Raw genomic sequence first — 57,671 nt, 5'->3', positions numbered from 1 at the left:
CATACAGGATCGCGTAAATTGAGTGCGAGAGTATTGGTGATTCTCTGCAGGTCGAGTTTTTGCTGCTCTACGGCGAGATGTCTTTCTTTGCCCCAGATCACAATCCAGCCACTGATCAGTGCTGGCAAGATGAGTCCAGCAAGGATTCCCAGCAAAATGGCTATCTGAATACTCAAGCGAGTTTTTTTCATCTGAAAATTACTTTGATGTAGGCCAATCAAAAGGAGAAGTCAGAAGCTTAGATTGCATCATACCAATTCTATGAGCAATTAATATTAAAAAACTTACTTCATCGAAGGTTAAAAAAATTCGAAGTAAAAAAATACCACTCAAATATCAGCGAAGATTCATCAATATATGATCTTCAGCGACAGATGGGTGGCGATCTGGATAGTAAAGGCAGAATCAGTAAAATTTAATACCTCTAATGTGCTCCGCCGGCATCAACTGGTGCGGCTGATTTTTTCGGCTTTGTCACCCAGACTAATCCGATCAGGCCTAGAAACATAAATGACGATAGCCAGAAAATATCTGTTGCAGCCATCGTGCTCGCCTGCACCGAAATCGCTCTGTCTATCACGGCCCATGCGCCTTGTTCCGGCATTCCCTGTTGCATCAATGATTGCACACTCTGGACAAAAGCCGGGTAGGCACTACCGGTGCTCTCAGTTAGCTGAGCATGATGAAGGCTGCTGCGACTATCCCATAAGGTTGTCGTGATAGACGCGCCCATGCCGCCACACATGATACGTACAAAATTAGATAATCCGGATGCTGCCGGAATTTTTTCCATAGGCTGACCAGACAGAATAATTGATGACAAAGGAATGAAGAACATCGACATTGCCGCACCCTGTATCAAGGTTGGGATCAGCAGAGTGACCGTGTCAACGTCCGTCGTAAATTGTGCCCGCATATAAAAAACCAGTGCGAACAAAATAAACGCCATCGTTGCTACTTTACGCGTATCTACTTTCGGTAAAATTTTTCCGATGATCGGTGACAACAAAATCGCAAATACACCAACAGGTGCCATCACCTTGCCAGCCTCTGTAGCGGTGTAGCTCAATTGCGTTTGCAACCACAAAGGCATAATCACCAGGCTGCCGAAGAACAAGCCATAGCCGATAGAAATCGCAATAACTCCACCAGTAAAATTACGGCCCTTGAACAGGGATAAGTCGACCACCGGATGATCGTGACCCAGTTCCCAGATGATGAAGTAAATTAACCCAACGAAAGCAATCACACTCAACAGAATAATCTCACCTGAATTAAACCAATCGAGCTCTTTGCCCTTGTCTAAGGTCAATTGCAATGCGCCGACCCAGATGACTAGCAGCGCCAGGCCCACAGTATCAATTGGCAGGCGTTTAATTTGCGATTCTCGTTTGCGATAGATCGACCAGGTTGCCCATGCGGTAAATAAACCCACAGGAATATTGATGTAAAAAATCCATGGCCAGGAATAATTATCCGATATCCAGCCACCGAGGAGTGGTCCCATAATCGGCGCGACCAGTGTGGTCATCCCCCATAGGGCTAAAGCCATCCCGCTCTTTGAAGGCGGGTAACTACCCAGAAGCAAGGACTGAGAGAGCGGGATCATTGGCCCGGCAACGGCACCTTGCAATACGCGCGCGGCAATCAATGTTTCGATATTGGGTGCCATACCGCATAACATGGAGGACAGTACAAATAGCAAGATGGAAGACATGAACAGTCGCACCTGTCCAAAGTGATTCGTCAGCCATCCTGTTAAAGGGACTGAAATCGCATTCGCTACTGCAAACGAGGTAATGACCCAGGTACCTTGCTGAGGCGAGACACCCATATTGCCGGAAATAGCAGGGATCGAGACATTCGCAATCGATGAGTCGAGCACGTTCATAAACACTGCCAAAGACAGTGCCAGGGTTCCCATTGCGAGCTGAGAACCTTTGAGCGGCGGCAGGGGAGCTGCTCCTGCCGCTGGTTTAGATGGGGAGCTCATTACGGATTCTTGGCGATATTATTGCTAATGATTTGAGTAATACGCTGATCCGCTTCTTTACCCGCCTGCTCGAATACATTGGTCTTGAAAGCGCTGGTGTTACGAACCGGTGCGGCTGCCGCCAGTGCATCACCTTTTTGTTGTGAAATATCGACCTTGACTTGCATGGATAGCCCGATACGCAACGGGTGAGCGATTAACTCTTTTTCATCCAGGGCGATACGGACAGGAACGCGCTGTACCACTTTGATCCAGTTGCCGCTGGCATTTTGCGAGGGCAATAATGCGAAGGCGGAACCCGTTCCGGCAGACATTCCTGCAAGCTTGCCGTGATATTCAACATCCGATCCATATAAATCAGAATGTAAAGTCACCTCTTGACCTATGCGCATATGTGCTAACTGTACTTCCTTAAAATTTGCATCAACCCACAAGGCATTCAGCGGGACGATGGACAATAAAGGTGTACCCGCTGCGACACGCTGACCGACCTGAACCGAGCGCTTTGCGATATATCCTGAGATTGGCGCGACTAAGCTCGTACGGGCAAATGCCAGATAAGTTTCACGCACACGGGCGGCTGCACGCTGGACATTAGGATGCTGTTCTACGCTGGTGCGATCTGTCAGAACTTTGTTCGACGCAAGTTGTTCACGTGCTGCTAACAAAGCAGATTCGGCACTTTGCAAAGCAGAGCGAGCATGCTCTACTTCCTCTGTTGAGACCGCGCCAGTGCTGATCAATTGCTGGCGACGTGCGAGATCGGCTTTTGCGCGATCAACTTCTGTACCACGTGCAGTGACGTTCGCTTGCAAGGGGGCATTATTCGCGAACAACACACGTACTTCGCGTACGCTTTGCGCAAGTTGTGCCTCTGCCTGTTCTAAAGCAACTTTAGCATCGGCTCTGTCAAGTTCGAACAATGGCTTACCGACCTGTATCATTTCAGTGTCGTCAGCATGAATAGCGAGCACTGTTCCAGATACTTGCGGCGTTACCTGAACAACATTGCCTGCAGCATAGGCATCTTCGGTATGTTCAAAATGGCTACCGACAGTGAACCACCAGAATGCATAAGCAAGACCGGCGATCACAAAAATGATCGTTGCGATGATCAGCAGGCCGCGGCGTTTAGAGCTGCTTTCAACGGGAGCTTGCACGAGAGTTGTATTGGTATTTTTATTTGTATCAGGCGCGTTCATTATGCGGCCTCCGCTTTAATTAATAATTGAGTTAATGATTGAGTTGGTAATTCAGATTGAGTTCGTAACAGATGGCTGGCTTGTGGATTTGCCGGTACCTGAATTGCAGCAGGCAAGTCATATCCACCACCTAAGGCTTTGATCAGATTGATTTGCAGATCAGTGCGGCGAATTTGAATATCCAGCAATAATTTTTGTTGGCTTATCCGGGCATTTTCTGCTGCGAACACCGGTAGCATATTCGCGGTGCCAGCCCTTTGCCGTTGCCTTGCCAGATCAATAGTTCTGGCCGCCGCCGTATCAGCAATTCGCTGGTTTTTGTCTTGTGCATCCGTAGTTTTCAGTGACTGCACCTGATCAGCGACTTCACGCAATGCGTCAGTCAGACTTTGATTGTAGGTGGCAACTGCGGCATCATACGACGCCACTTTTCCTTTGAGCTGTGCACGCAAACGGCCGCCTTCAAAGATAGGCAGGCGAATCGCCGGACCTGCGCCAATAATCGTACTGCCACTCTGAAATAAGTTGGAAACACCCAGACTCGATAGACCGGCGAATCCGATCAAATTAATGTTTGGATAAAACTGCGTTTTTGCCACGTCAATTTCACCTTGAATGGCTTCAACGCGCCAGCGAGCTGCCACGACATCTGGCCTGCGTCCTAGCAATGCCAAAGGCAACTGTTCCGGCAGAGTCTGGTTATTTGATGCTTGCAATACCGGCTTAGCGATTAGCTGCCCGAGCTCAGGTGGTTGTCCCGATAACGCCGCTAGTTGATTACGACTTAGCACGATGGCTTCTTGCCATTGGTTGATCTCTGCTTGCAGAGTCGAGCTTTGGATCAGGCTTTGTTGTATTTCTGTACTGGTATCCAGTCCTGCTTTTACCCGCTGCTTCGTGAGTTCATCGAGTTTATTGCGTACCGCCAGTTGGCGGGTGCTTAACTCCAGTTGCTCATATTGCCGTGCCAGTTGAACCCAGGCGTGTGCGATTGCCGTACTCAGCATCAGTCTGGCACTTTGCTGCTCTGCAAGTGCAACTTTTTCCTGGGAAATGGCAGAGCGCATCTCAGCGGAATGTTTACCCCAGAAATCGAGTTCATATCCGACATTCAAGGCAATTTGATTATTGCTTTTTGTTGATCCTGCCAGCGGAGGCGGAATCATGCCATGCTCGGTGAAGCGCTGGTAAGTACTATCCAGGCTCGCATTGACATTCACTTTATCATTGGCGCCGGTAGCTTCTATCAATGCTTTGGCACTGGCGATGCGGGCGGCAGCGACCTGTAGTCCGGGATTGTCGGCAATTGCTGTATCAATCAGGTTTTGTAAATCCTTACCGCCGATTTGCTGCGCCCAATTGGCATCTTGCCAGTAAGCTGAAGGAGAGTTCACCTCAGTCGTTTGTGATGGGAGTGAGCGTAACTGAGCACTACTTTGTATGCCCGTAAAATTTGCACAGCCTGAGAGCGTGAGCACCAGACTACTTGCTATCGCTAATGGCAAGCCAGTATGCCGTTTAGGTATGAGCTTCATAATTTTTATCAAAAAAGAAAAATAATAGGTGTCGGGGCAATGATTGTTATGTGGATTCGATTGGTTCAAATAAGCATCGGTTCGCTAATAATTTTTTTAATAAACTTCTTAAAAAACCAATTTCTTCAGGGCTAAATCCAGTAAATGCAATATCAAGATTGTGGTGATAGATGGGGGGCAGGCATTCTGCCAATGCACACCCCTGTTCTGTGAGTACGAGCTTTAGTAAGCGTTTGTCATTCGCATCAGGCGTACGCGCCAGAATTTCTTTGGTTACCAGCCTGTCTAGCATGCGTTTCATGGCGCCAGCATCAATAAATAAATCACGTGCTAACTCTGCGGCGGTACTGCATCGTCCAATCGCCAGCATCATGATCACGCTAGCCTGAGCATGTGTAATCCCGAGATCCATCAGCGAATCGTCTACGGCTTTGGATAGCATCGTTTTCGTTCTGGAGAGAAGATAACCGACGCTATCTTCGACTTGATAGCTGGAAAAAGAAAATGGCTTAACTTGTTGTTCCATAATTATTAAATTTTAATTGCCTAGGCAATATAATATATCAAATCAAAAAACATTGCTGACGGTGCTAAAACGAGTTTTTATCAAGATTAACGATATGAAATGCCATTTAAAACGGAATTAAAAAAGCAATCACACAAAGAAAAACGGCACCCTAAGGTGCCGTTCTTAGAGAGACTGATGTTATTTTATAAAATTTCGCTGGCGTGATCTGCCAGACGAGAACGCTCACCCCGTGCCAGCGTGACATGACCGCTATGTGCCCAGCCCTTGAATCTATCTACAACGTAAGTCAAACCGCTGGATCCCTCGGTCAGATAGGGCGTGTCGATCTGTGCGATATTGCCAAGACAGATAATCTTGGTGCCAGGACCAGCACGCGTGACCAGGGTTTTGACTTGTTTTGGCGTCAGATTTTGCGCTTCGTCGATGATCAGGAATTTGTTGACAAAAGTACGGCCACGCATAAAGTTCAGTGACTTGATCTTGATTTTTGAGCGTATTAAATCTTGTGTCGCCGCACGCCCCCAATCGCCCGCGTCGTTATCTGACTTATTCAGAACTTCAAGATTGTCGTCAAATGCGCCCATCCACGGCGACATTTTTTCTTCTTCCGTACCAGGTAAAAAGCCGATGTCTTCACCAACAGGAACCGTCACACGCGTCACGATGATCTCGTTGTAGGTTTTGGTTTCCAATACCTGGGCCAGACCAGCCGCCAGTGCAAGCAATGTTTTACCGGTACCAGCTTGTCCCAGCAAGGTCACAAAATCGCACTCAGGATCCATCAGCAAGTTCAGGGCAAAATTCTGTTCCCGGTTGCGTGAAGTCACGCCCCACACACTATGTTTTGCATGTCCGTAGTCACGTAAGGTTTGCAGCACTGCCGTTTTGCCGTTGATCTGACGTACGTGACCATAGAACGAGGCTTCACCGTTTTTGGGTTCCAGATAGACGAATTGGTTAACTAGCAGACTTGGGATGATCGGGCCTGTAATGCGATAAAACGTGGTGCTCAGGCCATTACGATTTTCTTGCCAGGTTTCTATGCCTTTACCATGTTTATTCCAGAAATCATCTGGTAATTGAACGATGCCCGTGTAGAGAAGGTCAGAGTCTTCCAGAACATGGTCGTTGAAATAGTCTTCAGCAGGCAAGCCCAGCGCACGGGCTTTAATACGCATATTGATATCTTTCGATACCAATACGACTGGGCGGCCAGGAGATTCTGCCTCCAGCGCACGAACCACTGCCAAAATCTGGTTATCAGCTTTACCCTGGGGAAGTCCCTGGGGCAGGGCGCCGCCTTGCAATTTTGTCTGAAAATACAGATGACCTTTTGCGTCTTTATTACCAAGTTTCGCTAAAGGAATCCCTTTTTCAATTTCGTGATGATCAATATCGCCTACCAGCGCATCCAGTGAGCGTGATACCTGGCGTGCATTGCGGGCGACCTCTGACATCCCTTTTTTGTGATCATCGAGTTCTTCGAGCGTGATCATCGGCAGATAGACATCATGTTCCTCAAAGCGGAACAGCGATGTCGGGTCATGCATCAGGACGTTGGTGTCGAGAACAAATAATTTCGTTATGCCTGATTTATCTGCAGCACGACTGGTTCCTGACTTGACACGGTTGTCATGTTTCACGGTGGCTGGTTTTGCTGTCGGTTTTGCCGCGACTACTGATGAGGCAGGCTTTGCTACAGGCGCGGTTTTAGCGGCAGGCGCAACGATATTTGGTAACTGAGAAGGTTTTGAAGGTGTTATTGCTTCAATTTTTCTTGTTGGTGCAGTTTTGACTTCCGTTCTACCTTGTTTTAAAGGTTTTGATTTATCTGCTTTAGGATAATCCTTAGGGGACAGCAGGGCCGCAGGTTTAGTCGGCATTTTCGGCAGGGGCATTAGGACCTCTTCTAAAAGTGTGAGAGCTTAAAAGTCAAAAAGCCGCTAAGAAGGACACCGGATTAATCCGGGACACTTCCATCTGCGGCTTTTTCTCGAAGAAAATTTTAGATTTCAATTACTGGTTTGCGCTCACAAATTCCAACACTTCATCAACATGTCCAGCTACTTTTACTCCACGCCATTCTTTCACTAATTTGCCGCTGCCGTCAATCACAAAAGTACTGCGTTCAACGCCACGATGTTGTTTGCCGTACATATTTTTCATCTTCATCACGTCAAACAAATTGCAGACGGTTTCTTCAGGGTCAGATATCAGTTCAAACGGTAAGCCCAATTTGGCTTTAAATCCCTCATGCGAACGCAAGCTGTCACGACTTACACCGAATACGACGGCATTGTTTTTTTCGAATGAGGCATGAGCATCACGAAACGCCAGACTCTCAGTCGTGCAGCCTGGCGTGTTGTCTTTGGGGTAAAAATAAATGACGATGGTTTTTCCAGCATAGTGACTTAGCTGAAAGGTTTGCTCGCTGGTCATTGCAGCAGAAAATTCTGGAACCTGGCATTGCAGTGCGGATGGGCTATCGGCCACAGTAGTCTCCTGAGTAGATGGATGGAGAAGCATTCAAGCTGTCCGCCATCCATCCGGGTCAGCTACAGCTCAGGTGGCTAATGCAAACAATTCACCGGATCTACCAGGCAATTCAACCCAATTAATCGCGTGAGCTGGTAATTCCTCGTTTTTGATGGTCTCATAAAAATCCGCCATCGAAACACAATCGTAACCTTGTTCGCGCCAACCTTTCAGCAATTTCTCAAAGATGGGGGCGAGTTTCTGCCCTTCAAGTTCTGCATGCAGCGTAAATACGTGATTTCTTGGCACCGCCGTCAGTTTAAGGATCGTAGCGGCAATATTTGACTCGTTGATGACGACGCCATCAATGTCACGGCCCAGCATTTCATCCAGCGTTGGCAACGTGGTCGGCATCTGAATGCAGGACAAGGATTTGCCATCAACTTGCAAGCGATAAGGGCCAGCCGTGGTGTTCGCCAGACTGCCGTTGTTGTTCAGCAGCGCGCGGCCATCAGACGCATATGACATATTGAACTGATCGAGCTGCTCAAATGCGTGGGCATTCATCTGCCATCCTGCAGCACCATGGGTTTTTGGTACTGCACCAAAAATCTCTTTGAAGCGAGAATATGCCTGTTGCATCTGGTGCTGTGTCCACACCGCGTCACGTTGACGCACATTATCTTGCCAGACGACATGATCCCATGTGTGAATGCCACATTCAAAGCCAGCATCCCGCACTGCACGCATTTCATTTGCACAACCTTTGCCGATATCCGGTGCAGGCAAAAAAACGCCGTACATCAAGGTTTTGACACCATAGTGCTCAACGACGGATGTACGCGAGACTTTTTGGAAAAAACCAGGACGAAAAGCACGTCGTAACGCCCAGCCGGTGTGGTCTTTACCCAGAGAAAATAGAAAAGTGGCACCGGCCTGGTGCTGCTTTAGCAGGCGCACCAGATTCGGTACGCCTTCCTTGGTGCCGCGAAACGTATCGACGTCAATTTTTAGGACGATGCTTGGCATTGGTGCGGATTAGTCCATCAATGCGCGGGCTTCGGCTACCTGGCTGCGGTAAGCATCGAAAATATTGCGCATGGTGTCTTTCATGTCCGTTGTCGGCGCCCAGCCCAGCTCTTCGCAGGTATTGGTGATTTTTGGTACGCGATTTTGCACGTCCTGATAACCTGCGCCATAGTACGCACCGGATGTGGTTTCTGTCAGTTGTACGTTTTTCGCTGTATCCGCGTACTCCGGATATTCCGCGGCCAGAGTCAACATCATGTGAGCGAGTTCACGAATCGAATAGTTATTGGTCGGATTACCGATGTTATAGATCTTGCCGCTGGCAATGCCATTCTTGTTATCGATAATACGCATCAGGGCATCGATACCATCGTCGATATACGTGAAAGCGCGCTTCTGTGCACCGCCGTCAACCAGAGAGATATTTTCACCACGGACAATGTGACCGAAGAATTGGGTCACGACGCGGGAGCTACCTTCTTTTGGTGTGTGAATATTATCCAGGCCCGCACCGATCCAGTTAAACGGGCGGAACAGCGTGAAGTTCAGACCCTCCATACCATAGCCCCAGATCACACGATCCATCAATTGTTTGGCGCAAGAATAGATCCAGCGTGGCTTATTGATCGGGCCGCAAATCAGTTCAGATTGTTCAGGATCGAATTCCTCGTCATGGCACATGCCATACACTTCGGATGTCGACGGGAACACCAGGTGCTTGCCGTACTTGGCAGCTGAGCGAACGATAGGCAGATTAGCTTCGAAATCCAGCTCAAAAACGCGCAGAGGTTGTTTTACATACGTCGATGGTGTGGCGATCGCGACCAGAGGCAGAATGACATCACACTTTTTGACGTGGTACTCAACCCATTCTTTATTGATGGTGATGTCACCCTCAAAGAAGTGCATACGCGGATGATTGATCATGTCGCCCAGACGCTCGGTTTGCATATCCATGCCATAGACTTCCCAGTCTGTCGTTTCCAGGATGCGTTTAGACAAGTGATGACCGATAAAGCCGTTGACGCCGAGAATGAGGACTTTTTTCATGATGATTTCTTTATAATTTTTAAAAATTAATTGGTGTCTTGATGAATACTAAAGCGCTGTTTTTGACGCTGCTGCCTGTCAAAACCTGCCGATACATAATTGGACGACATTGAGCCTAGCCCGACTTGAGTGCCGCATCAAGTGCCTTGGCAGTGACTACTTCACCATTCAACAATAATTCCATAATTGTGAGCGTACGGCCATCGCCGCAAACGCCAAGGATAACATTATCCACTACACATAAGCCTGTCGGCAAATCTATGGCGATTTTTGCTGTTGATGTCGTGTTTAGTCGTGCTTTTCCGATAACATAAGTTTTGCCATGCAACTCGGTAAAAGCGCCGGGGTAGGGCGGGGCAACCGCGCGATGCAGGTTATAGACTTGCTGGGCAGTCTGCTCCCAGTTGATGCGACCATCCTCCGGTTTACGCCCGCCAAAATAACTGCCTTTGGTCAGGTCATTGCTTAGTCTTGGTGCGGTTCCGGTGATTAGGCCAGGCAAGGCAGACCATAAGGTTTGCTCCGAAGCGACAGTCAATTTGCCAAATACTTCAAACGCGGTGTCATCAGGCAAAATCGGCACCATGGTCTGTGCAATGATAGCACCCGCATCTGGTTTCAGCGCCATTTCATGCAAGGTAGCGCCGGTCTCGGTTTCGCCATGGAATACTGCCCAATTGACAGGCACGCGACCACGATATTTGGGGAGTAAGGAGCCGTGCAAGTTGTACGCGCCGCGTTTTGCCAGAGCAAGCAACTCAAGCGGCAACATATTCCTGTAGTAAAAGCTGAAGATGAAATCTGGCGTAATGGAAGCGACTTGCGCATGTAACTCAGCAGATTTCGGGTCTGCCGGCGTAATCGTGGGTATCCCGTGCTCTTTACATAGCGCGGCTACCGATTCAAACCAGATCGTTTCAGCCGGATTGTCTTCATGGGTAACGACCAGTTCAATCGTTATGCCGCGCGCCAGCAGGGTTTTGATACAACGGACCCCGACGCTGTGGTATGCGAATACAACCGCAGTGGTATTGGATGAAGGCATCTTAGTTAGTTTCAGTCGCGTCGCTGTTAGTTTGCTCGAGAATTGCCTGCACGACATAACGTGGACGACCGCGAACTTGCTGGTAAATCCTGCCAACGTATTCACCCAGCAGGCCGATGCCGAACAAAATCACACCCATCATGAAGAAGGCAATCGCAAACAGAGTGAACAAACCTTCTGCCTCAGCTCCCAGAACGAAGCGGCGTATCAACAGCAAAAACACCAATAAAGCAGACGCTACAGACAGCACCATGCCCAGCATCGAGAACAACTGTAAAGGCATGATAGAAAAGCCGGTCATCAAATCAAAATTCAGGCGGATCAGGCTGTATAAGGAATACTTTGATTCACCGGCCGCACGTTCTTCATGCTCCACTGTAATTTCAGTTGGCTTGCGAGCAAACGTATAGGCCAGCGCGGGAACAAAGGTATTCACTTCGCTGCACTGATTAATTAGGTCAATCACATTGCGGCCGTAGGCGCGCAGCATATTCCCCTGATCGGTGATCTTGATGCGGGTAATTTTTTCGCGGATGCGATTCATCGCCTTGGAAGCGTACGTGCGCCATGCAGAGTCCTGACGCTTGCGGCGGATGGAGCCGACATAATCAAAACCTTCGCGCATTTTATCGACCAGCGCACCGATTTCTTCCGGTGGATTTTGTAAATCAGCATCCAGCGTCACCACGATATCGCCGCGTGTTGCCTGAAACCCCGCCAATATCGCCATATGCTGACCATAATTGCCATTAAACAGTACAACGCGAGTCACGTCGGGACGCAGACGAAACTGATCTGCCAGCATTGCGGCGGTGTTATCGCGGCTACCGTCATTGACGAATACGATTTCATAAGGGACGCCACGTGCTGCCAGGGCGTCCAGCGCCGGATACAGGCGTGCATATAACTGCGCCAGGCCGGATTCTTCGTTATAAACGGGGATGACGACGGAGAGTTCAGGTTTCATCAAGCGTGGTCCGAATTAGGAAAGGCGAGATTTTACCGCAGTCACGACTCTTTCGACATCGGCTTCGGTCATGCTTGGAAATAGCGGTAAGGTCACTATCTGTTTGCCGACACGCTCTGCAATCGGGAACATTCCATCGGTAAAGCCACGTGCACGATAGTAGCTGAACAAATGAATCGCACGGTAGTGATAGCCAAGACCGATACCGACATCCATCATCTGTTGCATGAATTCACCTCGATTAATCCGCTCGGGCAGAACGATGTGGAACATATGCCAGTTACTGTTGTCAAAATCAGCAATCGGCAATTCTGCGCCTGTCTTTGCTTCGAAATCGCTGCCAAACATCGCAAAATAATGATGTGCCAATACTTTGCGCTTTGCATTAAATTCTGCCAGATGTTTCATCTGTCCCAGGCCAATCGCAGCGGCGATATCGGTCATATTGTATTTACCGCCGAGTACATCGACATCGATACCGTCCAGACCGCTGCGAGTGACGCCTTGCAGGCGATATTTTTCTGCCAGACGAGCTTCTTCCGCATTGTTTAATACCAGGCAACCACCTTCGCCGGTCATGATATTTTTGTTGACTTGAAAGCTAAATGAAGCGAAGTCGCCAAAAGCACCGATGCGCTGACCTTTCCAGGTAGAACCAATGGCTTGCGCTGCATCTTCGACTACGCGCAGATTGTGTTTCTTGGCAATCGTGTACAGCTTGTCCATATCGCAAGGCAAGCCACACATATGGACTGGGATAATCGCCTTGGTGCGTGGTGTAATTGCGGCTTCTACTTTGTCGAGATCAATATTGTGACTACGTGCATCGATATCGACAAATACCGGTGTCGCACCGACTTCGATAATCACATTAGCAGTGGCTACCCAAGAATTCGGCGTGGTAATCACCTCGTCACCCGCACCGATGCCAGCAATCCGCAAGGCGATTTCCATCGTGCAAGTGCCGGAATTATAGGTACGTACCGGACGGCCGCCGAAGTACTCGGATAACTGCGCCTCCAATGCCTGCACATTTGGACCGCTAGTCAGCCAGCCAGAACGCAAAACATTACCGACCGCAGCAATCGTCTCCTCATCCATGGTCGGTTTGGTAAAAGGCAGAAAGGGCAGGGCTGTAGTCATTAGGAATTCCTTTTAATAAATATCTATACTGATCTGGAGTATTTTTTAAGATCGCTATAAAACATGCGGATTAAGGTCTATTTTTACCTATACTCCCCATAAAACCTAAATGATTACGGTCAACTTTTGACCAGCAGGGCGACCCCGATGATGATCACCAGAATCGCCAGCATACGCTGCAAGGACATTACTTCGCCAAGGAAGTACCAGGCGCCGATGGCATTCACCACGTAGCCGATCGACAGCAGCGGATACGCAATCGTCACATCGACACGCGACAGTCCGATGATCCAGACCACAACCGACACCACGTAGCAAGTCAGTCCGCCAATAATCGGTAACTGCGTAGCGAGCTGAAGTGCAATCGAAAACCAGTTTTCTGCCGTCAGGTGAATCGCGCCTACCGCCTTGGTGCCTTGCTTAAGCAGCAGTTGCGCAAATGCATTCAGGAAAATGCCGGTCAGGATAAAGCCAAAGGTGCCTATATTCATCTTATTTTGCCAATTGAGTAGTTGGTTGCTGGATTGATTGAGATGTAGCCTGATCGCCTGCTGGAGCGGCAGTATCTGTCGCACTAGTCGTCAAAATACTGGACACAATCACCCGTCTTGGATCTTGTCCTATCACGCGCATAGGTACTTTATCCTCAACGAATTTTTCATAAATATCCGTGCGGATAATTGCTACAGCGGCTTTTCCACTGGCGCTATCAGCCCGCCACTGAGCCACAAAGTCTTTTAGTTTGGGAATCCAAAGTTCGGGTTGCTGCTTTAGTCCGAACTCCATCTCATCCGGAAACTCAACCAGAATCAAGGTGTGCCGGAGATAAAAAGGGAGTGCCTGCTCATAACGTCCGACTGCATACAGCGGCGTATCAGCCTTAAGCAATGCGGCACGGATAGCGGGAATATGTTCTGTGCCTGCGATATATTTGCCCCAGGGATCATGTCCCAAAAAGGCGATTTGCCCGGCAACATAGCCACTTGCCGCCAAAATAACTACCGCCCAGTCTTTGCCCGCAGATGATCTGCGTAACATGAAGCATGCCAAGATACCGCCGACCAGCGTTAACACCGCCGCAGCCGCCAGCCATGGTGCATAGGCTTGATAAAGGGGAATTTCGTACGCCAGCTTGCCCATGCCAGACGCCTTGCTGACAAACGCCAGACCTGCAACGCCAATTGCCGCAAAGGAGAGGCTGGCAATTATCATTGACCTTTGTGACGCCTGCTCAAGATAGCAAGCAATCAACAGCGCAATTGCCGGGAAGATCGGCAAGATATATCCGGGTAATTTTGAGCCGGAAATACTAAAAAAGAAAAAGAAAAAGACTGCCCAGATCAGCAGCATTTTTTTGGCTTGAAAACCTTTTTCAAGGCCGCTGCGATCTCGAATGCCGGTCCACAACCCCTGTATCAGCAGGCCAATCCAGGGAACAATGCCTAATATCAGGAACGGAAAAAAGTAATACCAAGCTCCGCCACGCTTATGCACATTGCTGGTAAAACGATCAAAATGCTCATGAATAAAAAAGAACTGCGGATGCTCAGGATTTTTCAGCGCGATCAAAACAAACCAGGGTGCAGTAATCGCAAAAAATACCAGCAATCCTTTACCCATGTGCAGGCGCGTCCATAATCGCCAGTCCATCGTCACCAGGCTGTAAATCACCAGTACACCGCCGGGAAGAACGAAGCCGATCAATCCTTTCGATAGAGTTGCTAAGGCCATGCCAATCCAGCACAGCAACATATAGTTGCGTTGTTCTGCAGCACTTGCACCATTTTTTTGTGCCAGCAATAACCCGCACAAAGCGATAGTAAACATGCCGGATAAGCCCATATCCAGCGAATTTACATGTCCCATGCCAGCCCAGTAAAAGCTGGAGCCCAATACCAGCGCAGCACTAATGCCAATCCGGCGACTGAACATCTTATTTCCGGTAATGCCGACCAGGACGACACCGAGCAAACCCGTCAATCCGGTCCAAAGACGCGCCTGCCAGTCACCAAGACCAAATAATTCAAAACTAATGGCGTTCATCCAGTTTTGCAGCGGTGGTTTTTCAAAATATTTGATGCCATTCAATCGCAAGGTAATCCAGTCACCGGTTGCGACCATCTCACGCGCCATTTCTGCATAACGACCTTCATCTGTCGGTACCAGCGTGCGGGCGCCCAGCATATAAAACCAGATCAGTAAAAAGCCTAGCGCAATCAGCCAGAGCGTCGCCGGAGAATCATAAGGAGATCGGTGTTGTTTCATGCAGCGTCCATGATCAGAGCCAAAGCGACTTTGCGTCCCTCAGCCATCAGAATATTGTAAGTGCGGCAGGCGGCTTGATTATCCATGCATTCGACACCGATACGCCGGGCCGCCAGTGAGGCCGTGAGTTTAGGATGAACGAACCGCTGCTTCAGTCCGGTGCCCAGAATGACGACATCCGGCATCGTCGCTTCGATCTGTGCAAAGTCGGCCGTGCTCAAGCCCTCAAAGCTACTCGCCGACCATTGCGCAGGTTTTGTTTCAGGTAAAACGATCAGGCTGTGCTTGTAGGTAATCGCGTTGATTTCAACACTATCCTTATCGTAGGCAGTGATGGTTTGGTATTGCTGGGTAGCGGTGGAATGCAGCTTCATCTATCGTGCTCGATTAAGTGGGTAACTGATGAGTGCGGCATTGTAACTTTTTTACCGGACTCAGTCTGCATTCTGCTGCGGCATGATGATTTGCGCCGATTCAAGAGCATTTCGATCTGGCAGAAATTCAAGTAGTGCCTTCGCAAAAGTCGATCAATCGACTTGGTTCGCCAAGGTAAATTCCAATTTGCCTGAGATTTCCTGCAATCATGCAAAACAGTCGTAAAATCAAGACGAACGCCAGTCAACAGCGAATAAAATTAGATTATTCGACAAAACGCATTGATAAAAACGTGCGCATTGGGCAGAATGGAACGTTCGGCAGTGCAGCATTTTTCTGCACTGTAGCCCCAATATTAGCAAGGATTGCCGCAGTGCGACCCATACAAAAATCACAAAAATTAGCAGACGTCTGTTATGACATCCGTGGCCCTGTCATGGAAAAAGCCAAACAGATGGAAGAAGAAGGCCACAAGATCATCAAGCTCAATATCGGCAATCTGGCGGTATTCAATTTTGATCCGCCGGATGAGATTGTGCAGGACATGATCCGCAATATGCACAATGCAGCCGGCTATACCGACTCCAAAGGCATGTTTGCTCCGCGCAAATCCATCATGCATTACACCCAGGAAAAGCACATCCGCGGTGTAACGATTGAAGATATTTATATTGGTAACGGCGCATCTGAATTGATCGTAATGGGCATGAATGCCTTGCTCAATACTGGCGATGAGGTTTTGGTTCCGGCACCGGATTATCCTTTATGGACCGCTGCAGTCAGCCTGTCCGGTGGCAAGCCCGTCCATTATATCTGCGACGAGAGCGCTGACTGGATGCCGGATATTGATGATATCAAGAGCAAAATCACACCGAATACTAAAGCGATCGTGGTCATCAATCCGAATAATCCGACTGGCGCTTTGTATCCGGTCGAAATTTTGCAGCAGATTGTTGACGTCGCACGACAGCATCAGCTCATCGTTTTTGCGGACGAAATTTACGATAAAACTTTGTACGACGAGGCGACGCACACGTCGATTGCCTCTTTAGCTGACGATGTCTTGTTTTTGACTTTGAATGGTCTGTCAAAAAATTATCGCTCCTGCGGCTATCGCGCTGGCTGGATGGTGGTCTCTGGTGAAAAACGTCATGCCAAAGACTATATTGAGGGCTTGAATATGCTGGCTTCCATGCGTCTGTGTGCGAATGCGCCCGGACAGTTTGCAATCCAGACGGCGCTGGGTGGTTACCAGAGCATCAATGATCTGGTCGGCCCCGGCGGACGTTTGCTGAAGCAGCGCGATCTGGCGCATAAGCTGTTAACCGATATACCAGGCGTGACCTGCGTCAAGCCTAAAGCCGCACTGTATATGTTTCCGAAACTGGATCCTTTGATGTACCCGATCAAGGACGACCAGGAATTTATTCACGAACTGCTAACCGAGCAGCGCGTGTTGTTAGTACAGGGAACGGGATTCAACTGGATCAATCCCGACCATTTCCGTGTTGTGTTCCTGCCGAACACGGATGATTTGACTGAAGCATTCGGACGTATTTCGCACTTCCTTGAGGGATATCGAAAACGTCACGGCACCAATTAATTTTAGTTCGCATAGCAGGAGCGCAATCGCTGCATTTCTTGCTTCTGCGAACTAGAATAAACCCAATTTTTACTAGTTAAATATTATGAAACCCATCAAAGTAGGCCTGTTAGGCATAGGCACCGTCGGCTCTGGCACATTTAATGTTTTGAAGCGCAATCAGGAAGAGATTACGCGTCGCGCAGGTCGCTCGATTGAGATTGCCATGGTGGCAGATCTGAACGTTGAGCGGGCGCGTGAACTGACACATGGTGAAGTTGAGGTTGTGAATGACGCCAATCTTGTCGTCACCAACCCTGAGATTGATATCGTCATCGAACTCATCGGCGGCTACGGCATCGCCAAGGATTTGGTATTAAAAGCAATCGCCAATGGCAAGCACGTGGTGACCGCCAATAAGGCCTTACTCGCTACGCACGGTAATGAAATTTTTGCTGCGGCACAGGCTAAAGGCGTGATGGTCGCGTTTGAAGCTGCCGTCGCAGGTGGCATTCCTATCATCAAAGCCTTGCGTGAAGGCTTGACGGCCAACCGCATCCAATGGATTGCAGGCATCATTAACGGCACCACCAATTTCATCTTGTCCGAGATGCGTGACAAGGGCTTGGATTTCGACACCGTGTTGAAAGAAGCGCAGGCGCTAGGCTATGCCGAAGCCGATCCGACCTTTGATATTGAAGGTGTCGATGCGGCACACAAAGCGACCATCATGGCGTCGATTGCCTACGGTATCCCTATGCAATTCGATAAGGCTCATGTCGAGGGCATTACCAAACTCGAAGCGACAGATATACGCTATGCAGAACAACTGGGCTACCGCATCAAACTGCTTGGCATCACCAAGCGCACCGAGCAGGGCATAGAACTGCGTGTCCATCCAACACTGATTCCGGAAAAACGTCTGATTGCTAACGTCGAAGGAGCAATGAATGCCGTGTTAGTGCAGGGTGATGCCGTCGGTGCGACGCTGTACTACGGCAAAGGTGCCGGTGCGGAGCCAACTGCCTCTGCCGTCATCGCCGACCTGGTCGATATCACACGTCTGGCAACAGCCGATCCCGAACATCGTGTGCCACATCTGGCTTTCCAGCCGAATGCCATGAGCAGCCTGCCAATTCTGCCTATGTCCGAGATCGTCACGAGCTACTACCTGCGTATGCATGTTGCAGACCAAGCCGGCGTTCTGGCGGACGTCACTAAAATTCTTGCGGACTTCTCGATTTCTATCGATGCAATGCTGCAAAAAGAGCCGGGCGAAGGTGAGAAGAAAACTGACATCATCATCCTCACACATCAGACCCAGGAAAAAAATATCCTGTCTGCGATTGCAAAGATTGAAGGCCTGTCTACCGTGTTTGGCTCAGTAACTAAGTTGCGACTGGAAGAGTTGAGCTAAGCGAGTACATAGCGCACGCACATCAATGCTGCACTCAACATGTATGAAAATACTCCCCGTGTGTAGTTAGATATGATTCAGACCTGGCAGATAAAGCAGGAGCGTCGTAAAACACAGCAAAACAGCGTGAACCTCGTTAGCGGTCACGCTGTTTTTGTATCTACGTTACTATTTAGCACATTTAAAAATGAAAATTATTGGCATCACTAAGTATATTCAGTGATGATTTTGGTCAAAGTGACGAATAACCGATTTGATCCAGAATTACTACAAACAGGCACTTAACTTCACAAGGGAAATAGATACAAATGACACGCCCCGTCGCTCAATACAAATACTACGATTTCGTCATGGCGGCTTTTGTGACGGTATTACTTTGTTCGAATCTCATTGGTGCGGCCAAGGCTGCCGAGGTGACCTTGCCGATACTTGGGACAGTGACTTTTGGTGCCGGTGTATTGTTTTTTCCGATCTCGTATATTTTTGGCGACGTGCTGACAGAGGTCTATGGCTACGGACGAGACCGGCGGGTGATCTGGGCTGGTTTTGGTGCTTTGATTTTTGCCGGCGTCATGTCAGCCGTGGTGTTATCACTGAAACCTGCGGCAGATCCCTTCAATCGCGATTATCAAACGCATCTGGATGCCGTATTCGGTAACACACCGCGCATTGTTCTGGGGTCGATGATTGCGTTCTGGTGCGGTAGTTTTGTGAACAGCTATGTCATGGCCAAAATGAAGGTGGCAATGGCTGGCCGTCAACTCTGGATGCGAACCATAGGTTCAACGATTTGCGGTGAGTTTGTCGATTCGAGTTTATTTTATGTGATCGCGTTTTACGGTATTTGGTCAAACCAGCAACTAGTTACGGTCATCATTGCGCAATACGTGTTGAAGACAAGCTGGGAGGTGGTGATGACGCCGTTCACCTATAAGGTTGTCGCGTTCTTAAAGCGAAAAGAGAACGAAGATTATTACGACAAAGATACCGATTTCAATCCTTTTAAACTCAAAGCCTAGGATTAATGAAAGATGCTGGCGAAGTGCTCTTAATCCTGCGCCTTCGATCAATGCACCTACTGGACAGTGAAAGATAAGATGAGCCGATTATCGTTTGCCGGATTACTGAATTACGGCCTTTTTGGCTTACCACTAGCTCTGGTTGCCTTGCCTATCTATGTGTATGTACCGCAGTTTTATTCGGCACGTTTCGGACTATCGTTAACGCTGATTGGCACCGCACTTTTGCTGGCACGCTTGCTCGACGCTTTCATTGATCCCGCAATCGGCTGGTGGATAGATCAGAACCAGCACCGCCGGTCGCATGCCCGGTATATTACTTTCGCTTTGCCTGCGCTGATTTTTGGTTTCCTTGCTTTATTTCATCCGTTGCCGGTCGCTAATTTTGCACCGTTTTATTGGTTTCTCAGCTCATTGATGGTGGTGTATGCAGGTTTTAGTCTGGCAACGATTGCGCACCAAAGCTGGGGCGCAGCGCTGACTCAGGCACCGTTAGAGCGGACGCGTCTGACGGCGGTACGCGAGGCTTGTGGCTTGATTGGCGTCATTTCAGCTGCAGCATTATCGCAATTAGCGAGCATTGCCTGGCTGTCGACCAGTTTTGTCTTCACACTCTTGCTGGCGAGTAGCTTGCTGATCAGTTACGCCCCCAGACCCATTGTCAGTAATCTGCCGGGGGCAGCGGAGCAGGAACCTGGTGATCAAGATGCGGTGCGCTCTGGCGCTACGCAGATATTCTCCTCACTAATGTTGCCATTCCAAAATCACTATTTCCGGCATTTATTCACTGTTTTTGTGGTCAATGGTATTGCGGCATCGATTCCGGCGACTTTATTCTTGTTTTTTGCTAAAGATCGTTTGCAGCTTGAGCATTTATCTGGCGTCTTTTTAATCGTGTATTTTGTTGCTGCAGCATTGTCTATGCCTTTGTGGGTAATGGTGGCAGGCCGGTTGGGCGAGACGAGAGCCTGGCTTTGTGGCATGGTGTTATCGATCGTCACGTTTATGTGGGTATTTGGTTTGGGAGCGGGCGCGGCAACATCATTTGGTCTGGTCTGTGTTTTATCAGGATTTGCCCTCGGAGCGGATCTGGCTTTGCCGCCTGCATTGCTGGCCGCAGTTATCCGGCATGGAGGCCATAGCGGGCAAAGAGAGGGCGCCTATTTTGGCGCATGGAATTGGGCAACCAAAATGAATCTGGCACTAGCCGCAGGAGTGTCACTACCACTATTGGATTATCTGGGTTATACGCCCGGAACTTCCGATACTCAGGGCATATTTGCTCTCGGTATCGCTTATGCGATTTTGCCGTGCCTGCTCAAGCTGATTGCTGCGGTACTGCTGTGGCGTGCGCCTTTGCGTGATGTATAAATGAAATTGCCTGGTGCGAAGATAGGCAAAAATTTTCGTAAAATACTGAACAGGTCTAACGCAGTAGTTTTTCGCGAAATTCAGCCGGATGATGGCTGTGGATTTTTACCAGGCTCGATACACGCGTTCCGTACTCGGGTGACTCTATGCATGCCGCAGATAACAATCGCTCCATCTCAAAACTCACTCCGGTATCGGGCAGTCGGCAATCTGGCGCTGGCGTCGTATTGGACAGCATTTCAAAATAAGCCTCTTCAGGCGCACGCTGACAGAGCAGGCTGGCGAATTCTGCCTTGGTCTTGACAACTTTGGGCCACGGCGTATCCAGCGCAGCGTTAGAAATTCCATAAATGCCGGGTGGCAGTGCCTGACCATTGCGCGGATCGTCCCGTTTGCGATTTGAAAACCAGATCAGATCGTGGTCGTCGCCAACCAGCAGATTGAATCCATTGTAGTCATCGACTTTATCCCTGATGCTGGCAATATAATCCTGTGCAGACAGGGTGCCCGTCAGATAGTCTGAGACGAGTTTGCCACGTGATGGTGCATCCGTTCTTTTCTCAGAGGGGGCACGAACATTCGTTATCGCGGCAAATTTTTTCATGGCAGTTTTCTGCTCACCTGCATGATTCTCGGCAAGACTATCAATATCTGAACTGCCCTGTTCAGCAACACCCATCCACGTGCCACCTGACTGTAAATCGCGTCCACCGAAAACATGCGGCGAGTTTTCCCACCAGATTGCCGGTGCGGCGGGGCGGTCATAGAATTCGTCACGGTTACTGGCCACGATGAGCGGGGTATGTGGAAGCAACTTCCAGGCAAAGACGATCAGACACATGGAATCACCTCCATAAAAAACTCAGGATGACGCTCACCATCGATCAGTGATAATAAGCGCGTCTGCTGTACCGCCACTGTCAGGCTGGCGATGAAGTTGCCGGGAACATGGCGATAAATTTCCATCCAGGTATGCAGCCCATTACTGATTTCAGGACGTCGTTGCAATCCGCCAATGACGCCAGTCTGAGCATGTAATGCGGCTTGCATACCACGTACCTGTCCCAAAACCTGATCCTGAAATTCCACCGCCACTTTGTAATAAATATAACAATCCATGTTTATTGTCCTCCATCAGTCCCGATGATGCCTTGCTAGCAATCTATTTCTTATGATCGATTTATGGGGAGTATCGGTATTTTTTAGCTTTGCCCGCATATGTTACTTGGGCAATAGCCCATCGATTTATCATACTGGGACTGAGTATGTATTTATCCATTGTTGTTAAAATCAGGCAGTAACGTCAATCACCGGATACGGCAAAGGAAGGAACGTCAATATGGATCCGGTACTGGATCCGAGGTGGATGGAGCCTGCCTCCTGATCGGCGACTTTTATTTCGACCAGGCATAGGCAAACACCTTCACTTGCCCACTCGGCATTCACAATCATGCCGCAGGGTTGCGCCTCTTCTTCGCTTGTAAATACTTCAGTGCCAGGCATAATCGCTTGATCACCGTCGTAAGCGATGCGCGCCAGGGCCATGCGGCGCTTTAATTTGCCAAGATACTGACTGCGAGCGACGATTTCCTGGCCGGGATAGCAGCCTTTTTTAAAGTTCACGCCACCGATCAGCTCAAAATTCACCATTTGCGGCACGAACTTTTCTTGTGTTTTATCGATGATCTGTGGGATTCCGGCTTGAATATTTGTCAGTCGCCATGCGCTCGCATCGACCATCACCAGTTCTTTTTCCAGCAGAGGCCAGACCTCTTGCGCGATCGCATTACTGGTACTCCATTGATAGCGAGCGATGTGATCGGCATCGCTGACACGAATCAAGGTGCCGAATGACGTCTCTGTTTTTGCATAGGCCTCGCGCGGCAAGTCCGGAAACCAGCGAGACAAAACACTTGGTGCGGCCGCACCGCCAAGGCCGAGCACAAGCTGGTCTGTACTGATATCCTGCAATTTCGCTTTTGCCCGCAAGATAAACATCTGCAAACGCTTATGAATCATCGGTTTGATTGACTCATGCAGTTGCAACACAATCCCTTCACTGGTTTTCCAGTACAGAAAACTGGCAATCATCCGACCTTTCGGTGAGCAATAGCAGGCGAGCTTAGCCTGATCATCTTTTAAATGCTCGACATCATTGGTCAATTGATTATGCAAAAAAGTTGCGGCGTCTTCACCCGTTGCCAGCAACAAAGCCTGATCCGTCAGTGCGGCGACAAAGCCCGTTTGCAAAGCTTGTACAGTCGGACTCTGCCAGGCCGGAAGGCCATTCGTCTTATCATATTGCGTTAAAAAATCCTGACAGCTCGTCATTGTTTCTGTGTTCATGAAGTCTCGGTTTAAAATACGGGTCACAATTTCGATTATAGTGCGCTCCGGCAAAATGCGTTTGCCAACCACATCTCTTCTTTAGCATGGCATTCATAAAAAAACTTTTTCTACTGGCGATTCTTCTTGGCGGTTTTGCGACAGGCGGCATGATCTACTGGGTCGGGCAGCCGATTCACGATGGATCGGAAGCGATAGACTTTAACGTCAAAAGCGGCAGCAGCGTGCGTAGTGCGGGCAAACAAATGCAAGAGGCGGGTGTGCCGCTTAATCCCTGGCTGTTTGAAATTCTTGCCCGGGCTACTGGCAAAGCGAACAAACTTAAAGCGGGCTCCTACGATATTGAAGCGGGCAAAACGCCCATGGATCTGCTGGACAAACTGGTCAACGGTGACTTTTCGTTCGCGTCCCTGTCGATCATTGAGGGATGGACGTTTCAGCAAATGCGCAAAGTCATCAATAGTCACCCATCGATTAAACACAACACGGTGAACATGTCCGATCGCGAGTTGATGCTGAAGGTTGACGCTGATTTTGCACAGCCTGAAGGATTGTTTTTCCCCGACACCTATTTATTCGCCAAGGGGAGCAACGATCTGGAGATTTATCAGCAGGCGCATGCGTCAATGCTCAAAAAATTAAATGAAGCCTGGGCTAACAGAAATACCCTGTTGCCGTACAAGACCGCATACGAAGCACTGACGATGGCCTCCATCATTGAGAAAGAGACAGGTCAAAAAGCAGAGCGTACCTTGATTGCCTCCGTCTTCATTAATCGCTTGCGCACCGGAATGTTGTTGCAGACAGATCCCACCGTGATTTACGGCATGGGAGACCAATACAAAGGTAAAATCAGAAAACATGATTTGCTGACCGATACGCCTTACAACACATACACCCGCGCTGGTTTGCCACCCACACCGATTGCTTTGCCCGGGATCGCATCGCTAACGGCTGCATTTAATCCCGCCAAAAGCGATGCGCTGTATTTTGTAGCAAAGGGTGATGGCACCAGTCATTTTTCAGACAATCTGACGGAGCATAATCGCGCCGTGAATAAATACCAACGCTGATACCGACGATGCTTCCTATCTTATGCAACGCGTATGCAATAAATTACATGACGAATTGAGTGAATTGAGTAAGTAGTATGAACACAAAAATAAAAACAGATCACATGGAAAACGGTATCTCACAAAATCCGCTCAAAGATAAAAGCACAGGTAAATTTATTACCTTTGAAGGAATCGATGGTGCTGGTAAATCGACCCATATTGCCTATGTCGCCGAATTATTGAAACAGCATGGCAAACAAGTTATTTCTTCACGTGAACCGGGTGGAACTGCCTTGGGTGAAAAATTACGTGAATTACTCTTGCAAGAAAAAATGCATTTAGAAACAGAGGCATTGCTCATGTTTGCCGTGCGCAGAGAGCACATCGCGCAGGTGATTGAGCCTGCACTGGCCCGAGGCGACTGGGTTATTTCTGACCGATTTTCCGATGCAAGTTTCGCCTATCAGGGCGGTGGACGTAAATTAGAGCGTGACAAACTGACTGCATTGGAGCAGTGGGTGCATCCTCATCTGCAACCGGATCTGACCTTGTTATTTGATGTCCCTTTAGAGGTTGCCCGCGCACGTCTTGATGCGACTCGCGATCTGGATAAATTCGAACAGGAAAAAACCGATTTTTTTGCCGGGACGCGAGCAGAATATTTGCGCCGGGCGGCAGAATTCCCTGAACGTTTTCGCATTATCGATTCAAGCCTACCTATTCCTGAAATCAGAGTGCAACTTGATATCTTAATTGCCCAGCTATGTAAGGACGCGACTTACTCATGACGCATCCTTTGTTTCACTGGCAAACAGACGCATGGCAGCAATTGAATTTGCTGCGTCAGCGTATGCCGCATGCCGTACTCTTGTATGGACCTGAGGGTATAGGAAAAACCGTATTTGCCGAGCATCTGGCGCAATCTTTGTTATGTGAATCGCCAATACCGGAGGGCCACGCGTGTGGCAAGTGTGCTTCTTGTGGCTGGTTTGGACAATATAGCCATCCTGACTATCGCCGCGTTCGTCCCGAATTGCTTGATGAGGAAGACAGTATCGCCAGTGAAGCGGATGCGCCGGAACCAGAAAAAAAAGCCAAAGCGAGCAAAGCACCGTCCAAAGAAATTGTCATCAATCAAATTCGGGCCTTGTCCGATTTCATGAATATTTCTACGCATCGCCAGGGGCGACGCGTGATAGTACTATACCCGGCTGAGGCCTTGAATATTCCTGCCGCGAATGCCTTGCTCAAATCACTCGAAGAACCTAATCCGAATACCGTTTTTATTTTAGTATCAAACAGTCTCGACAAATTACTACCAACAATTTTGTCACGTTGTCACAAATTCGCGATGGGGATGCCGGATACTGGACAAGCTCTGGCCTGGCTGAAAACACAACAGCTCGCTGATGCCGAAACCTGGCTGGCACAGCAGGGCGGTGCACCGCTCTCGGCGTTGCAAATGGCGCAATCAGAAGACCGTGCTGAATTCGATGATTTTTTACGACAGTTATGCAAACCCGGTGTCGAGTCGAGTTTGAAAATTGCAGAAAAAATGCAAAAATTAAACGTACCCAATACCGTAGCATGGCTACAGCGTTGGTTGTACGACATTTTTTCTTATAAACAAACGGGCAGAATCCGGTATCATCCACGCTATCAAAAAGAGTTAGCGGCACTGGCGGCACGGGTAGATATACCGGCCTTGTTGCAGGTGATTAAAAATACAAACGAGCGGCAAGCGATAGCCAGCCATCCTTTGTCAGCCAAACTCTTTATCGAAGACATGCTGCTGGATTACTCTTCACTATTTCACTGAAAGCTTGTTTATGGCCGACTTACCAGCCGATCTTAGTGCTCCCCTGAACATGCCGACACCGGCACGTCCGTCTGTTTTATCGCTGGCAATTAAAGAAAAAGCGGCGTTGTATTCTGCGTACATGCCATTTTTAAAGAATGGTGGCATTTTTGTTCCGACAAATAAGGGCTACCGTTTAGGCGAAGAAATTTACTTGATCCTGACTTTATTGGATGATCCGAATAAGTATCCGATCGCCGGCAAAGTCGCCTGGATCACGCCGGCAGGTGCGGGTAATAACAAGTCACAGGGAATTGGCGTTCATTTTCCTGATGATGAAAGCGGCACACGTATTAAATTGCGTGTAGAGGAATTACTAGGCGCTGCGATACGGTCATCCAGGGCAACGCATACTTTGTAATGCAATGCTGACCAGCGCTTTGCAGGTCACGCGCTCACGTCATTGCTAAATTTATTCTCTCTTTAGTTTCATCATTTTTGTTATTTGTCTCCATATCTTCCATGACCGGATTTGTCCCCTCACATCGCATTGCGACCTTTGACGATTTACCTGCTATCGTCGCGATCTATAACTCAACCGTTGCATCGCGCCAGGTAACCGCAGACACAGAGCCGGTCACAGTTGTGTCGCGCCATGCCTGGTTTCATGAGCACACGCCGGACAAACGGCCTTTATGGGTAATTGAGCAAGGCGGTGAGATCCTCGGCTGGTTGTCATTCTCTAATTTTTATGGTCGTCCTGCGTATTCAGGCACAGCGGAATTGTCGATTTATTTACATGAAGATGCCCGCGGCAAGGGATTAGGGCGCTATCTTTTAACGGAAGCAATCGCTTTTGCCCCGCAAATCAGCGTACATACCTTGCTAGGCTTTATTTTTGGCCACAACACACCTAGCATGAATTTGTTTGCCAGCTTCAATTTTGAAATCTGGGCCAACATGCCCAAAGTCGCCACCCTTGATGGGGTTGAGCGTGACTTGATTATCATGGGCAAACGGATTGCCTGAACCTGACAGGCTTGTCAGATATCCGTATCAATGTTTTCACGTTTAACACGAGTGAAAATATAGTCTGACGCTCTTTTAAGCCTGCACAAGCGTAAAAAGAGTAAAATCCGGCATCTTATTACGTATATTACGCATCTTACTTACATGGCTTGCTTTCTCTTTAGAGGCAAGCCATCGATTTTTATAGGAACTCCACCATGCTGAGCTATCGCCACAGCTTCCATGCCGGTAATCACGCAGACGTTCTCAAGCATTTCGTCACGATTCAATTACTCAATTATTTAGGTCAAAAAGATACTGCCTACACATATATTGATACCCATGCTGGCGCAGGCTTATATGCGCTTGATGGCGGCTATGCGACTAAAAACGCGGAATTTGAAACTGGTATCGGTCCTCTTTGGGACCGTAAAGACTTGCCAGCGCCACTTGCAGAATATGTCGATCTGGTCAAAGAGCTTAATCCTAGCGGAAAAATGCGCTATTACCCGGGGTCACCTTATTGCGCCGAGAAGATTTTGCGCGAGCAAGACCGTTTGCGTTTATTTGAATTACATCCTAGCGAAATTAAAATTCTCGCTGAAAATTTCCGCAAACTTGATGCCCATTCAGCAGCCCAGGGACATCGGCCGACCACTCGTGGCAAGCGCGTCATTATTACGGCAGGAGATGGTTTTGAGGGTTTAAAGGCCTTATTACCGCCGCCATCACGACGCGGCCTGGTCTTGATTGATCCGCCTTACGAGGTCAAAGACGATTACCGACGTGTCAAAGATACCGTGGAGGATGGCTTGAAACGGTTCCCAACTGGCGTATTTGCGGTCTGGTATCCGGTATTGAATCGCCCAGACTCGAAACAGTTGCCCGAGCGCCTGAAGCGCTTGCAAGCCAATGGCTGGCTGAACGTGACCTTGTCCGTCAGCGGCCCGTCTCCTGACGGATTTGGCCTGCATAGCAGCGGTATGTTCATCATTAATCCTCCCTGGACTCTGGAGGCAAGCTTGCGCGAAGTGATGCCGTATTTAGTCAAAGTATTGGGTCGAGATGCGGGAGCGAGTTTTAGCATCGATGCGGGCGAAACGCAGACAATAGGGCGCGCACGTAAAAAATAAACGTATGAAAACTGAGTTTATGTGATTGTTAGTAATCATTAAGTACTCATTAAGCACGCATCGAATACAAATTGCCGGAACAGAAATGTTACCGGCAATTTTTTTGTTTAAAAAAACTGTCAGAAAAAGGCGAAAAAATGTCTCAAATTGTTGAATTATTTTTGCTCTATGTTGCACTGCAATTTCAGCATGGACGAAAAATCGAGTGATTCCTCTAACTGAAATTTAAGTGAACAACTATTTGCATCAAAAAGATGGTGCCATGCAGCATAAATAAGGATTGACGAATTAGTACGGTCGTACAAAAATCGTTACAAGAAAATTTAATTCGGTAAAAAGCAGATAAAAACGATGTAATTGTTGAACTAGTTCAGATGGCAACATAATTCAGGAGAACAGATGTCGGAGTATCAACAAAGCCCGGTGATGGGCCAGATGATGAGCAAGCCTTTGCTCATTTCCAGCATTATCGAACACGCAGACCGGTATTTTGGCAGCAATGAAATTGTTTCCCGCCGCGCAGAAGGTGACATCCATCGCTACAACTATCGCGAATGCCATCGCCGCTCTAAAAAACTAGCGAATGCCTTTAAAAAAATGGGCATCAAAATCGGTGACCGTATTGCTACGCTAGCGTGGAATGGCTACCGCCATATGGAAGCGTATTACGCAGTATCAGGTTCCGGTGCCGTGTTACACACGATCAATCCTCGCCTGCACCCGGAGCAAATTGCCTACATCGTGAATCATGCAGAGGATCAGTATCTGCTCTTCGATATCACGTTCCTGCCTATCGTAAAAGCTGTCGCCAGCCACTGTCCCACCATCAAAGGTTTCATCATGATGTGTGATCGTGAACATTTGCCCGCCGATGGATCAGTGCCGAATTTGCTTTGCTATGAGGACTTGATTGACGCAAATGCCGACGATTTTGTCTGGCCTGAGTTTGACGAAAACTCTGCATCCAGTCTTTGCTATACCTCTGGCACCACTGGTCACCCAAAGGGAGCACTGTACTCACATCGCTCGACGGTGCTGCATTCCTATGCATCTGCCATGCCAGACGGGCTGAATGTATCAGCACGGGATTCTGTATTGCCTGTGGTGCCCATGTTTCACGTTAATGCCTGGGGCTTGCCATATTCGGCACCGCTGACCGGAGCAAAATTAGTATTTCCTGGCCCGGCGCTGGATGGTAAGTCTTTGTATGAGTTGTTTGAGCAAGAGAAAGTCACTTTCTCGGCAGGGGTTCCTACCGTATGGCTAGGTCTGCTGACTTATGTGGCACAAAATAACCTCAAATTCTCGACCTTTAAACGCACGGTTATCGGCGGCTCAGCCTGTCCGCCAGCTATGATGAAGACATTACGCCATACCTACGGTGTTGAAGTCGTGCATGCCTGGGGGATGACAGAAATGTCGCCATTAGGCACCACCGGTACGCTTCAGGCAAAGCACATGGCGTTGTCCGACGATGCACAGCAAGCCATCCTTGAAAAGCAAGGCCATGCCATTTTTGGTGTGGACATGAAAATTGTCGATGACGCAGGTAAAGAGTTGCCATGGGACGGTAAGACTTATGGTAATTTGCTCGTCAAAGGTCCATGGATTATCAGTAGTTATTTTAAAAACGAGGGTGGCGATATTCTCGACAATGGCTGGTTCCCAACGGGTGACGTAGCAACAATTGATGCCGACGGTTACATGCAGATCACAGATCGCAGCAAGGACGTGATTAAGTCCGGCGGCGAATGGATAGGTACGATTGATCTGGAAAATGTCGCGGTGTCGCACCCAGCCGTGCTGCAGGCAGCATGTATCGGCGTATTCCATCCAAAATGGGATGAACGTCCCTTATTACTGGTAGTGAAAAAACCGGGAGCAGAAATAGAAAAAGAAGAATTGCTTAAATTTTATGAAGGAAAAATAGCAAAATGGTGGACACCGGATGACGTCGTTTTCATCGATGCACTGCCACTGGGAGCAACGGGGAAAATTTTGAAAAACAAACTAAGGGATCAATTTAAAGACTACAAATTGCCAACTGCCTGATTGTGATCAAAGAAAGGAGAGTGGCAGGCCAGATCATCACTCTCCAGCAAAAAAAGCACGTAAAAAAAGTAAAAAAGTAATTTCCATAAACATCCACAAAAATACTGGAGTGAGACAAATGAAATTTCAATTACGTACATCTGTTTTAGCAATTGCCCTGGCATTGTCAGCACCGCTTGTGATGGCTGATACCATCAAGATTGCCTATATCGATCCACTGTCTGGCCCGTTTGCACCTGTTGGCCAAAACATTCTGAATTCTTATCAGTACATTGCTGAAAAAGCCAATGCCGAAGGCTGGGCAGGTCCACATAAATTTGAAATTGTTGGCTTCGATAATAAAGGTAGTCCGCAAGAATCCCTGAGCGTACTGAAAACCGTGATCGACAAAGGCTTTCGTTACATCACTCAGGGTAATGGATCCGGCGTCGGCCTGGCGTTGCTCGATGCCGTCAACAAACATAATGAACGCAATCCGGGCAAGGAAATCATTTACCTGAATCATGCTGCGGTTGATCCTGATATGACTAATGGCAAATGCAGTTTCTGGCATTTCCGTTTTGATTCCAACTCTGACATGAAGATGGAATCGCTGACCACCTACATGGCGCAAGATAAAAATATCAAGAAAGTCTATATCATCGGGCAGAACTATTCTTTTGGTCACCAGGTTACCCGTGCCGCTAAAGAGTATCTGGCACGCAAACGTCCTGATATTCAAATCGTAGGTGACGACTTGCATCCTATCGGACAGGTCAAGGATTTCTCTCCTTACATCGCCAAGATTAAAGCGTCGGGCGCTGACACGGTGATTACCGGTAACTGGGGTGCGGATCTGGCTTTGTTGATTAAATCAGCGAAAGATGCGGACTTAAAAGCGAATTTCTTTACCTACTATGCAGCGACTACGGGTGTTCCAACTGCGATGGGTGCTGCTGGTGTCGATCACGTAAAATACGTCGGCTACTGGAATGCTAACAACGAAACCTTTGCAGGTAAGGATATCGTTGAAGGTTTCAAAGCCAAGTACAAAGACGATTACTATTCCATGGCGACCTATTCTGTTCTCGCCTATATGGGTAAGGCAGTGAAAGACGCCAAATCCATTGAGCCAGCAGCAGTGGCAATTGCCCTGGAAAATTCCAAAGTGAAAAGCCTGAACGGTGACACCGTTATGCGCAAATTGGATCATCAGATCCAGCAACCTCTGTACATTGCTACATGGGTGAAAGTTAACGGCAAAGATGTGAAATTTGACCAGGAAAATACAGGTCTGGGCTGGAAGACAAGTCAAAAAATTGATGCCTTCGTCGCTACTCAGCCTTCGTCTTGTCAAATGAAGCGCCCTGGCTAATTAGCAAAATCTGAGAGAGTTGCATCACGATGCGCTCTCTTTTTTTTCACAAAAATAGTACGATCGTTCAAGATTTTAAAAAGGATCTTTGCTGTGGAATTCACATTGATCACCTTGCTGAACGGTGTCAGCTACGGATTGTTGCTGTTTATGCTCTCCTCTGGCCTGACACTGATTTTCAGTATGATGGGCGTGCTTAATTTTGCCCACGCTAGTTTTTACATGTTGGGGGCCTATTTTGCCTACGGCATCAGTGTCAAATTAGGTTTTTGGCCAGCGCTGTTTCTGGCACCGCTGATCGTCGGTTTTCTCGGTGCGATGGTGGAACGTTACGGACTGCGTTCAGTGCACAAATACGGACATATCCCGGAACTGCTATTCACTTTTGGTTTGTCTTACGTGATTGTGGAGCTGGTGCAGTTGATCTGGGGGCGCTCAACCGTGCCATATCCTATTCCGGCTGAGCTTGATGGTCCTTTATTCACCTTGTACACCACGACGTTCCCTATGTACCGCGGCTTTATGATGTTTGTCGCTTTGCTGATGCTGGTTGCGATCTATTTATTGCTGACCAGGACAAGGATAGGCCTCGTGATTCAGGCCGCATTGACACATCCGGATACGGTAGAAGCCCTGGGACACAACGTCCCTCGCGTGTTCATGCTGGTGTTTGGCGGCGGTTGCGCTCTGGCCGGACTGGCAGGTGTGGTCGGTGGCAACGCCTTCGTCACCGAGCCTGGTATGGCGGCAACGCTGGGTAGCATTATTTTTGTGGTTGTGGTGGTCGGTGGTATGGGGTCGCTTGCCGGTGCATTTGTTGCCTCTATCCTGATTGGCGTGCTGCAAACTTTTGCTGTGGCGCTTGATTACTCTTTCGTCACGGTATTTGCGAAATTGGGTACACAGATTTCAGCTACTGCACCCGGCTACTCAATGCTCAGCCTGACGATTGCTCAAGTCGCACCGATCATGCCTTACCTGCTACTGGTGCTTATCCTTATTTTCCGGCCAAAAGGTTTGCTGGGTACTCGCGAAGGATAAAAAATGACAAAAACATTGACATATAAACCGCTGAATCTGGCGCGCTGGATCATCTGGCTTGGCTTCGCAATGATGCTAGTCGTTGCACCGCTGATTTTTAAATCAGGCGGATCGCTTTCACTATTGTCCCAAATTGGCACGCTGATGATTTTTGGCCTGTCCTTCAATATGTTGTTAGGGCAGGGTGGCATGCTGTCGTTCGGCCATGCTGTTTATTCTGGACTAGGCGCTTTCTTTGCGATCCACGCCATGAATCTGGTAACTGATGGAACGATCATGTTTCCCATTACATTGATCCCATTAATCGGTGGTATTGCTGGTATGTTTTTCGGCATCCTGTTCGGTTATGTCACGACGAAAAAATCCGGCACCACCTTTTCGATGATTACTCTGGGTATGGTCGAACTGGTATTCGCCAGTTCATTAATGTTCCCAAGCTTCTTTGGCGGTGAAGGCGGCATTTCTACTAATCGCGTGATTGGTAAGGCCTTTCTGGGGATTACCTATGGGCCGCAGATTCAGGTGTATTACCTGATTGCCGCCTGGTTGTTTATCAGTACGATTGGTATGTATGCCTTCACGCAAACGCCGCTTGGTCGGCTGGCAAATGCGGTCAGGGATAATCCTGAGCGTGTCGAGTTTGTTGGTTACAACACGCAATGGGTTCGCTATCTGACCTTGATTTTGTCCGCTTTTTTTGCCGGCATTGCCGGAGGACTGTCTGCAATCAATTTTGAAATTGTGAGTGCCGAAAACGTCAGCGCCATCCGCTCTGGCGCTGTGCTGTTGTTCACATTTATCGGCGGTATCGGCTTCTTCTTTGGCCCGATGATAGGCGCGGTAATCGGCGTCGTGTTGACGGTGATGCTGTCTGACTTCACCAAAGCCTGGCAACTCTATCTTGGTATTTTCTTCATCATCATCGTGATGTATGCGCCTGGTGGTATCGCCAGTATATTGATGCTGAATCTGCGGGTGGCCAAATTTGGTTTGTTCAAACGGGTCTGGCCATCGATGTGGAAACTTGTTCTGGCAACCGTAATTGCGGTGTTCGGTACAGTGATTGCAATCGAAATGCTGTATCAGCGCACCTTGGAGGCATCGCAAAATTCCACCGTCAACTTATTTGGTGTAATGGTCGACACAGCGCAACCTGCTGCGTGGCTGACTGCCGGGGTATTGATTGCCATCGGTGTCGTGGGATTCATTATTACCAAATCGAGCTTTACACAAAAATGGGGCGAAGTCAGTACCGAAATTGAAGATCAAATGAGGAGGGTGCAATCATGAGTGTGACTTCATTGTTCTCTCTTGAACTAAAAGATGTCCGAAAGAGTTTTGGTAAATCTGAAATCATCCGGGGTGCTAATTTACAAGTGCCAAAGGGCGAGCGGTTCGCAATCATTGGACCAAACGGTGCGGGAAAATCAACCTTATTCAATCTGATCTCCGGCCGTTTCCCCATCAGCTCCGGCGATATTTTATTGAATGGCGAGAGTATCTCCACATTACGTCCGTTCGAGATTAACCGTCGTGGCTTGTCACGCAGTTTTCAGATTACCAATATTTTTCATCGCTTATCGGTGTACGAAAATTTGCGCTGTGCAGTGCTGTGGTCGCTCGGCTATAAATATTCATTCTGGCACCGGCTAAACGGTTTAAAAGATGCACATGAGCGGGCTGAAGCCGTATTAGAGCAAATCGGCCTAAAACGCCGGCGTGACATCACGGCAGGCTTACTGACTTATGCGGAACAACGTGCATTGGAAATCGGTATCACCATTGCTGGCGGTGCTGACGTCATCTTGCTCGACGAGCCAACTGCCGGTATGAGCCGGTCAGAGTCCGATGCGGCTGTCGAACTGATTCGCAAAGTCACCGTCGGCAAAACACTATTAATGGTCGAACATGATATGAGCGTGGTGTTTGGTCTTGCAGATAAAATTGCCGTTGTCGTGTATGGTGAAGTCATTGCCTGCGACACCCCTGTCAATATCCGGAATAATCAAAAAGTCAAAGACGCATATCTGGGTGGTCACGCCCCGGTGGAGGCCGCAGCATGAGTACATTATTAGAAATCAAAGGCCTGAATGCTTTCTACGGCAAAAGCCATGTCCTTCACGGTGTTGATCTTGTTGTCAATCAAGGTGAAATCGTCAGCTTATTGGGACGCAACGGTGTCGGCCGCTCAACTACCGTCAAAGCCGCGATGGGGCAGGTTGACTCAACCGGGTCGATCAAGTTCAAGGGCGAAGAGATGATCGGCCTGAAAGCTTTCCAGATTGCCCACAAAGGCTTGGGCTATGTGCCGGAAAATCGTGATATTTTTCCGACCTTAACGGTGGAACAGAATCTGATTCTGGGAGAAAAATCGGGTAAAAAATCGCGCTGGTCGCTGGACGATATGTACAACATGTTCCCGCGCCTCAAGGAGCGTCAACATACTGCGGCAGGCGTATTATCTGGCGGCGAACAACAAATGCTGACGTTATGCCGCACGCTGATGGGCGATCCTGACCTGATCATGATTGATGAGCCAACGGAAGGGCTGGCACCAAAGATCGTCGAATTAGTTGCCGAGTACCTCAAAGAACTTAAAAACCGTGGCATATCCGTTTTGCTGGTTGAGCAAAAACTCGCCATCGCACTGGAAATTTCGCAAAGAGTCTACGTCATGGGGCACGGCAGTATCGTGTTTGAAGGAAGTCCTGCCGATTTGCGTGCCAACGAGGCGATTCGTAAAGAGTGGTTAGAGGTATAAGCATTAGTTTAGCCTGATGCTCAATATACTACCTACCTGTATATTTTAAGACACTAGGTAATACAAGCGGTATCGGCATATTTCTCATAAAATAATGGGGAGTATGCCTTTTTTAAATGAATAAAAAATTTTCCTCAAAAATAATACGACCGTACTTTTTTGCGGTATAGTAGACATGACGTAAAAACTCGCAGACAGCATTCTGGTCAGCAAGCGGCATTCAATTTACCTATAGTAGTAGGGTGTCAATGAGTCGCTTGTACAATCAAAAAACGTATTTCAACCCTTAGGAAGAGACATGAGCGCGGAATATCAAGTCAACGGCAATGTTGCCGTCATTACCCTCAACAATCCCCCTGTTAATGGTTTAGGTCATTCGACGCGCAACGCGATTGTCGAAGGCATGAAGCAGGCATTGAATGACGATGCGATTACATCCATCATCATTACCGGCGCTGGCAAGGCATTTTCCGGTGGTGCCGACATTAAAGAATTCAACTCACCAAAAGCATCAGCAGAACCGTCGCTGCATACCGTGATCAACATCGTTGAGGGGTCTGCCAAGCCAGTTATCGCTGCCATACACAGCGTGTGCATGGGTGGCGGACTCGAGCTGGCACTGGGTTGCAACTACCGCGTAGTGACGCCAGGTGCGCAAATTGCCCTGCCTGAAGTGAAGCTCGGCATTTTGCCAGGCGCCGGCGGCACACAACGCCTGCCTCGCGTACTTGGTTTGGAAATGTCGTTGAATATGATCGTATCAGGCACTGCGATACCATCAGAAAAACTCGCCAAAACGGCTTTATTTAACGAACTGATAGAAGGCGATCTGATGCAAGGTGCATTGGCTTTTGCGGCCAAAGTCGCTGACGTCCGTCCGCTGCCACGCGTGCGCGACATCAAGATCGATTATCCTAACTACGAAGCCTTCCTGCAGTTCTCACGCAATACCGTTCGCGCAATGTCCGGCCCGTTCCCAGCGCCATTGAAATGCGTCGAAGCCGTTGCAGCGTCTGTCACCAAAAAATTCGATGATGGTATTAATGTAGAACGCGATCTGTTTCTCGAGTTAGTACAAACCACAGAATCCAAAGCATTGCGTCACGCCTTTTTCGGCGAGCGTGCAGCGAGCAAACTGCCTGATGTGCCGGAAGATACGCCAACCCGCCCGATCAAATCGGCAGCCGTTATTGGCGCAGGTACGATGGGTGGCGGCATTGCCATGAATTTTGCGAATGCGGGTATCCCGGTACAGATTCTGGAAATGAAACAGGAGGCTCTGGATAAAGGTCTGGCCACCATTCGTAAAAATTACGAAAACACAATGAAAAAAGGCAAGTTGTCGCCTGAAAAATTCGAACAACGCGTTGGTCTGATTACCGGAACCTTATCTTACGAAGCCATCGGCCAAGCTGACATCGTCGTCGAGGCGGTATTTGAAGATATGGGTGTAAAAGAGCAAGTATTCAAAAAACTGGATGAAGTGATGAAATCAGGTGCAATCCTCGCCTCTAATACCTCGACGCTGGACGTCGACCAGATCGCCAGTTTTACCAAGCGCCCAGAAGACGTTGTATGCACGCATTTTTTCAGCCCGGCTAATGTGATGAAGTTGCTGGAAATTGTACGCGGCAAAAAAACTGCCAAAGACGTGCTCGCGACGACCCTGGCCTTGTCTAAAAAAATCAAGAAAACTGGCGTCGTATCTGGTGTGTGCGATGGATTCATCGGCAATCGTATGATCGAGCAATATAGCCGTCAAGCAGGCTTCCTGATCGAAGAAGGTTGCACGCCGGAGCAAGTCGATAAAGCAGTTGAAAAAATGGGCTTTGCGATGGGACCGTTCCGCATGGGCGATCTGGCGGGCAATGATATTGGCTGGTATATCCGCACACGTCGCTATGTAGAAAAGCCACAAATCACCTATTCAAAAACAGCCGACCTGCTATGTGAGATGGGCCGTTTTGGTCAAAAAACCGGAGCAGGCTGGTACGACTACAAAGCGGGTGATCGCAAGGCATATCCATCATCGGTAGTGAATGACATGATCGTCAAACATTCTGCGGATCTGGGAATTGAGCGTCGCAAAATCACCGATCAGGAAATTATAGAACGTCTGATTTACGCACTGGTCAATGAAGCCGCTTATATTCTCGAAGAAGGTATCGCAACCCGTGCATCTGACATCGATATGGTCTATCTGACTGGATACGGCTTCCCATTGCATCGCGGTGGTCCGATGTTTTATGCCGATACCGTCGGTTTGCCTAATGTCGTCATGGCGATGGAGCGTTATGCCAAAGGTCGTCATGGTGACGCCTGGAAACCAGCGCCATTGCTGGCAAAACTTGCCGCAGAAGGCAAAAGCTTTAATGGCTAATTAGCATCATTGGGCATTCCGGTCAGCGGTTCGCTTGCCTGAACACTCAGCAACTCAACAAAGAGCGCAGCTTAAACACTGCGCTCTTTGCTTTTGACGCAGCAGAATTAGAGGGGGCGGCAGTGGCGATGTTATAATGTAAGGTTAGTTATAACTCTATTGCAAAAGGTTTTTCCGTGCTCTCTACCGCAAATATTACGATGCAGTTTGGCCCCAAGCCACTGTTCGAAAACATCTCTGTCAAATTTGGTGATGGCAATCGCTATGGTTTGATCGGCGCCAATGGCTGTGGCAAATCCACTTTCATGAAAATTTTGGGTGGCGATCTCGATCAATCCTCGGGAACAGTCATGCTGGATCAGAATGAACGCCTGGGCAAGTTGCGTCAGGACCAGTTTGCGTTTGAAGAAATGCGTGTTTTGGATGTTGTCATGATGGGTCACACTGAAATGTGGGCAGCCATGTCTGAGCGCGACGCGATTTACGCCAATCCTGAAGCGACTGACGATGACTACATGAAGGCTGCGGATCTTGAGGCAAAGTTTGCCGAATATGACGGCTACACTGCGGAGCCAAGGGCAGGGGAACTATTGCTCGGCGCAGGTATTCCTATTGATCAGCATCAGGGTCTGATGAGCGCGGTTGCTCCGGGCTGGAAATTACGTGTCTTGCTGGCACAAGCCTTGTTTTCTAACCCTGATATCTTGTTACTTGACGAACCGACCAATAATCTGGATATCAACACGATTCGCTGGCTTGAAGATACGCTGAATGACCGTAACTCAACCATGATTATCATTTCCCATGATCGTCACTTTCTGAATCAGGTCTGTACGCATATGGCCGATATGGATTACGGCACCTTAAAAGTCTATCCAGGTAACTACGATGACTACATGCTGGCGTCCTCGCAGGCACGTGCGCAGCAAATGGCGAATAATGCAAAGGCCAAAGAAAAGGTCGCGGAACTACAAGATTTCGTTCGTCGCTTTTCTGCAAACAAATCCAAGGCACGCCAGGCAACCTCCCGCGCCAAGCAAATCGACAAAATCAAGATCGAAGAGTTTAAGCCCTCCAGCCGCCAGAATCCTTTTGTTCGTTTTGACGGAGAAAAGAAATTGCATCGCCTGGCAGTAGAGGTCCAGGGTTTGACCAAAGCCTATGACCGCACCTTGTTTAAAAATGTCGATCTCATGATTGAGGCCGGCGAGCGTATAGCGATTATCGGTGCCAATGGTATTGGTAAAACAACCTTGTTGCGCTGTATTGGCGGCGATGATATCGCAGGCTTACATGCGGATCGCGGCCTGGTGAAATGGGCAGAAAATGCTAATGTTGGCTACATGCCGCAAGATCCTACCGAAGAATTTGCCTCAGATAAAAACCTGACTGACTGGATCGGTCAGTGGACACAAGAGGGCGACGATGATCAGGCGGTACGTTCCATTTTGGGTCGTTTGTTATTTGGTGGCGACGACGTGAAAAAGTCAGTCAAGGTCCTGTCCGGTGGTGAAAAGGGACGTATGATGTACGGCAAGTTGATGTTGGGTCGCCATAATGTATTGCTGATGGATGAGCCGACCAATCACATGGATATGGAGTCAATCGAATCTCTAAATATCGCGCTGGAAAAATATGCGGGAACATTAGTATTTGTATCGCATGACCGTGAGTTTGTCTCCTCACTGGCGACGCGGGTTCTGGAAATTAAAGAGAATGAAATTATTGATTTCCGTGGTTCGTATGAGGAATATCTGACCAGCCAAGGCATTGAATAAATGAGTGAAAAATGAGTAAATTCAACCGGCTTTTTATTCGAAGGTTGATTACAATTTGATTGAGATGCAAAAAAGCCAGAAATTTCCTGGCTTTTTATTTTTTGCTATAGGACTAGTCATAGTATAAATCATCGATGACTCATTCATCATCCGGCACTATTTTATCGACAAATGCCGGATCGCCCGTGAACAACAATTGATCGAGACGATCGCGCAGACTGCGCGCCATTTCTTTACCTTTTGCCTTCAAGATTGCCTCGATATACGTGTTTCTTAAGGCACGAAAATCATCAATTGTCGCAGCACGCTCCACTTTGAGTTGAAGTGTAAAACCTCGCAGCCCAAGTGTACTTTTAATTGTTTCATTAAAAAATGTGTGCAAGGCTTGAATGCGTTTCGATTCATCCAGCAGGTCGGCTGGATTGATCGGGATATTCATGTCTGCTACCGAAGTGACAGGACCTACATCAATAACGTCGACCTCAACAGGAGGCTCTGCAAATAAAGGCGCAGTGATGAACTCCTGATCCAGTAACTCTTGAATATGCTGCTCAGTCAATCCTAACGCACTAACTCTTTTCAGTAATTCCTCTTCGGTTAGTTTACCGTCAATCATCACGAGCAAACTTCTCATTCGTGAAGCGAGCTGATGCTTGCGTGTCGCAATCTCTTCGCGGCCTTTGTCGCTTTTATCGTAGATAGTGTTGCGCATAGTGGATTTGTAATTGTGTCTCGGATACCCACTGATAGTCATTGGCAGGAAAATTTATTGCAACCAGTGGTGCTTATAATTGCCAACAGGATACATCAATTAACAGTGCCTTTCCATGTTAACAAATAAGCATAATGTCATCTTCTTACAAATCTGACCGGCTTTTCAATAATCTTGTTTACATTATCAGCTAATTGATTTTGCGCTACGCCTGTTTGTGTAGATGAGTCACAGGAGCCACAGGAAGAGCAACCACTTCCACAGCCACTAGCAGGCGCGCCGAGAGCAGAAGCCAGCTTAGGCGAATATGGTGAAATCCAGACCACCAAACCTTGTTTGACAGTCGACGGCATCCACTTAACAACAAGATAAATGAATGCAGCAACTAGAATCAACATCGTGACCACAGTTTGCATATCAGCTTCCGAGGAAAAAGCGTGCGACGTTATAAGTGACGAAGGAGGCAAAATACGCCAGACCAAATAAATATCCCGCCATCAGTACCGGATAGCGCAGAGTATTCGTCTCACGCCTCACCACACTAAGCGTTGCAATACATTGCGGGGCAAATACATACCAGGCCAACAAAGAAAGGGCGGTGGGCAATGACCACGAATGCGCAATTAATGGCTCCAGACTACTGGCTAACTCCTCTCCGGACTGAGATAAAGCGTACACAGTACCCAATGCTGCAACCGCAACCTCACGTGCCGCCAAACCAGGAACTAGCGCAATACAAATTTGCCAGTTAAAACCGATAGGTGCAAATACAAGCTCCAATCCGCGACCTAATATGCCTGCGATGCTGTAATAAATCGCAGGATGGTTCGCATTTTCTGGCGCGCCGGGAAAACTGCTCAAAAACCACAGCAATATCATCAATGCCAGAATAATCGTCCCTACCCGGGTAGTAAAAATCTTGATCCGCTCCCACAAACCTAATGCCAAGTTGCGCGAGTTAGGAAAGCGGTAATCAGGCAGTTCCAGCATTAAAGGCTGCTGCTCGCTGGAGCCCCATTTTTTCTTCAGTACAAACGCTACCGCCATCGCTGACACAATGCCCGCAAGATAGAGTAAAAATAAAACTAAGCCCTGCAAATTTAACCAGCCCCCAATCATCTTGGGCGGAATAAACGCAGCAATAATCAAGGCATAAACTGGCAGCCGGGCAGAGCAGGTCATTAATGGCGCAATCATGATTGTGACCAGACGATCGCGCTGATTCTGTATTGTCCGTGTCGCCATAATGCCGGGAATAGCGCAAGCAAAACTGGACAATAAAGGGATAAAAGCACGGCCAGACAAGCCCACTTTACCCATCACCCGGTCCAGCAAAAACGCAGCTCTTGGCAAATAACCCGAATCTTCCATCACCAGAATGAAGAAAAATAAAATAACAATCTGAGGTAAAAACACCAACACACTACCAGCGCCGCCAATGACACCCTTGACGAGCAACCCTTGCAGCATGCCTTCCTGCATATTGGCTTGAACAAATGTACCCGTTGCATCCACAGCGGACTTGATCAAGTCCATAGGCAATTGAGCCCATGCAAAGACTGCCTGAAAAACCAGGAACATCAACACCGCAAAAATGAGAGGGCCCACTACCGGATGTAAGACAAAGCTGTCTATTTTGTAGCTAAAATGATGATCCGTGCTGGCAGCATAAGAGACACAACGGTCCAGAATGGCGTTCGCCTCGGCTTGGATTATTTCGGGAGATATCTGACTGAAATCATGCGCTGTGTTTGCGCCAGCAGTGACCGACGGTTTAAGATGCTGGGCGAATATCTCCAGCTTATCCAGCAAAAGATCGATCCCTGTGTGGTCAACTGCAACTGTTTCGACGACGGGAATTCCCAATGACTCCTGCAGCAACTCAATATCAATAGCGATGTGACGCTTTTTCGCGACGTCCATCATATTGACGGCCAAGATCATTGGCATGCCGATATTTTTTAATTCCAGCGCGACTCTCAGGCCACGCTTCAGATTTGTCGCATCCACCACGCAAACCACAACATCGGGAACAGGTTCATCAGAACGCTGCCCAGTGATCACATCTTGGGTAATTTTTTCGTCTGGAGTAATGGCATTCAGGCTGTATGTGCCGGGCAAATCCAGCACATTCCAGAATCGACCGGTAGGGGAGCGAAATTTCCCTTCTTTACGCTCAATCGTAACCCCGGCATAGTTCGCTACTTTTTGCCGAGCACCTGTCAATCGATTAAATAAAGCTGTTTTCCCACAATTCGGATTACCAACTAAAGCGATACGGGGCACGACCAATTCAGCATGACTCATTAAACAATTCCAGCCTTAGCAACACCGATAAAGGCGGCCTCAAATCGACGCAAAGCAAAAGTAGACTGACCAATCCGCACAGCAAGCGGCTCACCACCAAAGTAACCTTTGTGCAAGATTTTGACTGATTCACCTTTTACAAAGCCCAGTTCTTTTAGGCGTCGAATCACATCAAAGCTCGTTTTTGACTGATCAGCTTGCGATCCGACAACATCCGTAACAACAGCAAAATCCCCAACTTTGAGGTTATCGAGGGTAACAGTGTCAGTTTTTGCGGAAAAACTGCTCATAGTGGATTTCCTTGCATGCTAAAGCTAAATGATAATGAGAATATATATCAATATGAATTAGCATTCAAGCGATAAGCAGGTTTAGGATCGGCAATCTGGGGATTACTTGAGTAAGAGCAAATGATGATCGAGTTTTTGACTGGAGAGGACTAACGAAGCATCTTCGTTTTATTCCACATAGGAAAAAACACCGTTAATAGTATGGCGATCAGCATTGCCTCAACCAGATATTAATTCACTCATACAAAGTACCAATCGCCAGCGGCTTGCGCGAGGTCATTATTTGGCCTTACCGCGGCTAGTCAGCAAAGCGGTATGTCTCGACTCTATATTCGAACGGCAGGTTGTCTGCAACAGCAGGTCGTGCGCTTGTTTGCTTCTGTAAAACTGACAGAAACGGTATTGCTCGTAAGGGCATAAAAATATTTTGACGTTTTTGTCGCACTTAGGACGAAGTATATAAATATGTAATTTAACATAATATAAATTATGCGAAATTTATGGTGTTAATTTTAAAGCGCATAAGATCGAAATATCGGACGAAGTGCTCTTACCTAAAACTAAGTTCGATATTTACCTATCCTTGCATTCGATGGGTCAAACAACCAACTCTGGCTCAATCAACATATTAATACGTAAATTAACTTTTGATATCTTTGTTCGTAACATCTTTAGGTAAGAAAATCTGATCTAAATTTAACGATCGAATTTTCTTTTATCTGCCATTCAACTGAGCCTAACTAGCCAGGTCAGATTTTCTATTTTTGCGGGTTGGCTTTGTAGCGACCGTTTTTTCACTGTTACGTATTTCAGATAATTGCTGAAGCTGCCCGTCGGATTCCGATTTAACAAAAGCCAAGGATGCCTGGAGCTCCTCAATTCTTATGCGCAAGGCCTCTAGTTCCTTGTGACTAGAATCTCTACTTTGCGTGATTGCCTCAAGATTTCCTTGCAGGCTTCCAAACTGTTGCCGATATTCGCCCATACTTAACTGCAAGCGACGCAACTCGTCCTGGTGTCGGTTATTTGACTCGGATGCTGACAACCTTGCTTGTTCGATTTCTTTTTGTAATTTGGCCGACTGGACTCGCTCTCGGTCAATTTCCAATAAGGCACGCGTTTCTGATGTCCGGAACCGTTCCTCAGCCAATTGCAATGCATGACGCTGTTTTTCTAATTCCTGGGTAAAGCCTTGTGTTAGCTCTTTCAATCGCACTTGTTGTGAACTGGCGTCAGCCTTTACATCGAGAATTTGCAGCTCTAAGCCAGCCTTTAAAGTATTTGCAGCCGTCAATTGTTGTTGCAGGTTGAGAAGTCGTGTTACGTGTTTAAGTCACGCTTGCTGTGGGCTGACGTCTGCATTTACATCGAGAATTTGCAACTCCAAGTTAGCCCTCATCGTATTCGCAGACGTCAATTGAACAACATGTATGAAATAAGCTAATTGATTAAAGCAAAAAACCTCACTTTTTTTTATATTTGATATAAATAAGAATATAAGGTCCATAAAAAAGAGAGATGTACATGAATCGCTTTGACGCAAAAAAAATGGGTTACCGCATGCCTGCCGAATGGGAAACGATGAAAGCCACTTGGCTCGGTTGGCCTATGCTGAAAGATCGTGAAGAATTATGGGGTGAACATTATCAAAGAGTGGTGGCAGAATTTGCTGTGGTCGCACGCACGATCGCAAAGTATCAGCGCTGTGTCGTCGCTGCTCATCATAGCCTCGCAGTTGAAGCGCAAATATTATGCGGCGCAGAGGTGGACGTGTTGCCTGTTGCTGCGGAAGATAACTGGGTGCGAGATTGCGGGCCTATTTTTTTGCAAGGTGCAAATGGTCAACTGGCTGCAGCGGCCTTCCCTTTCAATGCCTGGGGTAATAAGTATCAACCCTACGATGGTTGTCAGCAGTTGGCTCAAGACATTGCCCGGCACTCTGGTGCGCAAATTTTCAATTCAGATATGGTGCTTGAAGGTGGTTCATTTTATGTCGATGGTGAAGGCACTTTATTGACGACGGAAAGTTGTTTGCTCAATCCGAATCGCAATCCGCATATGAGCAAAAAAGAGATCGAAGCAGAGCTAAAGCGCATGCTGGGAGTGGAAAAAATTATCTGGTTGCCCGGCAATCCTGCTGAAGTTGAAACAAATGGCCATGTCGATGGCATTGCTTCTTTCATCGCCCCTGCTAAAGTCCTGTGCCAGGATGCGAACCCGGATCAGGGCGATTATTACCACGTGATGCGTGAAAACCGCCGTGCCTTAGAGTTATCTACTGATGCCAAAGGCCGCTCTTTTGAATTTCTCGAACTGCCCTCGCCTGTTGTGACTGAGCGCTATGGTTCTGAACGCTACTGCGATTGTTATGCCAACTATATTCTGGTGAATGGTGCCGTTATTTCCACAGCTTTTGATGTGCCACAAGATGCTGTGGCTTACGAGGTTTTCGCAAAAGCTTTTCCAGACCGAAAAGTGGAATTGCTACCAATACCTGTGATATCCATTGGCGGCGGCAGTATTCACTGCTCAACTCAGCAGCAGCCAGCTGTATTTGCCAAATAAATCTCTTCAGTGTTTATCAAGGAAATTTTTATGTCATCAAGAAATATCACGGTTGCTTCAGTTCAGATGGCATCTGGCAGCTGGCATTGTGAAGACAATAGAGCTACTGCCGAACGGCTGATTCGTCAGGCTGCGGCAAAGGGCGCCAACCTGGTTCTTTGTCCGGAATTGTTCATGATGCCTTATTTTTGCGTTGATCAAAATGCGCGCCATCTGGAACTGGCCGAGCCCTTTGAAAATAATCCGCATATTGCCCGTTTTGCCAAACTTGCTGGCGAGCTAGGCATCGTTCTGCCTATAGGCTTTTTTGAACGTGCCGGTAATGTTGCCTACAACTCGATTGCCGTGGCTGATGCGGACGGTAGTGTGCTTGGAGTGTATCGAAAAACGCATATCCCGGACGCACCTGGCTATACAGAGAAATTTTACTTTGCCCCAGGCGACACCGGATTCAAGGTATGGAATACCCGTTTTGGTAAAATTGGTATCGGTATTTGCTGGGATCAATGGTACCCGGAGACTGCGCGCAGCCTGGCCTTGATGGGCGCAGAAATATTGTGCTTCCCTACCATTATCGGTTCAGAGCCATTCAGTTCTGCTTTTGATTCATCCGGACATTGGCAACGTACCATGCAAGGACATGCTGCTGCCAATATGGTGCCCGTAGTTGCAGCCAATCGTATAGGCAAAGAAACTGGTATAGGCAATGGCAATCTGCAGCAACAAGGTTTAACTGCAGAATTTTACGGCTCGAGTTTTATTGCAGATCATACCGGTGCCAAAGTAGCAGAGGCCAACCGTAAAGATGAAAGTATCTTATTACATACTTTTGATCTGGATGTCATTCGTGCGGAGCGCCAGTCATGGGGATTTTTCCGTGATCGACGTCCGGAAATGTATCGTACTTTATTGACTAGTGATGGTCAGGCTTCTTGCTACCAATAGTTAAAATGCAATGAACCGCAGACAGCCATCATCTTTGCGGTTCATTGTGTTGGCATCATTGCTGAGATAGATACAAAGTTTCAGCGCGGCAGGAAACTCCCTCCCCCCTACATCCAGCCACGTGCTTTCAGCTCAGCCAGGGTTTGATCCAGCCCTTGTGTAATCTTGACCATCATTTCATTAATTTCTTGCTTGCTTATGACCAGAGGTGGTGAAACTATCATGCGCTCACCTACCGCAAGCACCATTAAACCATTGGCGAGCATGTGCTGGTGACAGATCTGGCCAACAGCTTGCTCAACGTCAAATAATTCACAGTCATGGATGACGTCTGCTTTTTTTCTGACCAGATGCAAGCCAGCCAGCAAGCCGTAACTATAGCTAAAACCTACCAATGGATGTTTTGCCAATCCGGAAAATTGCTTTGCCAGGTAGGGGCCGGTATTCAATGACACGACGTGGAGCAGCTCTTCTTCCTGGAAGATACGTATGTTCTCCAGCGCGGCCGCACAGGCGACGGGATGGCCAGAACAGGTGAAGCCGTGATAAAAATCCCCATCTGTAGTTGTCAATACGTCCGCAATACGCTCGCTGACCAATACACCACCCAAAGGCGCATAGCCAGAAGTCACGCTATTGGCAAAGCTTATCAGATCAGGTTTGATACCCATACGCTCCGAGCCAAACCATGTGCCCAGACGGCCAAAACCGCATATGACTTCATCCGCAATCAATAAAATGCCATATTTGTCGCAGATACGCTGTATCTCTGGCCAATAACTAGCTGGCGGAATGATGACACCGCCAGCACCCTGTATGGGTTCGGCGATGAAGGCGGCTACTTTGTCTATTCCTGATTTCAGAATTTTTTGCTCTAGCCAACCCGCTGCATGGAGTCCAAATTCATCTTCTGTCATGCCACGGCCACACTCAAAGTAATTCGGCTGGCCTATGTGAACAATGCCTGGCAGCTGCATGCCGGTTTGCACTTGCATGTCAGCCATGCCACCGAGTGAGGCGCAGGCAATCGTGCTGCCGTGATAGGCATTTTGACGGCTAATAATGATGGTGCGCTCAGTTTGTCCCAAAAGATCCCAATATCGACGGACCAGACGGAGACTGGTGTCGTTCGCTTCTGAGCCAGAGTTGGTGAAGAATACATGCTTAAATTGAGGCGGCGATATCTCAACCAGTTTGCTGGCTAACTGGATTGCGGGTACGTTGGTCGTATTGGAAAAACTGCCATAGAAAGCCAGCGTCTCCATTTGCAGATAGACGGCTTCCGAGATGCTGGTACGGCCATAGCCTGCATTCACACACCATAAACCGGACATACCATCTAGTATCTTTTTACCTGCCGAATCCCATACATAACATCCCTTGCCTGCAACTATTACCTGTGCACCTGATTGAGCTAGAGCCTTGAAATCTGTAAAGGGATGCAAATGATGCGCGGTATCTTGCTGCTGAATGGCACGTGTATTGTATATGCCATATTTCGCGGCCAATTTGGCAAGCGCGGTGATTGAGGCTTTTGGTGCCAGTGAACTTGCCAACATCAAAACCTCTTGGAGATAAGTCAAATAATCGGGAGCATGAAACAAGCCATGTCAGTTCTCTATCTCCTGATGACCGCGCAAGTCGCTGGATAATTAGGTAAAGAGGCGCATAGATGCTCAGTATAAGTGCAATGGCGTGTAAAAATAAGAACCACTAAACCTAGGTTAGTGGAACCACTTTTGACTGTTTTACTGAAAGTAAAAATGATGATCAGGGTGCTGGTTGCTGTTGGGTAGTGCAATGTATGCCACCGCCACCAGCTGCAATTGCATCTATATTGAGTTGTACAATTTCCCGATTGGGGAATTGTTCCCGTAAAATAGAACGGGCGTTGGCATCAGCTTTCGCATCGCCGAATTGCGGTGCAATAACGGCATCATTGCAAACATAGAAATTGATGTAGCCAGCCGCAAACTCTGCGCTTTCGTATTTTGGCCTGACCGTCGATGGCGCTGGTAATACGATGACTTGCAACTTCCGACCATTTGCGTCCGTGGCATTGCGCAAGGTGGCGATATTATTCAAAGTGACAGCGTGATCGTAAGATGCCGGGTCGGGATCGTAACCAGCTACCACAACACCAGGGCTGACGAAGCGGGCATAAAAATCGGTATGACCATCAGTGATGTCCTTGCCACGGATCCCTTTCAACCAGATAATTTTTTGCAGGCCCAGTAAACGTTTTAACTCGGCCTCTACCGTTGCCTTGCTCATTCCTGGATTACGGTTGGCATTAAGCACGCAACTTTCAGTGATGATGGCGTTGCCGCGGCCATCTACCTCTATGCCCCCGCCTTCCAGAGTCAACTGAGTCTGCAATCGTTTCGCGCCCACTTGCTGGGTGATGGCATCGGCGACATAAGTATCTTTGCCATACGTTTGTTTTTCACCCCATCCGTTAAAATTGAAATCAATACCTGCCAGCATGCCGCTGTTGCTTTTCACAAAAACTGGGCCAGTGTCTCTTAGCCAAAGATCATCGAGGTCTTGCACGACCAAATTCACGCTGGCACCACATTTGCTAGATGCGATGTCGTACTCAGCATCTTTGACCAGCAGGTTGACAGGCTCAAACTGGGCAATAGTACGGGCAATCAGTGCGATGCTGTCGCGCGCACCGGCCTTCAATTTACTGCCCCAGATTGCATTGCTGGCACCAAAGCCCATCCAGGTTGCGGCATGCGGCTCACTTTCATCAGGCATGCGCCACGCTGTCGCTGCTGCAGCCAGCACATTGCCACTCAAACCTGAACCAGCGGCACAGACGGCAGCCTGGACAGCGAGCAAGCCGGTTTTCAATACATTTCTTCTCGAGATCATGTGATGTTTCCTTTTCAGTAAAAATCTATAAATAATCTAAACAAAATTGACGGTTAATTTATTTAAACGAGTGTTTCTTGCTGTGTGACACAATGGATGCCACCGCCACCGCCAGCGATGCCGTCTATGCTTATTTGTTCTATGACACGTCCTGGGAATGCTTCCGCAATTCTGGTTTTGGCATTGGCATCGGCTTGCTGATCACCAAATTGAGGGACAATGACTGCACCATTGCAAACATAGAAATTGACATAACCAGCAGCAAAGTCTTTGTTGTTGGCATTTTCTGGAGCGATCTTCAGTGGTTTTTCCAGTATCACAATCTTTAAGGCCTTATTGTCGGCATCGGTTGCCGACTTCAATATTTCCAGATGACGCTCGGTGACTGCCTTGTCATAGGAGGCAGGATCGGTATCAAGGTGGACTACGATGACACCAGGCCGTGCAAAGCGGGCATAAAAATCCGTGTGAGCATCAGTGATGTCTTTGTTGACAATGCCTGGCAACCAGATCACTTTACGTATGCCGAGTAAATCTCTCAGTTCTGCTTCACAGGCAGATTTGCTCATGCCTGGATTGCGGTTGGGATTGAGCACACAACTTTCTGTAATGATGGCAGTTCCCTTGCCGTCGACTTCAATACCGCCGCCTTCCAACACCAGTTTTGACGTCAGCATGCGCACACCTGCCAGTTTGCTGATGAAGGGAGCAATCTGGTTGTCCTTAGCATAAGTCTGTTTTTTACCCCAGCCATTGAAGTTGAAATTCACAGCGGCCTTTTCACCATTTCCATTGATGACGAAGATCGGGCCTGTGTCCCGCAGCCAGACATCGTCCATGTCTTGCACAATCAATTTCACACGTGAGTCGACTTTTTGTTGCGCTTCTGCCAGGTCTTGTTGCCTGACCAGCATATTCACCGGCTCATATTTGACGATGGTATTCGCCACTCTGGCCAGGTCATCCCTTACCATTCTGGCTGCAGCTGCGCTGCCCCAAATTGCCTCTTGCGCACTAAATGCCATCCAGGTCGCTTTATGCTTGTCACCTTCATCGCGCATGAGCCAGGTGCTTGTATTTGGATTATTGCTACCGCCGGTTGCTGGCGGCACTGCAACGGACTCCTCACCTGCCCCACCACCACAGGCGCTTAATCCTTGTGCAAGCAAGAATGCGGTGCCAGCTGTTGTGCAATGTTTAAGAAAATTACGGCGAGACTTCATTTCAAACTCCAGGTAAAAAAAGTGGTTCTATGCAAATTGTTGCTTTATTGGCGTGTGGAACTATTCTGAGTTGCCTCAGATATGAAAACAAGCGATACTTTTGCATCTATTGATCACCTTTTCTCATATGTCCGAGCATCGCATTCCATCACTGAAGCTGTTAATGGGGTTTGAAGCAGCCGCTCGACATAAGAATTTTTCGCGCGCTGCTAACGAATTGCATGTGTCTCAATCTGCTATCAGCCACCAAATTCAGTTGCTTGAAGAGCAAATCAATCAACCCTTATTCAGAAGGGTTGGGCGTGGTGTTGAGCTCAATGTGGCGGGGGAAGTATTACAACGCAGTGTGCAGCGCTCGCTGGCCATTCTTCGTAGTGGCTTGGGGCGTATTGCTACCTATCTGGACCCGGGTTTGGTGGTGGTGGTTTGCCCCAGTACCTTGTTGCATGGCTGGTTGCAACCAAGGATACAAGAGCTGGAAGCACAACTCCCCGAGCTTTGCCTGATGCTTTCAGGCGATGAGACAGCCTGTTTTGTCGATGAGGTCGATGTCGACATTACCATTAGCGACCGCCCTATTTTGCAGGCGGGACTATTGGAATTTCCTCTATTGCAAGACGAATGGGTAATCGTAGGTAACACCAAAGTTGTGACCAGGCTGGCAGCTATCCCAAGAGATCAGCATCATTTACATATTGATTTAATTTGCCTGGAAGAGAGTTTGACGGGTGACGCCACCGCGCAATTGTTTTTGGAGTCGCTGGCTTTGTTCAGAAAAAGGGCCATTTACGACGACCCCCGTTTGTTACTCGATGCCACACTGCGCGGGCGCGGTATTACCTGCCTGCCACTGTTGCTGATTGAAGGTAGTTTAGCCAGCGGTGAGGCCATGATCTTGCCCGATTATCCACGTCTGCCCGGTACGACCTGGTGGTTATCAGGGGTTGCAGAAAATCCCCGCTCCACGACGGTGGCCCATGTGTTCAACTGGCTTAAGTCACAAGGAAACTGCGTTCCTGAAGAGGGGTAAACAAATACCTGGTTTTATTTCGATAAGCCACTAAGTTCTGGGCTGTTGCTGGGTAGTGCAATGGATGCCGCCACCTCCGGCTGCAATGGCATCTATGTTGAGCTGAATAATTTCGCGCTTTGGAAACTGTTCACGCAAGAGATCACGCGCGTTTCTATCCGATTTAATGTCGCCAAATTCAGGGGCTATCACAACGCCATTGCAAATATAAAAATTGATATACCCTGCGGCAAACTCCTTGCTCTCATATTTTGGTCTTATCGAAGCAGGTGCAGGCAAGATGATCACACGCAATTGTCGACCAAGGGCATCGGTCGCACGACGAAGGATAGCGATATTTTGCATGCAAACTGCATGGTCGTAAGAGCTGGTATCGGCGTCCAGACCAACCACCACCACGCCAAGGCTGGTAAAGCGCGCATAGAAATCAGTGTGGCCGTCGGTAATGTCTTTGCCCGCGATGCCGGGCAGCCAGATGATTTTTTTCAGCCCCAGGATACTCTTCAGCTCGATTTCACATTGCGCTTTACTGGTGTGGGGATTGCGGTTGGCATTGAGCACACAACTTTCAGAAATAATCGCCGTGCCGGCTCCATCGACTTCGATCCCGCCTCCCTCCAGCACAAGCTTGCTGGAAAGACTGGGCACTCCCAATTGACTGGTAAGGAAGCTGGCCACATTGGCATCTCTGGCGTAATCCTGTTTTTCACCCCAGCCGTTGAAATTAAAATTCACTCCGGCCAGTTTGCCTTGACCATTAGTGACAAATAACGGGCCGGTGTCGCGCATCCATAAATCATCAATTTCTTGCGCCAGCAGTTGTACTGCGCTGCCACATTTGCGTCTGGCAATTGCATAATCCGCTTCCCGCACCAGCATTTTCACAGGTTCAAAACTGGCTATGCTGCGCGCAATCAGGGCCAGATTATCTTGTGCACCAGTCAGCAAGTCTTTTCCCCAGATCGACTCACTGGGGCCAAAGGCCATCCAGCTTGCTGCATGAGGCTCCGCTTCATCTGGCATGCGCCAGGTTTGGGTCGCAGCCATCAATGGTTTGCTTACAAGACTATTGACGGCCGTGGACAAAAGCAGCGTTTGCGTAGCGAGCAACCCTTTTTTCAGGATAACGCGTCTGTCAGGCATAAGTGTCCTTATGGCGATATTCAGTTCATTCAAAAATTGAGCGCAGAGTGAGTCCATATTGCTGGAGTATGGCTGTTCCCTCGGCGCTTTTTAATAATGGTAGCGCAAACATATCCCAGTAAGCATTCAGTTCTTTGGCAGGGGCAAATCCTGGCCGGAATGCCAAATACAAGGGATAACTTTTTACACAGCTACTTTCATGAATATCCTGCTTAAGATTTTGTAGCATTAACTGATATTCGACAACCGGTCTTAACTCTACAAAATAATCAAACCGCCTTTTTGCCAGCATGCGTAAGCTGATGGCGATGGCATTGTCGGATGTGACCACCTCGACTTTGCCATCGTCTTTATGGGAGATAAGGTAATCGCGTAGCTCCGGCCAATAAAAATATCCTGAGATCACACCTAATTTACCTTCATTGAGTGAAGATAGATTCTGATAATACCATTGCGGATTGTTGACATGAGTGTAAAAACACATGCGCGGTGAGATGATGGGCATAGTGGATATGTGCGCATCTGAAAAATCTATGCCACCACCTTTTTCCACTCCCGGTACCAAGTCAACCTTAGCGTTTTTAAAATACTGTATACCACGTCGAAATGGTAAAAATTGATACTCTATTATCCAGCCCGAAGGCTGGAATAAACGCCTTATTAAATCGACAGCCAAACCCTCTTTGCCAGAAGCCGGGTTACAAGTTAAAGGGCAAAAATCATCGCCAGTGACAATGATGGTTTTATTGTCGGGAGCTGCCATGCTGATGAATGCAGGCATCATCAGCAGGCAAAACAACAAAACTCTCATTACTGACATGTAAATCCTTTATCCATCAGGTGTTACTCACTTGAAGCAGTCTGGAGCCGGATAAATTGTCTTACCAGCTCCAGCAAGCCATATCAATTCACAGCAGACCAGCTCAAATGCCTCCCATACATATATATTTGATGACCAGATAATCGTCGATGCCGTATTTTGAACCCTCGCGGCCCAGGCCAGATTGCTTGACGCCACCGAATGGGGCGACTTCATTCGAGATCAGGCCAGTGTTAACCCCGACCATGCCACTCTCTATCGCTTCGGCCACGCGCCAGATGCGCCCCATATCACGGGAGAAAAAATACGATGCAAGGCCAAATTCAGTATCATTTGCCAGGGCAATCACTTCTTCCTCAGTCTTGAAGCGGAATAGCGGTGCCAGCGGGCCAAATGTTTCTTCTCTGGCGACCCGCATATCAATGCTGGCATCGGCAATCACAGTTGGCTCAAAAAAACCGTAGCCAAGTGCATGACGTTTGCCGCCTGTCAACAGGCGACCACCTTTGGCGAGTGCATCGGCAATATGTTGCTCGACCTTTTCTACTGCCTTGGCCTCTATCAATGGGCCTTGCGTGACGCCCTCCTCCAGCCCATTGCCTGGCTTCAGTTCAGCAACGGCTGCGACCAGTTTTTCGGCAAAAGCATCATAGACGCCATCTTGTACATACAGGCGATTGGCGCAGACACAGGTTTGTCCGGCATTGCGGTACTTGGAAATAATGGCACCCTCTACTGCAGCATCGAGATCCGCGTCATCAAAGACAATGAAAGGAGCATTGCCGCCCAGTTCAAGTGAGAGTTTTTTGATGCCAGGAGCACATTGCTGCATCAGTATCCGGCCCACTTCGGTAGAACCGGTAAACGACAATTTACGCACCAGAGGGTTACTGGTCATTTCGCCACCAATTGCGCGAGAGTTGCCGGTCAATACATTGAAAACACCGGCAGGCACGCCGGCGCGTTGCGCCAATTCTGCCAGGGCCAGTGCAGAAAACGGTGTCAGTTCGGCTGGTTTGACAACGATAGGGCAACCGGCTGCCAAGGCCGGGCCAGCTTTACGGGTAATCATCGCCGCCGGGAAATTCCACGGTGTGATCGCCGCACATACACCGATAGGTTCTTTGGTCACGACAATGCGGCGATCTGGCCATGGGGATTGCAGAGTATCGCCGGAAACACGCTTGCCTTCTTCTGCAAACCATTCTATGAAGGAAGCGGCGTAAGCAATTTCACCTTTGGCTTCGGCCAGAGGCTTCCCTTGTTCGGTAGTCATGATCAAAGCCAGATCATCAACATTTTCCAGCATCAGCTCATACCAGCGCCGCAAAATGGCGCTACGTTCTTTCGCTGTTTTTTTGCGCCAGGCTGGCCAGGCGGCATTCGCAGCATCTATCGCCCGTCTGGTTTCATCCACATCCATACATGGCACCTTGCCGATAGCTTCACCATTTGCCGGGTTGATGACGGCTATCGTATTGCCGTCATCAGCATCTAACCATATGCCATTGATTAAACATTGCTGACGTAGCAGTCCAGGGTCTTTTAAATTCAACATACTATTCCTGACAAAAATTAATGGATGTGCAAATTTACTCTGCGCTCTTGCGCATGGCTGATTCAAGTATCTCCAGTGCCTCAGTCATCAAGGCATCGCTGATCGTCAAGGGGAACAAGAAGCGCACGACATTGCCATACACGCCGCACGTCAGTAACAGCAAGCCTTGCTGAAGTGCATGCGTCTGGACTTTTTTGGTGAATTCCATGTCTGCTCGTCCGCTAAAGGGATTCATGAACTCGACTGCGACCATGGCTCCCGGGCCGCGCACGTCGGCGATCTGCGGTACCGCCTCACGTAAAGAATTCAATTTATCTTTTAGACGATCACCTAGCAAATTGGCGCGTTCTACCAGTTTCTCTTCGGCGATAACATCCAGTACTGCGTGCGCAGAGGCAATGGCCAGTGGATTACCTGCATAAGTCCCACCGAGGCCGCCGGGTGCCGGCGCATCCATGATGTCGGTACGCCCGCATACTGCAGACAGTGGCATGCCACCGGCCAGGCTTTTGGCTATCGTCATCAAATCGGGTAGAACGTCGTAATGTTCCATGGCAAACAACTTGCCGGTGCGGGCAAAGCCAGTCTGGATTTCATCGGCAATCAGCAAGATGCCGTGTTCATCACAGATCGCCCGTAAGGCGCGCATAAAGTTGTGCGGCGCCATGTAAAAACCACCTTCCCCTTGTACCGGTTCCAGAATGATGGCCGCAACTCGCTTAGGGTCAACATCTGCCTTGAATAACATTTGTAAAGCAGCCAGTGAGTCTTCTGTCGTCACGCCATGCAACTCCATGGGGAAAGGTGCATGGTAAATTTCTCCAGGGAAGGGGCCAAAGCCTAACTTGTACGGTGCCACTTTACCGGTCAAGGCCATGCCCATCATGGTGCGGCCATGGAAACCACCAGAGAAGGCAATTACCGCGCTGCGGCCTGTCGACGCGCGGGCAATTTTAATGGCGTTTTCTACAGCTTCAGCTCCACTGGAAAAGAAGGCAGTCTTTTTGGCATGGCTGCCAGGGCTCAGTTGATTGATTTTCTCGGCCAATTCTATGTAGCTGGCATACGGCACGACCTGATAACAGGTATGGGTAAATTTTTCTGCCTGCGCTTGTACTGCTGCCATCAGCTTGGGATGGCGGTGACCGGTATTGAGGACGGCGATACCGGCGGCAAAATCGATATAACGACGGCCTTCGACATCCCAGATCTCTGAATTGAGCGCGCGCTCAGCATAAAACTGGCACATGACACCAACTCCTCGTGGCGTTGCCTGATCTTTGCGTTGTTGAAGTTCTGTATTTTTCATGTTTGATTTTTCCTCAGGTTTTAAAATTATTTCTCTGCCATAGTGAAAATGTGTAGCTAGTCCACCAGTGAAAGCCGAGCTGTTTCATGATGCAGACAGGTCTGAATGACTTTCGCCAGCAAGCGCGCATATTGAATAATGTGTTCTGGCTTGACATGGGCGTAAGCCACCACTAGACCGCGCTGTATGGGCGGGGCAAAATAGTGATTTGAGAGAGGCTTGACCTGCATCCCCAATTCAGCAATTCGCTTGACCAGGGCTATATCGTCGACATGATCAGGGAGGACGATCAGCAGATGCGAGACAGATTTTTCAATTGAAATAGTCACCTGACTATCTGGCAAAGCATCTGTCAGGGTGCGTCTTAATAATTCGCGCCTGGTTGCAAAAATCTGCCGTACTTTACGAATGTGTTGAGCGAAATGGCCACGGTTAAAAAATTCTGCCAGCGCAGCTTGTTGTGGCAATTGACCGGGCCGCCGCAAATCGCACAATGCTGCGGTAAATGCGCTTACCAATAACGGCGGCAATACCAGATATCCGAGCTTAAGGTCCGGATAAAACACTTTTGAAAATGTTCCCAGTTGAATCACACGTTGATTCTTGTCCAGAGCTTGCAGGGAAGCCAGAGGCTGACTGGCGCAACGGAATTCGCTGTCACTGACATCTTCCAGTATCCAGGCACTTTTTTTTGCCGCTATTTCAAGCAACTCGATACGACGGGCAAAGCTCAATACGGTACCGGTCGGATATTGGTGAGATGGTGTCAAATAAATCAAACAAGGATCAGTCTGTAAATTCGCCATATCTGGCGCCATGCCTTCCGCATCGACAGCTACCGGATGTAACTTCAAATCACGGGCCTGGAACAGCCGCCTCACACTGACATCGCAAGGATTTTCCATCCAGATACTGTCACCTGCGTCGCTTAATAATTGCGCACAAAAATCCAGTGATTGCTGTGCGCCTGCGGTGATGATTATTTGATCAAACGATAGTTTTAATGGGCGAGAGATGTTTAAGTAATCAGTGATTGCCTGTCTCAGCGGAAGATACCCGGCTACCCGTCCATAGTCGAACAGATCGGTTTTCATTTCTCTCCAGGCTTTACTCTGTAAGCGTTGCCATAAACTCGTAGGGAAATAGCTGAAGTCAGCTTCTTCAGGCGAAAATACCAGGATCTCGT

The 57,671-nt window shown here is 48.3% G+C and carries 52 protein-coding genes (2 of these 52 running past the window's edge); 21 read left to right on the top strand and 31 right to left on the bottom strand.

What is annotated here, in order from left to right; genetic code table 11:
* The 15 genes from ACO0K4_RS11825 to ACO0K4_RS11755 all read right to left on the bottom strand — a co-directional run.
* On the bottom strand, positions 1 to 191 hold the 5' end (the start) of the coding sequence (locus ACO0K4_RS11825; protein ID WP_422956825.1) for a sensor histidine kinase. 1,381 nt of this gene lie to the left of the window's left edge; the window shows 191 of its 1,572 coding nt (coding positions 1-191); it begins with the start codon at positions 189 to 191; its stop codon lies beyond the left edge, outside the window.
* Positions 192 to 424: 233 nt separating this feature from the next.
* The gene (locus tag ACO0K4_RS11820; RefSeq protein WP_422956824.1) at positions 425 to 1,993 is read right to left on the bottom strand and encodes a DHA2 family efflux MFS transporter permease subunit; all 1,569 of its coding nucleotides are present in this window, start codon (positions 1,991 to 1,993) and stop codon (positions 425 to 427) included.
* On the bottom strand, positions 1,993 to 3,195 hold the full coding sequence (locus ACO0K4_RS11815) for an HlyD family efflux transporter periplasmic adaptor subunit (RefSeq protein ID WP_422956823.1): 1,203 nt from the start codon (positions 3,193 to 3,195) through the stop codon (positions 1,993 to 1,995). Before ACO0K4_RS11815 ends, ACO0K4_RS11820 begins: the two co-directional genes overlap by 1 nt.
* Positions 3,195 to 4,730: an efflux transporter outer membrane subunit gene (locus ACO0K4_RS11810; RefSeq protein WP_422956822.1), complete on the bottom strand. Its 1,536-nt coding sequence runs from the start codon at positions 4,728 to 4,730 to the stop codon at positions 3,195 to 3,197. The genes ACO0K4_RS11815 and ACO0K4_RS11810 overlap by 1 nt, the downstream gene beginning before the upstream one ends.
* A 46-nt stretch (positions 4,731 to 4,776) precedes the next feature.
* The gene (locus tag ACO0K4_RS11805) at positions 4,777 to 5,256 is read right to left on the bottom strand and encodes a MarR family winged helix-turn-helix transcriptional regulator (protein ID WP_422956821.1); all 480 of its coding nucleotides are present in this window, start codon (positions 5,254 to 5,256) and stop codon (positions 4,777 to 4,779) included.
* Between the two features lie 185 nt (positions 5,257 to 5,441).
* Complete coding sequence (locus tag ACO0K4_RS11800; protein ID WP_422956820.1) at positions 5,442 to 7,157, bottom strand: PhoH family protein; 1,716 nt, start codon at positions 7,155 to 7,157, stop codon at positions 5,442 to 5,444.
* A gap of 118 nt (positions 7,158 to 7,275) precedes the next feature.
* Positions 7,276 to 7,752 carry a peroxiredoxin gene (locus tag ACO0K4_RS11795; protein WP_422956819.1) on the bottom strand — a complete coding sequence of 159 codons (477 nt, stop codon included), beginning with the start codon at positions 7,750 to 7,752 and terminating at the stop codon, positions 7,276 to 7,278.
* A gap of 69 nt (positions 7,753 to 7,821) precedes the next feature.
* On the bottom strand, positions 7,822 to 8,763 hold the full coding sequence (locus tag ACO0K4_RS11790; protein WP_422956818.1) for a polysaccharide deacetylase family protein: 942 nt from the start codon (positions 8,761 to 8,763) through the stop codon (positions 7,822 to 7,824).
* A gap of 9 nt (positions 8,764 to 8,772) precedes the next feature.
* On the bottom strand, positions 8,773 to 9,813 hold the full coding sequence (locus tag ACO0K4_RS11785; RefSeq protein WP_422956817.1) for a bifunctional UDP-4-keto-pentose/UDP-xylose synthase: 1,041 nt from the start codon (positions 9,811 to 9,813) through the stop codon (positions 8,773 to 8,775).
* A 115-nt stretch (positions 9,814 to 9,928) separates the two neighbouring features.
* Positions 9,929 to 10,858, bottom strand: coding sequence for a formyltransferase (locus ACO0K4_RS11780; RefSeq protein ID WP_422956816.1), 930 nt, complete (start codon positions 10,856 to 10,858; stop codon positions 9,929 to 9,931).
* A 1-nt stretch (position 10,859) separates the two neighbouring features.
* Positions 10,860 to 11,825, bottom strand: coding sequence for a glycosyltransferase (locus ACO0K4_RS11775; protein ID WP_422956815.1), 966 nt, complete (start codon positions 11,823 to 11,825; stop codon positions 10,860 to 10,862).
* Between the two features lie 15 nt (positions 11,826 to 11,840).
* The gene (locus ACO0K4_RS11770; protein ID WP_422956814.1) at positions 11,841 to 12,968 is read right to left on the bottom strand and encodes a DegT/DnrJ/EryC1/StrS family aminotransferase; all 1,128 of its coding nucleotides are present in this window, start codon (positions 12,966 to 12,968) and stop codon (positions 11,841 to 11,843) included.
* Positions 12,969 to 13,087: 119 nt separating this feature from the next.
* Positions 13,088 to 13,459, bottom strand: coding sequence for an EamA family transporter (locus tag ACO0K4_RS11765; RefSeq protein WP_422956813.1), 372 nt, complete (start codon positions 13,457 to 13,459; stop codon positions 13,088 to 13,090).
* A 1-nt stretch (position 13,460) separates the two neighbouring features.
* Positions 13,461 to 15,233 (bottom strand): glycosyltransferase family 39 protein, encoded by a 1,773-nt coding sequence (locus tag ACO0K4_RS11760; RefSeq protein WP_422956812.1) that lies wholly within the window; start codon positions 15,231 to 15,233, stop codon positions 13,461 to 13,463.
* Positions 15,230 to 15,607, bottom strand: coding sequence for an Mth938-like domain-containing protein (locus tag ACO0K4_RS11755; protein ID WP_422956811.1), 378 nt, complete (start codon positions 15,605 to 15,607; stop codon positions 15,230 to 15,232). Before ACO0K4_RS11755 ends, ACO0K4_RS11760 begins: the two co-directional genes overlap by 4 nt.
* A gap of 374 nt (positions 15,608 to 15,981) precedes the next feature.
* On the opposite strand from ACO0K4_RS11755, the gene ACO0K4_RS11750 reads away from it, so the two are divergent.
* The 4 genes from ACO0K4_RS11750 (at position 15,982) to ACO0K4_RS11735 (ending at position 20,997) form a co-directional block, all read left to right on the top strand.
* A complete protein-coding gene (locus tag ACO0K4_RS11750) occupies positions 15,982 to 17,211 on the top strand; it encodes a pyridoxal phosphate-dependent aminotransferase (protein ID WP_422956810.1) in 1,230 nt (409 codons plus the stop codon).
* 85 nt (positions 17,212 to 17,296) lie between these two features.
* Complete coding sequence (locus ACO0K4_RS11745; protein WP_422956809.1) at positions 17,297 to 18,607, top strand: homoserine dehydrogenase; 1,311 nt, start codon at positions 17,297 to 17,299, stop codon at positions 18,605 to 18,607.
* Between the two features lie 308 nt (positions 18,608 to 18,915).
* A complete protein-coding gene (locus ACO0K4_RS11740; protein ID WP_422956808.1) occupies positions 18,916 to 19,626 on the top strand; it encodes a queuosine precursor transporter in 711 nt (236 codons plus the stop codon).
* A gap of 78 nt (positions 19,627 to 19,704) precedes the next feature.
* Positions 19,705 to 20,997: an MFS transporter gene (locus tag ACO0K4_RS11735; RefSeq protein WP_422956807.1), complete on the top strand. Its 1,293-nt coding sequence runs from the start codon at positions 19,705 to 19,707 to the stop codon at positions 20,995 to 20,997.
* 55 nt (positions 20,998 to 21,052) lie between these two features.
* Here the strand turns inward: ACO0K4_RS11735 and ACO0K4_RS11730 are convergent, their stop codons facing one another.
* The 3 genes from ACO0K4_RS11730 to ACO0K4_RS11720 form a co-directional block, all read right to left on the bottom strand.
* Entirely contained in the window at positions 21,053 to 21,838 is a 786-nt protein-coding gene (locus tag ACO0K4_RS11730) for an NRDE family protein (RefSeq protein ID WP_422956806.1), read from the bottom strand.
* Complete coding sequence (locus ACO0K4_RS11725) at positions 21,829 to 22,116, bottom strand: DUF4936 family protein (RefSeq protein WP_422956805.1); 288 nt, start codon at positions 22,114 to 22,116, stop codon at positions 21,829 to 21,831. Before ACO0K4_RS11725 ends, ACO0K4_RS11730 begins: the two co-directional genes overlap by 10 nt.
* A 171-nt stretch (positions 22,117 to 22,287) precedes the next feature.
* A complete protein-coding gene (locus ACO0K4_RS11720) occupies positions 22,288 to 23,343 on the bottom strand; it encodes a YgfZ/GcvT domain-containing protein (RefSeq protein WP_422956804.1) in 1,056 nt (351 codons plus the stop codon).
* A gap of 86 nt (positions 23,344 to 23,429) precedes the next feature.
* Between ACO0K4_RS11720 and mltG the strand changes: the two genes are divergently transcribed.
* The 14 genes from mltG to ACO0K4_RS11650 all read left to right on the top strand — a co-directional run bounded on the left by mltG (position 23,430) and on the right by ACO0K4_RS11650 (position 39,703).
* The gene (gene mltG, locus ACO0K4_RS11715; protein ID WP_422956803.1) at positions 23,430 to 24,416 is read left to right on the top strand and encodes an endolytic transglycosylase MltG; all 987 of its coding nucleotides are present in this window, start codon (positions 23,430 to 23,432) and stop codon (positions 24,414 to 24,416) included.
* A 104-nt stretch (positions 24,417 to 24,520) separates the two neighbouring features.
* The gene (gene tmk / locus ACO0K4_RS11710) at positions 24,521 to 25,186 is read left to right on the top strand and encodes a dTMP kinase (protein ID WP_422956959.1); all 666 of its coding nucleotides are present in this window, start codon (positions 24,521 to 24,523) and stop codon (positions 25,184 to 25,186) included.
* Positions 25,183 to 26,217, top strand: coding sequence for a DNA polymerase III subunit delta' (locus tag ACO0K4_RS11705; RefSeq protein WP_422956802.1), 1,035 nt, complete (start codon positions 25,183 to 25,185; stop codon positions 26,215 to 26,217). Before tmk ends, ACO0K4_RS11705 begins: the two co-directional genes overlap by 4 nt.
* Positions 26,218 to 26,227: 10 nt before the next feature.
* Positions 26,228 to 26,617, top strand: coding sequence for a PilZ domain-containing protein (locus ACO0K4_RS11700; RefSeq protein WP_422956801.1), 390 nt, complete (start codon positions 26,228 to 26,230; stop codon positions 26,615 to 26,617).
* Positions 26,618 to 26,718: 101 nt separating this feature from the next.
* Positions 26,719 to 27,225, top strand: coding sequence for a GNAT family N-acetyltransferase (locus ACO0K4_RS11695; protein WP_422956800.1), 507 nt, complete (start codon positions 26,719 to 26,721; stop codon positions 27,223 to 27,225).
* A gap of 197 nt (positions 27,226 to 27,422) precedes the next feature.
* On the top strand, positions 27,423 to 28,337 hold the full coding sequence (locus tag ACO0K4_RS11690; RefSeq protein WP_422956799.1) for a 23S rRNA (adenine(2030)-N(6))-methyltransferase RlmJ: 915 nt from the start codon (positions 27,423 to 27,425) through the stop codon (positions 28,335 to 28,337).
* A 399-nt stretch (positions 28,338 to 28,736) separates the two neighbouring features.
* Positions 28,737 to 30,389 (top strand): 3-(methylthio)propionyl-CoA ligase, encoded by a 1,653-nt coding sequence (locus ACO0K4_RS11685; RefSeq protein ID WP_422956798.1) that lies wholly within the window; start codon positions 28,737 to 28,739, stop codon positions 30,387 to 30,389.
* Positions 30,390 to 30,570: 181 nt separating this feature from the next.
* On the top strand, positions 30,571 to 31,743 hold the full coding sequence (locus ACO0K4_RS11680) for a branched-chain amino acid ABC transporter substrate-binding protein (protein ID WP_422956958.1): 1,173 nt from the start codon (positions 30,571 to 30,573) through the stop codon (positions 31,741 to 31,743).
* Positions 31,744 to 31,836: 93 nt separating this feature from the next.
* On the top strand, positions 31,837 to 32,784 hold the full coding sequence (locus ACO0K4_RS11675) for a branched-chain amino acid ABC transporter permease (RefSeq protein ID WP_422956797.1): 948 nt from the start codon (positions 31,837 to 31,839) through the stop codon (positions 32,782 to 32,784).
* Positions 32,785 to 32,787: 3 nt separating this feature from the next.
* Positions 32,788 to 34,074 (top strand): branched-chain amino acid ABC transporter permease, encoded by a 1,287-nt coding sequence (locus ACO0K4_RS11670; RefSeq protein ID WP_422956796.1) that lies wholly within the window; start codon positions 32,788 to 32,790, stop codon positions 34,072 to 34,074.
* Positions 34,071 to 34,847, top strand: a complete 777-nt coding sequence (locus ACO0K4_RS11665; protein WP_422956795.1) for an ABC transporter ATP-binding protein — start codon at positions 34,071 to 34,073, stop codon at positions 34,845 to 34,847. The genes ACO0K4_RS11670 and ACO0K4_RS11665 overlap by 4 nt, the downstream gene beginning before the upstream one ends.
* Positions 34,844 to 35,545 (top strand): ABC transporter ATP-binding protein, encoded by a 702-nt coding sequence (locus tag ACO0K4_RS11660; RefSeq protein WP_422956794.1) that lies wholly within the window; start codon positions 34,844 to 34,846, stop codon positions 35,543 to 35,545. Before ACO0K4_RS11665 ends, ACO0K4_RS11660 begins: the two co-directional genes overlap by 4 nt.
* A gap of 298 nt (positions 35,546 to 35,843) precedes the next feature.
* Complete coding sequence (locus ACO0K4_RS11655) at positions 35,844 to 37,925, top strand: 3-hydroxyacyl-CoA dehydrogenase NAD-binding domain-containing protein (protein ID WP_422956793.1); 2,082 nt, start codon at positions 35,844 to 35,846, stop codon at positions 37,923 to 37,925.
* A 176-nt stretch (positions 37,926 to 38,101) separates the two neighbouring features.
* Positions 38,102 to 39,703, top strand: coding sequence for an ABC-F family ATPase (locus ACO0K4_RS11650; RefSeq protein WP_422956792.1), 1,602 nt, complete (start codon positions 38,102 to 38,104; stop codon positions 39,701 to 39,703).
* A 139-nt stretch (positions 39,704 to 39,842) separates the two neighbouring features.
* Here the strand turns inward: ACO0K4_RS11650 and ACO0K4_RS11645 are convergent, their stop codons facing one another.
* The 5 genes from ACO0K4_RS11645 to ACO0K4_RS11625 form a co-directional block, all read right to left on the bottom strand.
* A complete protein-coding gene (locus tag ACO0K4_RS11645) occupies positions 39,843 to 40,415 on the bottom strand; it encodes a hypothetical protein (protein ID WP_422956791.1) in 573 nt (190 codons plus the stop codon).
* Positions 40,416 to 40,552: 137 nt separating this feature from the next.
* Positions 40,553 to 40,831 (bottom strand): hypothetical protein, encoded by a 279-nt coding sequence (locus tag ACO0K4_RS11640; RefSeq protein ID WP_422956790.1) that lies wholly within the window; start codon positions 40,829 to 40,831, stop codon positions 40,553 to 40,555.
* Between the two features lies 1 nt (position 40,832).
* On the bottom strand, positions 40,833 to 42,722 hold the full coding sequence (feoB, locus tag ACO0K4_RS11635) for a ferrous iron transporter B (RefSeq protein ID WP_422956789.1): 1,890 nt from the start codon (positions 42,720 to 42,722) through the stop codon (positions 40,833 to 40,835).
* Positions 42,722 to 43,012: a FeoA family protein gene (locus ACO0K4_RS11630; RefSeq protein ID WP_422956788.1), complete on the bottom strand. Its 291-nt coding sequence runs from the start codon at positions 43,010 to 43,012 to the stop codon at positions 42,722 to 42,724. Before ACO0K4_RS11630 ends, feoB begins: the two co-directional genes overlap by 1 nt.
* Positions 43,013 to 43,748: 736 nt before the next feature.
* Complete coding sequence (locus tag ACO0K4_RS11625) at positions 43,749 to 44,306, bottom strand: hypothetical protein (RefSeq protein ID WP_422956787.1); 558 nt, start codon at positions 44,304 to 44,306, stop codon at positions 43,749 to 43,751.
* A gap of 230 nt (positions 44,307 to 44,536) precedes the next feature.
* On the opposite strand from ACO0K4_RS11625, the gene ACO0K4_RS11620 reads away from it, so the two are divergent.
* Positions 44,537 to 45,577, top strand: coding sequence for an agmatine deiminase family protein (locus ACO0K4_RS11620; RefSeq protein ID WP_422956786.1), 1,041 nt, complete (start codon positions 44,537 to 44,539; stop codon positions 45,575 to 45,577).
* A 30-nt stretch (positions 45,578 to 45,607) separates the two neighbouring features.
* On the top strand, positions 45,608 to 46,522 hold the full coding sequence (gene aguB / locus ACO0K4_RS11615; RefSeq protein WP_422956785.1) for an N-carbamoylputrescine amidase: 915 nt from the start codon (positions 45,608 to 45,610) through the stop codon (positions 46,520 to 46,522).
* Positions 46,523 to 46,629: 107 nt separating this feature from the next.
* Here the strand turns inward: aguB and ACO0K4_RS11610 are convergent, their stop codons facing one another.
* From ACO0K4_RS11610 to ACO0K4_RS11600, 3 genes are all read right to left on the bottom strand, one after another.
* Positions 46,630 to 48,081, bottom strand: coding sequence for an aminotransferase (locus ACO0K4_RS11610; protein ID WP_422956784.1), 1,452 nt, complete (start codon positions 48,079 to 48,081; stop codon positions 46,630 to 46,632).
* 211 nt (positions 48,082 to 48,292) lie between these two features.
* Positions 48,293 to 49,402 carry an agmatine deiminase family protein gene (locus tag ACO0K4_RS11605; RefSeq protein WP_422956783.1) on the bottom strand — a complete coding sequence of 370 codons (1,110 nt, stop codon included), beginning with the start codon at positions 49,400 to 49,402 and terminating at the stop codon, positions 48,293 to 48,295.
* A 62-nt stretch (positions 49,403 to 49,464) separates the two neighbouring features.
* The gene (locus ACO0K4_RS11600; protein ID WP_422956782.1) at positions 49,465 to 50,625 is read right to left on the bottom strand and encodes an agmatine deiminase family protein; all 1,161 of its coding nucleotides are present in this window, start codon (positions 50,623 to 50,625) and stop codon (positions 49,465 to 49,467) included.
* 127 nt (positions 50,626 to 50,752) lie between these two features.
* Between ACO0K4_RS11600 and ACO0K4_RS11595 the strand changes: the two genes are divergently transcribed.
* Positions 50,753 to 51,655, top strand: a complete 903-nt coding sequence (locus ACO0K4_RS11595) for a LysR family transcriptional regulator (RefSeq protein ID WP_422956781.1) — start codon at positions 50,753 to 50,755, stop codon at positions 51,653 to 51,655.
* 30 nt (positions 51,656 to 51,685) lie between these two features.
* On the opposite strand, the gene ACO0K4_RS11590 is transcribed toward ACO0K4_RS11595, so the two are convergent.
* The 5 genes from ACO0K4_RS11590 to ACO0K4_RS11570 form a co-directional block, all read right to left on the bottom strand.
* Entirely contained in the window at positions 51,686 to 52,798 is a 1,113-nt protein-coding gene (locus tag ACO0K4_RS11590; protein ID WP_422956780.1) for an agmatine deiminase family protein, read from the bottom strand.
* Between the two features lie 25 nt (positions 52,799 to 52,823).
* The gene (locus tag ACO0K4_RS11585) at positions 52,824 to 53,561 is read right to left on the bottom strand and encodes a substrate-binding periplasmic protein (RefSeq protein WP_422956779.1); all 738 of its coding nucleotides are present in this window, start codon (positions 53,559 to 53,561) and stop codon (positions 52,824 to 52,826) included.
* A 160-nt stretch (positions 53,562 to 53,721) separates the two neighbouring features.
* Positions 53,722 to 55,176, bottom strand: a complete 1,455-nt coding sequence (gene gabD / locus ACO0K4_RS11580; RefSeq protein WP_422956778.1) for an NADP-dependent succinate-semialdehyde dehydrogenase — start codon at positions 55,174 to 55,176, stop codon at positions 53,722 to 53,724.
* A 34-nt stretch (positions 55,177 to 55,210) separates the two neighbouring features.
* Positions 55,211 to 56,485: a 4-aminobutyrate--2-oxoglutarate transaminase gene (locus ACO0K4_RS11575; RefSeq protein WP_422956777.1), complete on the bottom strand. Its 1,275-nt coding sequence runs from the start codon at positions 56,483 to 56,485 to the stop codon at positions 55,211 to 55,213.
* Between the two features lie 56 nt (positions 56,486 to 56,541).
* Positions 56,542 to 57,671, bottom strand: the 3' portion of a protein-coding gene (locus ACO0K4_RS11570; protein ID WP_422956776.1) for a PLP-dependent aminotransferase family protein. It continues 376 nt past the right edge of the window; only the last 1,130 of its 1,506 coding nucleotides appear in the window; its start codon lies beyond the right edge, outside the window — the gene reads right to left on this strand; it ends in the stop codon at positions 56,542 to 56,544.

It is taken from the genome of Undibacterium sp. RuTC16W (assembly GCF_049339445.1).
Taxonomy (GTDB): Bacteria; Pseudomonadota; Gammaproteobacteria; order Burkholderiales; family Burkholderiaceae_D; genus Undibacterium.
The sequence above is the reverse complement of the archived record's forward strand: the minus strand, read 5'-3'. Positions and strand labels throughout refer to the sequence as shown.

Excerpts from the sequence above, each read along its gene's own strand:
- ACO0K4_RS11820 (WP_422956824.1), bottom strand. The coding sequence starts at position 1,993 with ATGAGCTCCCCATCTAAACCAGCGGCAGGAGCAGCTCCCCTGCCGCCG.
- ACO0K4_RS11815 (WP_422956823.1), bottom strand. The coding sequence starts at position 3,195 with ATGAACGCGCCTGATACAAATAAAAATACCAATACAACTCTCGTGCAA.
- ACO0K4_RS11810 (WP_422956822.1), bottom strand. The coding sequence starts at position 4,730 with ATGAAGCTCATACCTAAACGGCATACTGGCTTGCCATTAGCGATAGCA.
- ACO0K4_RS11805 (WP_422956821.1), bottom strand. The coding sequence starts at position 5,256 with ATGGAACAACAAGTTAAGCCATTTTCTTTTTCCAGCTATCAAGTCGAA.
- ACO0K4_RS11800 (WP_422956820.1), bottom strand. The coding sequence starts at position 7,157 with ATGCCCCTGCCGAAAATGCCGACTAAACCTGCGGCCCTGCTGTCCCCT.
- ACO0K4_RS11790 (WP_422956818.1), bottom strand. The coding sequence starts at position 8,763 with ATGCCAAGCATCGTCCTAAAAATTGACGTCGATACGTTTCGCGGCACC.
- ACO0K4_RS11785 (WP_422956817.1), bottom strand. The coding sequence starts at position 9,813 with ATGAAAAAAGTCCTCATTCTCGGCGTCAACGGCTTTATCGGTCATCAC.
- ACO0K4_RS11780 (WP_422956816.1), bottom strand. The coding sequence starts at position 10,858 with ATGCCTTCATCCAATACCACTGCGGTTGTATTCGCATACCACAGCGTC.
- ACO0K4_RS11775 (WP_422956815.1), bottom strand. The coding sequence starts at position 11,825 with ATGAAACCTGAACTCTCCGTCGTCATCCCCGTTTATAACGAAGAATCC.
- ACO0K4_RS11770 (WP_422956814.1), bottom strand. The coding sequence starts at position 12,968 with ATGACTACAGCCCTGCCCTTTCTGCCTTTTACCAAACCGACCATGGAT.
- ACO0K4_RS11765 (WP_422956813.1), bottom strand. The coding sequence starts at position 13,459 with ATGAATATAGGCACCTTTGGCTTTATCCTGACCGGCATTTTCCTGAAT.
- ACO0K4_RS11760 (WP_422956812.1), bottom strand. The coding sequence starts at position 15,233 with ATGAAACAACACCGATCTCCTTATGATTCTCCGGCGACGCTCTGGCTG.
- ACO0K4_RS11755 (WP_422956811.1), bottom strand. The coding sequence starts at position 15,607 with ATGAAGCTGCATTCCACCGCTACCCAGCAATACCAAACCATCACTGCC.
- ACO0K4_RS11745 (WP_422956809.1), top strand. The coding sequence starts at position 17,297 with ATGAAACCCATCAAAGTAGGCCTGTTAGGCATAGGCACCGTCGGCTCT.
- ACO0K4_RS11740 (WP_422956808.1), top strand. The coding sequence starts at position 18,916 with ATGACACGCCCCGTCGCTCAATACAAATACTACGATTTCGTCATGGCG.
- ACO0K4_RS11735 (WP_422956807.1), top strand. The coding sequence starts at position 19,705 with ATGAGCCGATTATCGTTTGCCGGATTACTGAATTACGGCCTTTTTGGC.
- ACO0K4_RS11730 (WP_422956806.1), bottom strand. The coding sequence starts at position 21,838 with ATGTGTCTGATCGTCTTTGCCTGGAAGTTGCTTCCACATACCCCGCTC.
- ACO0K4_RS11725 (WP_422956805.1), bottom strand. The coding sequence starts at position 22,116 with ATGGATTGTTATATTTATTACAAAGTGGCGGTGGAATTTCAGGATCAG.
- ACO0K4_RS11720 (WP_422956804.1), bottom strand. The coding sequence starts at position 23,343 with ATGAACACAGAAACAATGACGAGCTGTCAGGATTTTTTAACGCAATAT.
- mltG (WP_422956803.1), top strand. The coding sequence starts at position 23,430 with ATGGCATTCATAAAAAAACTTTTTCTACTGGCGATTCTTCTTGGCGGT.
- tmk (WP_422956959.1), top strand. The coding sequence starts at position 24,521 with ATGGAAAACGGTATCTCACAAAATCCGCTCAAAGATAAAAGCACAGGT.
- ACO0K4_RS11705 (WP_422956802.1), top strand. The coding sequence starts at position 25,183 with ATGACGCATCCTTTGTTTCACTGGCAAACAGACGCATGGCAGCAATTG.
- ACO0K4_RS11700 (WP_422956801.1), top strand. The coding sequence starts at position 26,228 with ATGGCCGACTTACCAGCCGATCTTAGTGCTCCCCTGAACATGCCGACA.
- ACO0K4_RS11695 (WP_422956800.1), top strand. The coding sequence starts at position 26,719 with ATGACCGGATTTGTCCCCTCACATCGCATTGCGACCTTTGACGATTTA.
- ACO0K4_RS11690 (WP_422956799.1), top strand. The coding sequence starts at position 27,423 with ATGCTGAGCTATCGCCACAGCTTCCATGCCGGTAATCACGCAGACGTT.
- ACO0K4_RS11685 (WP_422956798.1), top strand. The coding sequence starts at position 28,737 with ATGTCGGAGTATCAACAAAGCCCGGTGATGGGCCAGATGATGAGCAAG.
- ACO0K4_RS11680 (WP_422956958.1), top strand. The coding sequence starts at position 30,571 with ATGGCTGATACCATCAAGATTGCCTATATCGATCCACTGTCTGGCCCG.
- ACO0K4_RS11670 (WP_422956796.1), top strand. The coding sequence starts at position 32,788 with ATGACAAAAACATTGACATATAAACCGCTGAATCTGGCGCGCTGGATC.
- ACO0K4_RS11665 (WP_422956795.1), top strand. The coding sequence starts at position 34,071 with ATGAGTGTGACTTCATTGTTCTCTCTTGAACTAAAAGATGTCCGAAAG.
- ACO0K4_RS11660 (WP_422956794.1), top strand. The coding sequence starts at position 34,844 with ATGAGTACATTATTAGAAATCAAAGGCCTGAATGCTTTCTACGGCAAA.
- ACO0K4_RS11655 (WP_422956793.1), top strand. The coding sequence starts at position 35,844 with ATGAGCGCGGAATATCAAGTCAACGGCAATGTTGCCGTCATTACCCTC.
- ACO0K4_RS11645 (WP_422956791.1), bottom strand. The coding sequence starts at position 40,415 with ATGCGCAACACTATCTACGATAAAAGCGACAAAGGCCGCGAAGAGATT.
- ACO0K4_RS11640 (WP_422956790.1), bottom strand. The coding sequence starts at position 40,831 with ATGCAAACTGTGGTCACGATGTTGATTCTAGTTGCTGCATTCATTTAT.
- feoB (WP_422956789.1), bottom strand. The coding sequence starts at position 42,722 with ATGAGTCATGCTGAATTGGTCGTGCCCCGTATCGCTTTAGTTGGTAAT.
- ACO0K4_RS11630 (WP_422956788.1), bottom strand. The coding sequence starts at position 43,012 with ATGAGCAGTTTTTCCGCAAAAACTGACACTGTTACCCTCGATAACCTC.
- ACO0K4_RS11620 (WP_422956786.1), top strand. The coding sequence starts at position 44,537 with ATGAATCGCTTTGACGCAAAAAAAATGGGTTACCGCATGCCTGCCGAA.
- aguB (WP_422956785.1), top strand. The coding sequence starts at position 45,608 with ATGTCATCAAGAAATATCACGGTTGCTTCAGTTCAGATGGCATCTGGC.
- ACO0K4_RS11610 (WP_422956784.1), bottom strand. The coding sequence starts at position 48,081 with ATGTTGGCAAGTTCACTGGCACCAAAAGCCTCAATCACCGCGCTTGCC.
- ACO0K4_RS11605 (WP_422956783.1), bottom strand. The coding sequence starts at position 49,402 with ATGATCTCGAGAAGAAATGTATTGAAAACCGGCTTGCTCGCTGTCCAG.
- ACO0K4_RS11600 (WP_422956782.1), bottom strand. The coding sequence starts at position 50,625 with ATGAAGTCTCGCCGTAATTTTCTTAAACATTGCACAACAGCTGGCACC.
- ACO0K4_RS11595 (WP_422956781.1), top strand. The coding sequence starts at position 50,753 with ATGTCCGAGCATCGCATTCCATCACTGAAGCTGTTAATGGGGTTTGAA.
- ACO0K4_RS11590 (WP_422956780.1), bottom strand. The coding sequence starts at position 52,798 with ATGCCTGACAGACGCGTTATCCTGAAAAAAGGGTTGCTCGCTACGCAA.
- ACO0K4_RS11585 (WP_422956779.1), bottom strand. The coding sequence starts at position 53,561 with ATGGCAGCTCCCGACAATAAAACCATCATTGTCACTGGCGATGATTTT.
- gabD (WP_422956778.1), bottom strand. The coding sequence starts at position 55,176 with ATGTTGAATTTAAAAGACCCTGGACTGCTACGTCAGCAATGTTTAATC.
- ACO0K4_RS11575 (WP_422956777.1), bottom strand. The coding sequence starts at position 56,485 with ATGAAAAATACAGAACTTCAACAACGCAAAGATCAGGCAACGCCACGA.